This is a genomic window from Megasphaera indica (assembly GCF_046614755.1).
Lineage (GTDB): Bacteria > Bacillota > Negativicutes > Veillonellales > Megasphaeraceae > Megasphaera > Megasphaera intestinihominis.
In genome coordinates this window covers 56,513-114,183 of the sequence record NZ_JBKKJR010000003.1, presented here as the reverse complement: position 1 = coordinate 114,183, position 57,671 = coordinate 56,513, and the positions used below count along the sequence as shown (strand labels likewise).

General features: G+C 55.3%; 47 protein-coding genes (1 of these 47 cut by a window edge). 32 read left to right on the top strand and 15 right to left on the bottom strand.

The features are described 5' to 3' along the window. From gltB to ACFCTO_RS03065, 6 genes are all read right to left on the bottom strand, one after another. Positions 1-477, bottom strand: partial view of a glutamate synthase large subunit gene (gene gltB / locus ACFCTO_RS03090; RefSeq protein ID WP_294026034.1) — the 5' end (the start) only. It extends 4,086 nt beyond the left edge of the window; only the first 477 of its 4,563 coding nucleotides appear in the window; it begins with the start codon at positions 475-477; the stop codon falls past the left edge of the window. 187 nt (positions 478-664) lie between these two features. Then, entirely contained in the window at positions 665-1,345 is a 681-nt protein-coding gene (locus ACFCTO_RS03085) for a uracil-DNA glycosylase (protein WP_499876375.1), read from the bottom strand. Between the two features lie 16 nt (positions 1,346-1,361). Beyond that, the gene (locus tag ACFCTO_RS03080) at positions 1,362-2,972 is read right to left on the bottom strand and encodes an ArnT family glycosyltransferase (protein WP_499876374.1); all 1,611 of its coding nucleotides are present in this window, start codon (positions 2,970-2,972) and stop codon (positions 1,362-1,364) included. 11 nt (positions 2,973-2,983) lie between these two features. Next, on the bottom strand, positions 2,984-4,543 hold the full coding sequence (locus ACFCTO_RS03075) for an ArnT family glycosyltransferase (RefSeq protein ID WP_499876373.1): 1,560 nt from the start codon (positions 4,541-4,543) through the stop codon (positions 2,984-2,986). After that, entirely contained in the window at positions 4,540-5,133 is a 594-nt protein-coding gene (locus tag ACFCTO_RS03070) for a DedA family protein (RefSeq protein WP_299721372.1), read from the bottom strand. The genes ACFCTO_RS03075 and ACFCTO_RS03070 overlap by 4 nt, the downstream gene beginning before the upstream one ends. Before the next feature lie 90 nt (positions 5,134-5,223). Further along, on the bottom strand, positions 5,224-6,174 hold the full coding sequence (locus ACFCTO_RS03065) for a hypothetical protein (protein ID WP_302484983.1): 951 nt from the start codon (positions 6,172-6,174) through the stop codon (positions 5,224-5,226). Between the two features lie 129 nt (positions 6,175-6,303). Between ACFCTO_RS03065 and ACFCTO_RS03060 the strand changes: the two genes are divergently transcribed. The 9 genes from ACFCTO_RS03060 (at position 6,304) to sdaAA (ending at position 20,703) form a co-directional block, all read left to right on the top strand. Next, the gene (locus ACFCTO_RS03060) at positions 6,304-7,026 is read left to right on the top strand and encodes an MgtC/SapB family protein (protein WP_292300022.1); all 723 of its coding nucleotides are present in this window, start codon (positions 6,304-6,306) and stop codon (positions 7,024-7,026) included. Between the two features lie 156 nt (positions 7,027-7,182). Next, positions 7,183-8,451: a pyridoxal phosphate-dependent aminotransferase gene (locus ACFCTO_RS03055; protein WP_492000606.1), complete on the top strand. Its 1,269-nt coding sequence runs from the start codon at positions 7,183-7,185 to the stop codon at positions 8,449-8,451. 249 nt (positions 8,452-8,700) lie between these two features. Further along, positions 8,701-9,765, top strand: coding sequence for an ADP-ribosylglycohydrolase family protein (locus ACFCTO_RS03050; protein WP_499876372.1), 1,065 nt, complete (start codon positions 8,701-8,703; stop codon positions 9,763-9,765). Between the two features lie 111 nt (positions 9,766-9,876). After that, positions 9,877-10,638 (top strand): IclR family transcriptional regulator, encoded by a 762-nt coding sequence (locus tag ACFCTO_RS03045; protein ID WP_292300356.1) that lies wholly within the window; start codon positions 9,877-9,879, stop codon positions 10,636-10,638. Positions 10,639-10,875: 237 nt separating this feature from the next. After that, positions 10,876-11,859 (top strand): 4Fe-4S cluster-binding domain-containing protein, encoded by a 984-nt coding sequence (locus ACFCTO_RS03040; RefSeq protein ID WP_292300358.1) that lies wholly within the window; start codon positions 10,876-10,878, stop codon positions 11,857-11,859. 238 nt (positions 11,860-12,097) lie between these two features. Further along, entirely contained in the window at positions 12,098-15,508 is a 3,411-nt protein-coding gene (locus ACFCTO_RS03035; protein WP_499876371.1) for a PD-(D/E)XK nuclease family protein, read from the top strand. Continuing rightward, positions 15,492-19,127 carry a helicase-exonuclease AddAB subunit AddA gene (gene addA / locus ACFCTO_RS03030; protein WP_292300361.1) on the top strand — a complete coding sequence of 1,212 codons (3,636 nt, stop codon included), beginning with the start codon at positions 15,492-15,494 and terminating at the stop codon, positions 19,125-19,127. The genes ACFCTO_RS03035 and addA overlap by 17 nt, the downstream gene beginning before the upstream one ends. A gap of 21 nt (positions 19,128-19,148) precedes the next feature. Then, entirely contained in the window at positions 19,149-19,808 is a 660-nt protein-coding gene (sdaAB, locus tag ACFCTO_RS03025) for an L-serine ammonia-lyase, iron-sulfur-dependent subunit beta (RefSeq protein WP_020309698.1), read from the top strand. 10 nt (positions 19,809-19,818) lie between these two features. Next, entirely contained in the window at positions 19,819-20,703 is an 885-nt protein-coding gene (gene sdaAA / locus ACFCTO_RS03020; protein ID WP_302484986.1) for an L-serine ammonia-lyase, iron-sulfur-dependent, subunit alpha, read from the top strand. 9 nt (positions 20,704-20,712) lie between these two features. On the opposite strand, the gene ACFCTO_RS03015 is transcribed toward sdaAA, so the two are convergent. Then, positions 20,713-20,889, bottom strand: a complete 177-nt coding sequence (locus ACFCTO_RS03015; RefSeq protein WP_292260482.1) for a hypothetical protein — start codon at positions 20,887-20,889, stop codon at positions 20,713-20,715. Positions 20,890-21,200: 311 nt separating this feature from the next. On the opposite strand from ACFCTO_RS03015, the gene ACFCTO_RS03010 reads away from it, so the two are divergent. The 12 genes from ACFCTO_RS03010 to ACFCTO_RS02955 all read left to right on the top strand — a co-directional run bounded on the left by ACFCTO_RS03010 (position 21,201) and on the right by ACFCTO_RS02955 (position 32,474). Next, positions 21,201-21,941: a suppressor of fused domain protein gene (locus ACFCTO_RS03010; RefSeq protein WP_292260480.1), complete on the top strand. Its 741-nt coding sequence runs from the start codon at positions 21,201-21,203 to the stop codon at positions 21,939-21,941. A gap of 27 nt (positions 21,942-21,968) precedes the next feature. Beyond that, complete coding sequence (locus ACFCTO_RS03005; RefSeq protein ID WP_020309701.1) at positions 21,969-22,781, top strand: FAD binding domain-containing protein; 813 nt, start codon at positions 21,969-21,971, stop codon at positions 22,779-22,781. Positions 22,782-22,802: 21 nt separating this feature from the next. Then, on the top strand, positions 22,803-23,591 hold the full coding sequence (yqeC, locus tag ACFCTO_RS03000; protein ID WP_020309702.1) for a selenium cofactor biosynthesis protein YqeC: 789 nt from the start codon (positions 22,803-22,805) through the stop codon (positions 23,589-23,591). Between the two features lie 30 nt (positions 23,592-23,621). Continuing rightward, on the top strand, positions 23,622-24,500 hold the full coding sequence (locus ACFCTO_RS02995) for a polysaccharide deacetylase family protein (RefSeq protein ID WP_292260474.1): 879 nt from the start codon (positions 23,622-23,624) through the stop codon (positions 24,498-24,500). Positions 24,501-24,933: 433 nt separating this feature from the next. Then, on the top strand, positions 24,934-25,956 hold the full coding sequence (gene aroF / locus ACFCTO_RS02990) for a 3-deoxy-7-phosphoheptulonate synthase (protein WP_270401676.1): 1,023 nt from the start codon (positions 24,934-24,936) through the stop codon (positions 25,954-25,956). A gap of 21 nt (positions 25,957-25,977) precedes the next feature. Continuing rightward, entirely contained in the window at positions 25,978-26,865 is an 888-nt protein-coding gene (locus ACFCTO_RS02985) for a prephenate dehydrogenase (protein WP_499876370.1), read from the top strand. Then, positions 26,846-27,919 (top strand): 3-dehydroquinate synthase, encoded by a 1,074-nt coding sequence (gene aroB, locus ACFCTO_RS02980; RefSeq protein ID WP_226884072.1) that lies wholly within the window; start codon positions 26,846-26,848, stop codon positions 27,917-27,919. Before ACFCTO_RS02985 ends, aroB begins: the two co-directional genes overlap by 20 nt. After that, positions 27,916-29,202 (top strand): 3-phosphoshikimate 1-carboxyvinyltransferase, encoded by a 1,287-nt coding sequence (gene aroA / locus ACFCTO_RS02975; protein ID WP_499876369.1) that lies wholly within the window; start codon positions 27,916-27,918, stop codon positions 29,200-29,202. Before aroB ends, aroA begins: the two co-directional genes overlap by 4 nt. Before the next feature lies 1 nt (position 29,203). Then, positions 29,204-30,295: a chorismate synthase gene (aroC, locus tag ACFCTO_RS02970; RefSeq protein WP_499876368.1), complete on the top strand. Its 1,092-nt coding sequence runs from the start codon at positions 29,204-29,206 to the stop codon at positions 30,293-30,295. Further along, a complete protein-coding gene (pheA, locus tag ACFCTO_RS02965) occupies positions 30,295-31,173 on the top strand; it encodes a prephenate dehydratase (RefSeq protein ID WP_499876367.1) in 879 nt (292 codons plus the stop codon). The genes aroC and pheA overlap by 1 nt, the downstream gene beginning before the upstream one ends. Further along, on the top strand, positions 31,148-31,978 hold the full coding sequence (locus ACFCTO_RS02960; protein WP_292260453.1) for a shikimate dehydrogenase family protein: 831 nt from the start codon (positions 31,148-31,150) through the stop codon (positions 31,976-31,978). The genes pheA and ACFCTO_RS02960 overlap by 26 nt, the downstream gene beginning before the upstream one ends. After that, on the top strand, positions 31,971-32,474 hold the full coding sequence (locus ACFCTO_RS02955) for a shikimate kinase (RefSeq protein WP_020309712.1): 504 nt from the start codon (positions 31,971-31,973) through the stop codon (positions 32,472-32,474). Before ACFCTO_RS02960 ends, ACFCTO_RS02955 begins: the two co-directional genes overlap by 8 nt. Before the next feature lie 5 nt (positions 32,475-32,479). Here the strand turns inward: ACFCTO_RS02955 and aroD are convergent, their stop codons facing one another. The 7 genes from aroD to ACFCTO_RS02920 form a co-directional block, all read right to left on the bottom strand. Then, entirely contained in the window at positions 32,480-33,226 is a 747-nt protein-coding gene (gene aroD, locus ACFCTO_RS02950; protein WP_499876366.1) for a type I 3-dehydroquinate dehydratase, read from the bottom strand. A gap of 262 nt (positions 33,227-33,488) precedes the next feature. Further along, on the bottom strand, positions 33,489-33,854 hold the full coding sequence (locus ACFCTO_RS02945; RefSeq protein ID WP_020309714.1) for a P-II family nitrogen regulator: 366 nt from the start codon (positions 33,852-33,854) through the stop codon (positions 33,489-33,491). Between the two features lie 11 nt (positions 33,855-33,865). Further along, positions 33,866-35,275 carry an ammonium transporter gene (locus tag ACFCTO_RS02940; protein WP_499876365.1) on the bottom strand — a complete coding sequence of 470 codons (1,410 nt, stop codon included), beginning with the start codon at positions 35,273-35,275 and terminating at the stop codon, positions 33,866-33,868. A 282-nt stretch (positions 35,276-35,557) separates the two neighbouring features. Beyond that, on the bottom strand, positions 35,558-36,532 hold the full coding sequence (locus ACFCTO_RS02935; protein ID WP_292300953.1) for an AEC family transporter: 975 nt from the start codon (positions 36,530-36,532) through the stop codon (positions 35,558-35,560). Between the two features lie 74 nt (positions 36,533-36,606). Beyond that, positions 36,607-37,800 carry a M20 metallopeptidase family protein gene (locus ACFCTO_RS02930; RefSeq protein WP_020309717.1) on the bottom strand — a complete coding sequence of 398 codons (1,194 nt, stop codon included), beginning with the start codon at positions 37,798-37,800 and terminating at the stop codon, positions 36,607-36,609. A gap of 98 nt (positions 37,801-37,898) precedes the next feature. Then, positions 37,899-40,979 carry an efflux RND transporter permease subunit gene (locus ACFCTO_RS02925; RefSeq protein WP_481324787.1) on the bottom strand — a complete coding sequence of 1,027 codons (3,081 nt, stop codon included), beginning with the start codon at positions 40,977-40,979 and terminating at the stop codon, positions 37,899-37,901. 5 nt (positions 40,980-40,984) lie between these two features. Further along, complete coding sequence (locus ACFCTO_RS02920; protein WP_292300170.1) at positions 40,985-42,229, bottom strand: efflux RND transporter periplasmic adaptor subunit; 1,245 nt, start codon at positions 42,227-42,229, stop codon at positions 40,985-40,987. A 209-nt stretch (positions 42,230-42,438) separates the two neighbouring features. Between ACFCTO_RS02920 and ACFCTO_RS02915 the strand changes: the two genes are divergently transcribed. The 11 genes from ACFCTO_RS02915 (at position 42,439) to nifJ (ending at position 56,090) form a co-directional block, all read left to right on the top strand. After that, complete coding sequence (locus tag ACFCTO_RS02915; RefSeq protein ID WP_292300168.1) at positions 42,439-44,013, top strand: ClC family H(+)/Cl(-) exchange transporter; 1,575 nt, start codon at positions 42,439-42,441, stop codon at positions 44,011-44,013. Between the two features lie 247 nt (positions 44,014-44,260). Further along, positions 44,261-44,827 carry a peptidoglycan-binding protein gene (locus tag ACFCTO_RS02910; RefSeq protein WP_370843397.1) on the top strand — a complete coding sequence of 189 codons (567 nt, stop codon included), beginning with the start codon at positions 44,261-44,263 and terminating at the stop codon, positions 44,825-44,827. Positions 44,828-44,946: 119 nt separating this feature from the next. Next, positions 44,947-46,320, top strand: coding sequence for a bifunctional UDP-N-acetylglucosamine diphosphorylase/glucosamine-1-phosphate N-acetyltransferase GlmU (gene glmU, locus ACFCTO_RS02905; protein WP_292281969.1), 1,374 nt, complete (start codon positions 44,947-44,949; stop codon positions 46,318-46,320). 33 nt (positions 46,321-46,353) lie between these two features. Continuing rightward, the gene (locus ACFCTO_RS02900) at positions 46,354-47,319 is read left to right on the top strand and encodes a ribose-phosphate diphosphokinase (protein ID WP_292300166.1); all 966 of its coding nucleotides are present in this window, start codon (positions 46,354-46,356) and stop codon (positions 47,317-47,319) included. A 16-nt stretch (positions 47,320-47,335) separates the two neighbouring features. After that, positions 47,336-47,899, top strand: a complete 564-nt coding sequence (pth, locus tag ACFCTO_RS02895) for an aminoacyl-tRNA hydrolase (protein ID WP_481324823.1) — start codon at positions 47,336-47,338, stop codon at positions 47,897-47,899. Between the two features lie 145 nt (positions 47,900-48,044). Continuing rightward, positions 48,045-49,043, top strand: coding sequence for an MBL fold metallo-hydrolase (locus ACFCTO_RS02890; protein ID WP_020309724.1), 999 nt, complete (start codon positions 48,045-48,047; stop codon positions 49,041-49,043). A 19-nt stretch (positions 49,044-49,062) separates the two neighbouring features. Continuing rightward, on the top strand, positions 49,063-50,217 hold the full coding sequence (locus tag ACFCTO_RS02885) for an autotransporter outer membrane beta-barrel domain-containing protein (RefSeq protein ID WP_481324792.1): 1,155 nt from the start codon (positions 49,063-49,065) through the stop codon (positions 50,215-50,217). Positions 50,218-50,366: 149 nt separating this feature from the next. After that, on the top strand, positions 50,367-50,819 hold the full coding sequence (locus ACFCTO_RS02880) for a desulfoferrodoxin family protein (RefSeq protein WP_296916030.1): 453 nt from the start codon (positions 50,367-50,369) through the stop codon (positions 50,817-50,819). 19 nt (positions 50,820-50,838) lie between these two features. Further along, the gene (locus ACFCTO_RS02875) at positions 50,839-51,390 is read left to right on the top strand and encodes a glutathione peroxidase (RefSeq protein ID WP_499876364.1); all 552 of its coding nucleotides are present in this window, start codon (positions 50,839-50,841) and stop codon (positions 51,388-51,390) included. Positions 51,391-51,793: 403 nt separating this feature from the next. Further along, positions 51,794-52,225 (top strand): YbjN domain-containing protein, encoded by a 432-nt coding sequence (locus ACFCTO_RS02870; RefSeq protein ID WP_292300157.1) that lies wholly within the window; start codon positions 51,794-51,796, stop codon positions 52,223-52,225. Between the two features lie 352 nt (positions 52,226-52,577). Continuing rightward, positions 52,578-56,090: a pyruvate:ferredoxin (flavodoxin) oxidoreductase gene (nifJ, locus tag ACFCTO_RS02865; RefSeq protein WP_020311612.1), complete on the top strand. Its 3,513-nt coding sequence runs from the start codon at positions 52,578-52,580 to the stop codon at positions 56,088-56,090. A 310-nt stretch (positions 56,091-56,400) separates the two neighbouring features. Here nifJ and ACFCTO_RS02860 read toward each other — a convergent pair whose 3' ends face one another. After that, positions 56,401-57,327 (bottom strand): LysR family transcriptional regulator, encoded by a 927-nt coding sequence (locus tag ACFCTO_RS02860; RefSeq protein WP_499876363.1) that lies wholly within the window; start codon positions 57,325-57,327, stop codon positions 56,401-56,403. Between the last annotated feature and the right edge of the window lie 344 nt (positions 57,328-57,671).

Genomic DNA, 57,671 nt, shown 5'->3' with positions numbered 1-57,671 from the left:
GTCCTTGCGGATGAAGACCTGCAGGAAATGAGGACACGTCTGTTTGGCAATGTTGCCGATCAGGCTTTCATCGACAGGGACATCACGCCAGCCGAGGATGGACAGGCCTTCGGAGCGGACGATGTCTTCAAAGGCTTCCATCTGTTTATGACGGAATGTTTCATAGCGATGGGCAAAAATCATGCCGACGCCGTATTCGCCTTCGTCGGGAAGGGAAAAGCCCAGGACTTCACATTCGCGCTTGAAGAACTGGTGTGGAATCTGGACCAGGATGCCGGCGCCGTCGCCACTGTTGGCGTCAGCCCCTTCGGCACCGCGGTGACGGAGGTTTTCCAGGATTGTCAGGGCATCGTCGATGATGCCGTATGATTTTTTCCCCTTTATATTGGCAACGATACCGATGCCGCAGGCATCGTGTTCATAAGACGGATCGTACAGGCCTTGCGGGCGCGGCAGATCGCGCATTTCTTTATTCATACGTAATCCCCCTTTGGGTATACAAAAACGAGCCGTCACTGTATGAGAGAGAAGGCTCGTATATACTGTGGTGTACCTATGATTATAAACAATTTGTGAAGTCGATGCAATGATTTTTCTGAATGTTTTTGCTGAAACGCCGACAATTTTAATGTAAAAATCGAATTTTACCGATTTTTTAAAGGAATTATCGAGAAAAACGTGTGAACTGTTCCCGAAAAAGACCGGCTCCGCCGTTGGCCGGGTGGCGCATGGCGATGGCCGGGAAGCCGGCATTCTGCAAGGTTTCTGCTGACTTCCTGCCGATGGCGGCCAGGCGTATATCCGGCCGGCAGTGGCTCAGCAGGGCTTTGGCGTACACGAGGCCGTCGGCCAGCTCACTGTCCGTCGGCGTGCGGTTGGAGAAGGGCGAGGTCTTGTGGGGATGGAAGGGGAAGATATTCCATAATAAGACGTCGCGCGGGTCCAGGCCGTTGTCGACGATGGCTCCCCAGACGTAGGTATCTGTCGGCTCGTTCATGCCTTTTTCCCGCTGAGGACGGCTGGTCATGAAGGCGCTGTCGGGTCGGCTCGTGCGCTGGCCGCGGTGGCCCAGGATGACGTCAGCATGTATCTGTTTGTGTTCGTCCAGGAGCATGCGTTCGCAGGTAATGGGGATGCCTGTGAAGCGGCATCCCTGGTATCCGGCGGCTTCGGCGATGAGGACGATGCGGGCCCGGGTCAGGCGGGGCGCCAAATATTCCCGCAGCTGCTGGCAGCGGATGGCTGGCGCGTCCGGACTGATGTCGCAGGATATGTCATATTCGGACCAGGGATTGAATACGCCGGGATGATGGTAGGCACAGAGTTTGTCGATGAGTTCTTCCATGGAAAATCCTCCTATCCTAAGGGCTGGGCTTGAAGATATAATACGGGCCGATCCGGCCTACTTTCCGGGTCAGGCTGAAAAATTCCGAGGCTTTATAATCTTTATATTTCCCTTCCGGGACGACGAGGGTCAGGTTCTGGTGCTGATTCAGGCTGGATAACACCTGGTCTTCGGAAGCTGTCGGGTAGACGTGTTTCTTAGCCCATACGGCATCGCGCTGGAGCCGGTCATTTTCGTCGTAGTCGGCCGGTGCCGTCCAGTATGCCGTCTGTCCCGTATAATAAGGATAGGACGTGCGGTACTCTTCAAAGAAATAGACCGGGGCCGCATCGTTCAGGACGGTCAGGGATTGGGCGGACCGGTATTGATAAAAGGGGACCAGGACCTGGAAGGTCACGATCAGGTAGGTGATGACTGTCGTCATAATCAGGAAAAAGGGCAGGGCCAGATAGGCTTTCTGCCACCACGCCAGCCAGGTCAGGATAGCCATGATGGCCAGGAATACCGTTAGCAGCAACAGGCCTTGGACGGGGAAAGGCGCTTTATCCGTAAAGGCCACCAATACGGCGAAGAGCAGACTGTAGACGGAGGCCGGGATGAGGGCTGCCAGCCAGGCATAGCGGGCGTCCTCGTCGAGCCAGGCCTGCATCGTACGGGCGCCCAGGTATAAGAGAGGCCAGTTGGCGATATAGGCATAGGTCGGGTATTTCGTTGCCATGAGGCTGTAGAACAGGATTGTCCCGAGGGCCCAGATGGCCATGAAGACATACTCATCGTGATGACTGCGCCGCCGCCACAGGCCGTAGAGGCAGGGGCCGGTCCAGGGCAGGAGACTGACCGGGACGAGGACGAGGTAGTAATACCAGACGTCGTATTCGGGATGTTCCGATACGGTCGCCCGGACGACATTGTTGAAGCCCAGCAGGCCATCGATGAAATCCATGCCATGGCGGCTGTACATGGGGCCGTACCAGCTCAGGCAGAGGAGCAGGAAGAGCACGATGCCTGCCGGCGGGAACAGCCTTTTAAGGTAATCGGGCCGGCGCTGGATGGCGGTAAAGAGAAGCAGGAACAGGCCGGGCAGGACCAGGCCGACCGGGCCCTTGGTTAGGACGGCACCGGCAGCCATGACGTAAGCCCCTGTCATATAGCCTTTCTTCCCTTCTGTCAGGCCGATATAGGCGAAAAACAAGGTAGCGCCACTGAAGAAATACAAGGGCTGGTCAGTGATGACGGAGCGGCTGACGAACCAGAAAATCAGGGATGTCACGGTCATGGCGGCGAAGAGGATGGCTGCCGTGCGGCGGCCTGTCTGGCGCAGGGCGAACCAGGCAGCCAGGGTGCAGGAAGCGGTGCCGAAGAGGACAGCTGGCAGGCGGGCTGCCAGATCCGTCGTCCCCAGGAGGCTGTAAGACAGGCTCAGGAGCCAGTACAGGAAAATGGGCTTATCATACCAGTACGTGCCGTAAATCTGCGGGGACAGCCAGTCGCCGCTGCGGACCATTTCCAGTGCAGTCAGGGCGTAATTCGATTCGACCGGGTCCGTGACGGCCAGCTGAGATATGCCGACGGCCAGGAAAAGGAAAGCTGCCACGAAGATGAGGGTCAGGAATGTGCGCTGTTTCATGGGGACACCTCCTAAGGATGGTTGATGAGGATGACTTGTGTCGGCGTTTCGGCGGCGATGCCGAAGCGGTCAATCAATTGCTGGGATTTGGCCAGTTTATGGAAGGTCGATTTCGACATGACCAGGAAAATCTTATCCTTCTCTGCGAGCAATTCTTCCAGGTCCGGGTCCTTGATGGGGTCCCATTCCGTTCCGTACATGCCGCTGTAATAGGCGATGCCCGGGCGCAGGAATTTTTCGATATAGAGTGGGGAATGGCCGTCATAGACATCCGGCAGGATTTGGGCTGTCTCGTAAGATGTGACGTGGCCTTTGAACTGGGGGATGATGAAGCCGAAAGCTGCCCAGGAGAAACAGACCATCATCACGATGCCTGCCACGAAAGCCGACCGGTAGCGGCGGCGCCACAGACACCAGGCCGGGAGGAATAATGCCGCTGCCAGCAGGCCCGAACCCCAGGCGATGGCCGGTCGGAAAAAGGCGGCGTTTTCGTGGAGCGGGATGGCATTGCTGGCGAGCAGCAGCAGGCCCAGGATATAGAAGGATACCAGCAAGGGCCGCGAAAATTTCCGCTCGATATAGCAGCGGTACCAGTACCAGCCCAACAGATATGCCGTTGGCGGGAACATCGGGGCGATATACGTGACCAGCTGGGTCTTGGAGAGGGAGAAGAAGACGAAGATAAAGGCCGCCCAGACGAAGCAGAACCGGAGTATGTCGCGGAAGGGGTCCCGCTTGTGAAATAGCCGCCGGATTGTCGGGAACAGGGCCACCGTCCAGGGCATCATAGCGGCGAAGAGGATGGGGATGAAGAAGAAGAGACTGTTCTGTCCCGGATGTTCCGGTGCCGCGAAGCGGGTGATGTTGTGATAGCCGATGAAGGTGTCCAGGAAGACTTCGCCGTGGACCCGGTACATGAGGATATACCAGGGGAGGCCGACCAGGAAGGCCAGCAGGATGCCCTGGGGAATCTTCATATGCTTCAAGAGCGGCCACTGCCGCGTCCAGGCCAGATAAATGAGCATGATGAGCGCCGGGAACGCGTAGCCGACAGGGCCTTTGGCCAGGAGCGACAGGCCGCAGAAGATATAGGCTATATAATACTTTTTACGGTAAAAGGAAACCATGGTCACGGTCAGGGTGAACATGAGGGTCATGTCCGTGACGGCAGCCTTGCCGATATACATGAAGCCGGCACTGGTCACCAGGAACAGGGCCGACAGGAAGGCGATGGGTTTATTGAATAATTCCTTCCCCTGGACGTAGACGTACATCGTCGTCGCCATGGCCATGATGACGCTGGGCAGGCGGGATGCGATGTCAGAGACGCCGAAAAAGCTGTACGACAGCATTTCCAGCCAGTAGAAGAGCGGTGGTTTATCGTACCAGTACTGGCCGAAGATGCGCGGTGACAGCCAATCCCCGGCCAGGAGCATTTCCCGCGCCGTTTCGCCGTAGACCGGTTCGTCCGGGTCCATGAGCGGGGCAGCACCTAAAAATGGCAGCAAGATCATTGCTGCCACTAAGGCGACGGTCAGGCCGTAACGATGTGTTAAGAACCATTGTTTCATGCTGCATTTCTCCGGCGGCGTCTATGCCATACGAATACGACGGCGGCGACGACACAGACGGCGATGACGGCCATGAGGAAGATGTGGTTGTACTGTATGAGGTCCCGCCAGTGACTGCCCAGGAGGGAGCCGGCCCATACGAGGAGCAGCGTCCAGGGGATGGTGCCGATGACGGTGAAGATGACGAATTTCCAGAAGGGATAGCGGGCGACGCCGGCCGGGAAGGAAATGAACGTGCGGACGCCGGGCAGGCAGCGGCAGATGATGACGGCAATGCCGCCGTACTTGTTGAACAAGTCTTCGGCCATGCGGAATTTACGTTCGTTGAAGAAGATGTATTTGCCATACTTTAACAAGAGCGGCCGGCCGCCATAAGAGCCGAGCCAGTAACTGATGACCGAGCCGACGAGGCCGGCGACGCAGGCTACGGCAAAGGTCGTCCAGAATGAAAAGATTTGCTGGGAAATGAGGAAGCCTGCAAATCCGAGTACGACTTCACTGGGGATGGGGATATTGGCGTTTTCCAATGCCATTGCCACGAACATCGCGATGTAGCCGTACGATTCCATGAGTTGTAATAATGTATCCAAGTAGGCACACTCCTTATCGATAATGTAAAGAAACAAACTTGCTATCTATCATAGCACAGATGGCCTGCCGGGGCTAGTGTCTGCCAGCCATTATCCCTTGCTTTTAAAGCATGGGATGTGGAGCAGGGCGTAACGGCAGAGCAGATAGCCGTAGATGGCCAGGACCAGGGCCGTAATGACGACCTTGAGCCATACGGCGACGGCCAGGGGCTGTAAGAACCACATCGAATGGAGGATGATCGGTTCGCTGACGAAGAACAGACCGTAGGAAATGCGGTGCAGCGTGTGGGACCAGGCCAAGTGCTTATCGAACTGCTGATGGAACCAGGCCGTCAGGCCCAGGACGGCGGCGACGAGCAGTAAAGCCGGCGTCAGCGCTGTCAGGATAGAGGCTCCTTTGCCGGGCATCCAGGCGGCATAGACGCCGACCATGATGGCGAAGCCGAAGAGGCTGCGGCTTTTAGGCTGATAGCCAGACGGTATGAACCAGCGATGGCGGAAGGCGTAGACCCCCAGGGCAAAGGCAAAGAGGGACAGGACCAGCCAGTCCGGGCGGATCCGGGCGATGTAAGGGATGGCCAGAGACTGAGGCAGGAAGGCCTGACAGAGGAAGAGGGCGGCTGCCAGCAAGACGAGGAAGCCCAGCAGGAAAGGAACTGATGGCTTCGAGGCGATGCGGTGCTGCAAGACCTTATGGTTGACATGCTTGATCAGGGACAAGCCGGCAAAGAGCAGGAAGAGCCAGAGCAGGACCCACGACGTGACCGGCAGGGCTGATGTGACCAGCTGTTCTTCGATGCCGAAGAGGACTAAGACGAGGCCCGGCCAGCCCAGGCGTTTCCATTTATCTTTCAAGAAGAACGATATCGTGCGGATGCGCAGGGCTGAAGCCCCGAAGTAGGCACTGATGAAGAAGACGATGGAAATGGCGACGACGGCACTCTCTTCGTAAAAGGCTGTCCAGGATTGTAGCAATAAAGCGGCCAGCGTCAATACGACGGCGGCACTGCGCAGATTATCAAAGCAAATGAAGCGGTTCATGATCATGACCTTCTTTCTCCGATGCGGGGAGAACATTTTGCTTGTTCTCTGCTGCATCTATATACTATAATACCATTATAACGTTTTCTTAACGGATGTAAAAATTATTTTGAAAGAAGTTGAGCCTCTATGATTTCTACGGAAGACAGCATCATCCGCCTGATTATGGCCCTCATCCTGGGCGGACTCATCGGTTATGAACGACAGGCCCAGAGCAAGTCGGCAGGCCTTCGGACGCACACCCTGGTCTGTGTCGGCTCCTGCCTGTGCATGATCATATCTATCAATATTGCCATGGATTATTACTTCACCTTTGGCTATAATAACTCCGACCCGGAACGGATTGCAGCTCAGGTCGTATCCGGCGTCGGCTTCATCGGGGCCGGCACGATCCTGGCCAACCAGAAAGACCGCAGCGTCCGCGGCCTGACGACGGCTGCCGGCTTATGGGCCGTATCGGCCATCGGCCTCGTCGTCGGTGCCGGCTATCTCGTCATAGCCTGTGTGGCGACGGCGCTGATTTTCCTGGTCCTGACCGTCTTCGTCCGCCTCGATGCCCGCCTGGAAGGGCGCTTCCGCAAGCGCTATGCCATGCACCTGCTCATGAAGAACAACATCGGACAGGCCCGGAAACTTTCGACTTTCATCCATGACCATCACATGCATATCAAGACCTTCCATTCCCATAATGATGACGATGCACCCTTGGCCGACATCGACCTGGAACTGACGGCGGCTCATTACATGGATGAAACGGAAATCGTCAGCCAGCTCCTGGCCATGAAGGGCATCAAACAGGCGACGTTCCACGTCGATGCCGGTGCCAGACACGACAGCGAAGACCACAAATGAATATTGTATACAATATTCTTGCTGTGTATACAGTATTTTAGGCTTTTCGCTATATAAAAACTCTTTTCACAGTGCTATAATGTAGGACGTCAGGACATTTGGAGAGAACAAGTGTCCACTAAACACGAACTATTATGCAGAGAGGGGTTTTTTACGATGACGATTATGGCAGCAGCAAGCAGAGAAGGTAAGACATTACGTGACGTGGTATTCGCCGCTGGAGCGGCAGCCCGGGAAGCGGCAGCGCAGTACGGGGCGGATAAGGTCGTCAATGCGACCGTCGGCTGTTATGCCGGCGACGATGAAAAACTGGCTTGCCTGCCTGTGGTAGAACAATTATACCGCTCTCTGCCTATGAGCGATTTCATTACCTATGCACCGCCGCTGGGCCTGGAAGGCTATCGCCAGGCCGTCATCGACGAAACCTTTGAAGGCTGTCGTCCCGATGGCTATGTCGATGCTGTGGCTACGTCCGGTGGTACCGGTGCCATCCATATCGCCATTGCCAACTATTCAGAAGTCGGCGATGTCGTACTGACGACGGACTGGCGCTGGAACATTTATGACTGCCTGTGCCAGGAAATCGGCCGCGACCTGCACACCTTCTCGATGATGGACGACCAGGGCCATTTCAATACGGCTGCGTTCTCGGCTGCTGTTTCCAACATCCTGCGCCGTCAGGATTCGCTGCTCCTCATCCTCAACACGCCGGCCAACAACCCGACGGGCTTTGCCCTGTCCGATGCCGAATGGGCCGATGTCCTCGAAGTCTGCCGCCTCCATGAAAAGAATGGCAAGCGCATCAGTATCCTCGTAGATATCGCCTATATTGCCTATGCCGGGGAAAAGGACCGCGTCCGCTCGTTCATGAGACAATTCGCCGGCCTTCCGGAACACATCTTTACCATGTTCGCCTTCAGCATGTCCAAAGGCTATACCATGTATGGCCAGCGCGCCGGCGCTCTCGTCGGCTTGTCGTCGAGCAAAGCCGTTATCGAAGAGTTCGCCAATCTGGGCAAATATTCGGCCCGCACGGCCTGGTCGAACATCAACCGCGCGGCCATGACGCTCCTGACCAAGATCCGTAGCGACCGCGACCTCATGGCCCAGCTCGAATTGGAACGCATGAATTTTGCCAAGAACCTGCGCCGCCGTGCCGACATCTTCACCTATGAAGCCGACCGCTGCGGTCTGTCGTATGTGCCCTATAAAGGCGGCTTCTTCATCTCCATTCCGACGCAGCAATCGGCTGCCGTCTGTCAGGCATTGGAAGCCGACCTGGTCTTTGCCGGTCCCCTGGCCCAGGGCGTCCGCCTCGGCGTCTGCTCCATCCCGGAAATCAAGATGCAGGGCCTGGCCGCCATCGTAAAGAAAGCCCTCGACCGCGTAGAAGGCAGAACCGACCTCCTCGCAGCGGGGAAATGAGTTAAAATGTTGGTGGCTCGTGGCTCGTGGCTCGTGGCTCGTGGCTCGTGGCTCGTGGCTAACTGCTGACTGCTGACTGCTGAAAAAAGACGCTGTCTTCATGGGACAGCGTCTTTTTTTATTTGCAAATTCCTATCACAACCTGTATAATGAATGTATAAGCTTTTTATTATATACTACTTGAACGAAATTGTAAAGTTTTTTGAGAAAAAAAGACTCGGACGACAGACGAGGATAGGAGGATGCTACATGGATGGACTAGATCGGTTTATGGGTTGCATGTTTGGCGGCGCCGTAGGCGACGCTTTGGGGTTTGTCATTGAATTCGACGATTTGAAGACGATTCATAAGAAATACGGCCCTTATGGATTGCGCACTGTTTTAAAATCGGCTAAAAATGGCAATAAGAGCCTTATCTCAGACGATACGCGGCTGGCGTTGTTCACGGCTGACGGCATGCTCTGGGCCGACCACGATGGATTGGAACCTTCTGATGGCCTGTACCGGGCGTATATGCGCTGGTATTATACGCAGACCGAACGCATCATCCATCCGGAACAGGAAAAATGGATGAAGCGCCAGCCTCATGAAGTCGATTTCGACTACGACATCATGGGGGAAGAGGCCCTCTTTGCCCGCCGCTCTCCGGGCAAGACCTGCCTGACGTCGCTGGCGTCGGGGAAAAAATTGACCCGTCAGGAACCACTGAACCACAGTTGTGGCAGCAGTACGGTCATGCGGGCTGCGCCTATCGGCCTGTTTTATGCCGGCGACCCGGAAAAAGCCTTTGCCGTCGGCTGCCAGGCTGCCAGCCTGACCCACGGTAGTCCGGAAGCCTATTTATCGACGGCCACGCTGAGTGCCATGATTGCCTCCCTGGCGGCTGGCAAGGAGATCAGCGCTGCCCTGGGAGGGGCCCTGCGCATCCTCCAGGCTGATCCGGAAGGGACGCCGCTCATGAAGACTATCCTGCGGGCTGTCGACGAAGCCGTCACCGACCGCAACCCAGTGCGCTCCATGAAGAAGCTGGGCTTGGGCAAGAAGGCCGATGAAGCCCTGTCCCTGGCCGTATATTGCGTTCTCAAGACGGGCCATCTGAAAGACGCCGTCCTCATGGCCTGCAACCAGGATGGCGACAGCGATACGTGCGGCGCCATCTGCGGCAATATCATGGGTACCCAGGATGGGGTACAGGCTATCCCCAAGAGCTGGCGCGGCAATTTGGAATGTGACGATTTGATCCGCAAGCTGTCGCAGTGCCTGTACGACCATCATCAGACGTCCCAGGAAGACGGCGAAGCGGTCAGCCACTAGCACTCTCCGGCCGGGGCCTGGCGTTTCCCTCTTGACATTGCGTCTGTATTCCATATAATGAAGTATATTAATTTCTTGGCGTCGTGACGATGCCGGATCGGGGGAACGAGGATGATTGAATCGATTGACCGGGCCCTGGCCGTTTTACAGCTTTTTTTAAAGGAAGAAAGGCCCCTCAGTGTGACCCGTATCAGCAAGCTGATGGACCTTCATAAGAGTACTATCAGCCGCACTATGGATACGCTGGAGCGCCGCGGCTTCGTCCAGAAAGACAGTGAAACAGGGAAATACTGGCTGGGGCTCCAGGTCTATGCCCTGGGGATGCTCTTCCGGGAAAAGGATACCTTCCCTAAAGTCGCCTATCCGTATGCCAAGGCCCTGTCCCTGCAGTGCAATGAAGGGGTCCATATTACGACCTTTGCCCATAATGGGGCTTCCTATCCGCAGCACATCATTTTAGAGAAGATCAAGTCGCCCAGGACGATTGATACGGCACCGCCTATCGGTGCCGTCCGTCCGGCGTATTGCTCGGCCTCGGGCAAGTGCCTCTTGGCTTTTTCGCCGGAATACCTGCACACTTATACGGGCTGTACGCTGCAGAAGTTCACGGAATATACCGTGACCGACTGGAGCGACCTGCTCCAGGAACTGGAGAAGATCCGTTGCCGGGGTTACGCCGTGGAACGGGAAGAAGTCGAACTCGGCATGGCCTGCATTGCTGCGCCGATTTTCCATCATGGAATCATTACGGCGGCTATCAGTGTATCCGGGCCGGCAGACCGGCTAACGGCGGAAGAACGGGACCTGGCCATCGAAGCTGTCAAAAAGACGGCGTCCGACATTAGCCGGGCTTTAGATTCAAAGGAAATGTAAGGATTTTTTTAGAAAAATAAAATAATGTTTATGGTGAATTGTTTGGTATAAAAATTATGCAAAATGGGAATACGCAACATGCATTTGCAGAAATGGACTTTTATGGTACAATAAGCGTGGATACTACATTCGGGTCACAAGATTGTCTGCTGTGAGGTGAAAAAATACTTTCCTTTCCATCTTACTGCAGTGTGGGAACAGCTTGGGATCTTATCCACGATTCGAGGCGAAAAAAGAATGAAAACAACAATCAGCATGGCCGCAACGACTGTACCGCGTGTGGTCCACCCGTATAAGACACGGAACGGCGGCGCTACCGTCACGGTTTTCGTGCCCTATAATTGTCACAACCATTGCCCGTTCTGCATCAACAAGGCGGAGTATGAAGATATGACGGGTTTTTCTGAAGAAGCCATCTGCCAGAGCATCCGCCTGATGGACAGCTTGACGCCGTTCTGTGATTTCGTATTCACTGGCGGTGAACCTTTTGCCAATATGGAATCGCTGCAGCGCATGCTGGACTGTATTCCTGTGACACACAAGGTATATATCAATACGACGCTGCCCGTCTTTGAGAATCAGTCAGAAGACGACATCGTCGCTTTTACGGAACGCAACCGTCATAAGATCACCTGCATCAACGTATCGCGCCATATGCAGCATTATGTACAGGAATCGAATGATGGCCTCCTGAGCCGCCTGGCTGTTCCGTTCCGCATCAACTGCGTATTGTACAAGAAATATCCGGCAGACCAGCTCAAACCGTATCTGGAACGGTTCCGCAAGATCGATGGGGCATCGATCCAGTTTCGTTTCGACTATACGGAAACGACGCCGGATAATTTATATGAAGAAGGCCATGACCATATCCTTCATGACCTGAAGAAAATCGCCGGTTATACGGGTCTCGATGGCTGCCGTATGCGCTGCGGTTTCCATTTCGATTACAAAGGCATGGAACTGACCTATCATAAGACCCTGCCGTACAGTACGGTCATCGAACGGGATGAACGGGACGATAAGGAATACGATATCCTCTATGATATCCTCATCAAGCAGACTGGGGCCATCCATTCCGATTGGGACGGGACGCCCTTGGACATCGAAGCCTACCGCAATGTCGTCTTTGAACCGTATGACCTCAAATGGATCCAGCGGTCGCGGACGGGCCTGAGCAAACGCCTTCCTTTCCTCAAGACGGCCTGCGCCATCTTCCATTGATTTTTTGCCGCGTGAAGGCGTTGGCCGGCATGCGTGGTTCTTTTAATTTTAGTTTGTAGTGCGGAGTTTGTAGTTTGTAGAAGATGGCTTTAAATTTAAAACCATTCGCTAAAAACTACAAACTTAAAACTCAAAAAGAGGCTGTCTTCATGCGACAGCCTCTTTTTTTTACTGTTCTTTTCCAGTGGAAATCGGGTATAATAGAGATAATCGATTTTTTATGTAAGGAGGTACGTTCATGGCCGTTACAGTATTATTGGGCAAGGCGGGAAGCGGCAAATCGACGCAGTGTTATCGGGATATACAGGCCTGCGCGGCTGCCGGCGGAAAGGCCCTGCTCCTTGTCCCGGACCAGGCGACATATGGTGCCGAACGGCATCTCGCCGAAAGTTCCGATGGACAGGGCTTTTTAGGGACGCAGGTCCTCGGCTTTTCCCGGCTGGCTTATAAAGTCTTCCAGGAACGGGGCCTGGAACACGCGTCGCTGTCGGAGTTAGCCCGCAAAATCATTTTGCAGCGCCTGCTGCACAAAGGGGAGAAAGAATTTTCCGTCTTGCAGACGGCGGCCAGGCAGCCGAACTTTGCCGATACGGCAGGCCGCTTCTTATGGGAATGCCGGTCTTTCTGCGTTACGCCGGAAGCCCTGCGCCAGGCGGCTGAAGCCGTCCCCAGCCCGACCCTGTCGCACAAGCTGGAAGATATTTCCCGGCTCTATGAAGCGTATCAGGCCTTTCTGGCAGACCACTTCGGCTCGGCAGATGATACGATGACTCTGCTGGCCCGGGAAATCGGGCATTATTCCTTCCTCCAGGGCGCCCATGTCTGGGTCGATGGCTTCCAGTGGTTCACACCGCAGCAGATGGAAATCCTGCGGCAGATAGAGCGCGCAGCCTCGAAGGTGACGATTACCCTGACCATCGATGAAGCGCATCTGGCACAGCAGCGGCGGGAAACGGCCTTGTTCCACCGGGCTTACGAAGTCTATCGCGATATAAAGACACTCTTTCCCCATATGGAAACGGCTGTCGTCGAAAAGCGGCCGGTCGGCCCGCTGACGGCCTTTCGCGATGCTTTTTTCCAGACTGTCCCGGCCAGCATGGACCGGCCCGTATCGGCCCTGGAAATCTGGGAATGTCCCGACAGGGATGGAGAAATCGACAGCGTTGCCCGGAAAATCGCAGCGCTCTGCCGTCAGGGCTATCGTTATCGCGACTTCCTGGTCCTGGCCCGGACGAGTGACTTGTACCACGACCGGGTCGAACGCATTTTCCGGCGCTATGGGATTCCCTGCTTCAGCGACTATCGTCGGCCTATGACCAGCCATCCCGCCGCCGAGGCCATTTCCGCCCTGTTCGGCGTCTTCCGCAGCCGCTGGTCTCATGAGTCGCTCTTCCGCCTGCTCAAGACGGACCTCTTTCCCGTCAGCCGCCATGACGTCGACGATTTGGAAAACTATTGCCTCGCTTACGGCATCCAGGGGCGTCACTGGCTGAGGGATGCTGAGTGGACTTACGGCCGTCGGCAGGAACAGCCCCAGGTCATCGACGAACGGGAAGAAGCGCACCTCCAGCGCATGAATGCCATACGCCAGCGCGTGCGGGACATTTTGTTCCCCTGCTGGGAAGAAGCCCAGGAAGAACATAGCCTGCGCGACTGGTGTACCTTGTTGTATCACTGGCTGTGCCGGCTGGACATCCCGTCAGTGCTGCGCCAGTGGCAGGAAGAAGATGAGCAGTCGGGCCTTGCCGAAGAAGGCAAGGAGCACGAGCAGGTCTGGAAGCGTATCGGGACGTTCCTCAATGAAATCGTCAGTCTTTGCGGTGACGATGAAACGGACCTCGATGAATTTTCCCAGATTGTCGAAGATGGCCTGGCCAATTTGAAGTTCAGCCTTATCCCACCGACGCTGGATCACGTCACTTTGACGGCTGTCGAACGAGGCTATACGATGCAGGCCAAGGTCGTCTTTCTCTGCGGTGTCAATGACGGCGTCTTCCCTCAGCATAGCCAGGAAGAAGGGCTGTTCAGCGATAAAGAACGGCACCGCCTGGCTGATCTGGGCATCGTCCTCGGACCGGGGAGCCGCTTCCGCTCTTTCCAGGAACGCTTCTTGTTCTATTTAGGGGCGACCCGGGCTGCGGAACGGTTCATCATATCCTACGTCGTCGCTGACGATGACGGCAGTGCCATGGAAAAAGCGTCGTGGATCCATCAGCTCCGGGATAAAGGCTATGTAGCCGACATCATCCGCCAAGAGGCCAAGGTACAGCCCGGCCGGGAAGGGGATTACCTGCTGGCCTTGCCGGCGGCTCTCGATTACCTTCCCGGTCACTTGCGGCCGGCTGCCAATGGCGAAACTGTCGGGGATATATGGTGGGCCCTCTATGACTGGGCCTGGCAGCATGGCTGGCGCCATCAGGCCGTGCGTGCCGTCCAGGGCCTGTTCCATACGAACCTGCCTGTCACCCTGCCGGAATCGTTGGTGCGCCGCCTCTTTGCGCCGGACGGGACGTTGCGCGGGTCGGTCACTAAGTTCGAGCAGTACCGCAGCTGTCCCTTTGCTTATTTTTCCCGCTATGGCCTTGGCCTGGAAGAACGGCCGCGCTATCAGTTCGCTGCACCGGACCTGGGCATGCTAGTCCACGGCACCCTGCGCATCATCGGGGAACGGCTGCTGCGGGAACAGAAACAGTGGCATGACATTCCCGACGCAGACGTCCCGGCCATCTGCCGCCAGGCGACGGATGAACTGGCGCCGCAGGTCCAGCACGATATCCTCATGTCCAACGCCTATTTCGCCCAGATAAAGGAACGGCTCATCCAGACCCTGACCCGGACGGTACGACGCCTCAGCGCTTTCAGTGCCGTTTCCGATTTCCATATGGAAGGGCTGGAAAAATCCTTCGGCCGTCCGGGCAGTCCCTGGGAAGCCCTGCGCTTTACCTTGAAGAATGGCCTGCAAGTCGTCGTCACCGGCCAGATCGACCGCATTGATACTTTGCGTCAGGGGGACCATAAATACGTCGTCATCATCGACTATAAGTCCGGCCGGAAACAGCTCGACATCAGCCAGATTTTCACGGGCCTGGAACTGCAGCTTTTGACGTATATGTTCGTGGCTTTGCTGAATATTGGCGGCGATGCCATTCCGGCTGCCGTCCTATACTGTTACGTCCGCAATGATAAGGTATCCCTGGAATACCGCGTCAGTGAGGAAGACAAGAAGAAACTCTACGATGCCAAAGGGAAGCTGACCGGTTTCTACCTCGACGACGGCCAGGTCATGCAGCAGCTGGATACGTCGATGCAGGGCTTTTCCGATTTCCTCAACTTGCGGCTGAAAAAAGACGGGACCTTGAGCGATTCGTCCCACACGCTCTATAATGAAGCGGGCTGGAGCCACCTGCTCGACTGGGCGGCCCGGCAGATACGCGATATTGCCGGCCATATCGGCGACGGCGATATTTCCATCCATCCCATCCTCATGGGTCAGCAGGCGCCGTGCAGCTATTGCCCTTACCGGCCGGTCTGCCGGTTCGATGTCGCCGTTGCCGGCAATACGTATGACGCGGCGGGACGGGAAGATACAGACGAGATGATTCAAAAGATGTTTGATGAAGGAGATGACGAACATGGCCTGGACGAATGAGCAGCAGGCAGCCATCGACAGCCGGGGGCAGACGCTGCTCCTGTCGGCGGCGGCCGGTTCCGGGAAGACGGCTGTCCTGGTGGAACGCATCATCCGCCGCCTCCTGGACAAGGAATATCCCATTGATATTACAGAATTACTGGTCGTCACCTTTACCAAGGCCGCCGCGGCCGAAATGCGCGACCGCATCGGGACGGCCCTGATGAAGGCCTTGTCGGAAACGAAGGATTCCCGCGTCGAACGCCAGCTGGCCTTATTGCCATCGGCCCAGATTTCGACGCTCCATGCTTTTTGTCAGCATGTCATTCGTAAGTATTTCTATACCATCGACCTGGATCCGGCTTTTTCCATTGCCGGTGAAGAAGAATTGAACCTCTTGCGCCGCCAGGTCCTGGAAGACGTCTTCTTGTCTTACTATGAAGACGATGAGAAAGCGTCCATCCTCTATCCGCTGGCCGATATGTTTGGCAGCGACCGCGGCGATGACATCCTCATGGATACAGTGAGCCGCATGTATACCTATGCCCGCAGCCTGGCCTGGCCGGAACATTGGCTGAAAGAGGCGGCCCGGGCTTATGACGTGGCGCCGGACGCCGTCATCGACGATATGGTCTGGGCCGGCCCCATCAAGGATGCCGTCCGCCGTATCCTTGAAGAAGATGCCCGCCTCTATGATGGCGTGCTCTATCACCTGCGCCAGCGCGAAGCCTTTGCGCCGGCCTGCGATACCTTCGTGGCCGAACAGGCAGCTCTCCGGCAGGCCGCCCAGGCCCGGTCCTGGAATGATTTGAGCCGCTTTGTCCGGGCCATCGACTTCCCACGTCTGAAGTCACTGCGGAAATTATCGGATGACGATAAAGCCGTCTGGGAACGGTGCAAGAAAGTGCGCGACGATGTCAAGAAAGACGTGATCAAGACCTTGCAGGCCGTCTATTTCTCGGCGACGCCGGAAGAATGGCTCGACGGCATGCGGGCCATGAAACCCATCATGGATGGCCTGGTGACGCTGACCCTGGATTTTGCCAAAGCCTATGGGGCGGCGAAGAAGGAAAAGGGCTGGATCGATTTCAGCGACTTGGAACATTTTTGCCTGCAGATCCTCCTCGCCCCCGATGCCTCGCCGGAACATCCCGTGCCGTCGGCGGCAGCCGAAGAGCTGCGCAGCCAGTATGAAGAGGTCTTCATCGACGAATACCAGGATACGAACGGCGTCCAGGAACTCATTACCCGCCTCGTTTCCGGTGAGGACAACCGCTTCATGGTCGGCGATATCAAGCAGAGCATCTATCGCTTCCGCCTGGCCGACCCGACGCTGTTCCTGGAGAAATACCAGTCTTTCAGCCGCGATGAAAAATCCGTGCAGCGCTGCATCGACCTGGGGCGGAATTTCCGCAGCGTTCCGGTCGTCCTCGACGCCGTGAACGCTGTCTTCTCGCGGGCCATGACGGCAGAAGCGGCCGGCATGGATTATGGGGAACGGGAAAAACTCTACGCCGGCCGTCAGGCTCCGGACGATGAACGCTGGATCGGCGGGCCTGTCGAAGTTGACATCGTGCCGACGCCGAGTGACGAGGAAGACGACGACGGCAGCACGGCCTTTGAAAAGGAATGCCGCTTCATTGCCGGCCGCATCGGCGAGCTCCTGGCCAGCGGCCGCATGGCAGCCCGCAAAGACGGCACGCTGGAGCCCTTGTCTTATCGCCATATCGTCGTCCTCCTGCGCTCCATGGCCGGCAAGGCCGACGTCCTCATCCAGGCCCTGCAGGAAGGAGGCATCCCGTCATATGCCGAACAGAGTGGCGGTTATTTTGCCGCCGTCGAAGTCCAGGTCATGCTGGCCCTCCTGCGCTGTATCGATAATCCCGAACAGGACCTGGCCATGGCGGCTGTCCTGCGGTCGCCTTTGGTCGGCCTGGATGAGACGGCCCTGGCCGGTGTCCGCCTGGCCGGTGACGGGACGCTGTGGCAGAACCTGCCGGCCTTTGTTGCTTCGCTGCCCGACGGCGTAGATGAAAAAGAGGACCTGCAGCAGTTCATGGCCGCCTTTGATTCGTGGCGCACGTACAGCCGCCGCCACGGCGTGGCAGAACTCTTGCAGCGCCTGTATGATGATACGGCTTATGTCGACTTCGTCGGGGCCATGCCTGGCGGCGACGTGCGCCAGGCCAATCTGAAAGCCCTGTACGACCGGGCCCGGCAGTACGAAGAAGCCGGCTTCCGCGGCCTCTTCCGCTACCTGCAGCTCATGGATAAGATGAAAGAAGACGGCCTGGACCTGGCGCCGGCTAAAGTCGTCAGTGAAAAGGAAGACGTCGTGCGCATCATGAGTATCCATAAGAGCAAAGGCCTGGAATTCCCCGTCGTCTTCGTCGCCGATATGGGCAAGGCCTTCAACCGCCGCGACACGCAGGACCAGATACTCTTTCACAATCGCCTGGGCATCGGTCTCAAGCAGTACGACCCGGAATGGCGCATGTCCTATCCGACGCTCATCTGGAGTGGTATCGCCGCCCAGCTGCGCTGGGAAGGGACGGCCGAAGAAGAGCGCATCCTCTATGTCGCCATGACCCGCGCCAGGGACCAGCTCATCCTGACGGGCCACAGCAGCCACATCGACCGTGACTGGCAGCGCTGGACGAGCCGCCTCAATCCGGCTCAGGCCAAATCGTATTTCGACTGGGTCATGCCGGCCGCCCTGGCCCCCTTCGGGGCCAAGGCCGATGCTGATTATGCCCGTCCCGGTGCGGCCTGGCAGGATGCGGTCTGGCAGGTGCGCATCGCCAGGGCCGTCCCGGCAGGGACTGTTGAAGAAGGCGCCTATGATGGGGAACCGCGGCTGGAAGCCCTGCGGCGCGGCGACTTGACCGGCACGCCTGTCCCGTCCTGGCTGGACGAACAGTTATCCTGGCAGTATGCCTATCCCCAGGCTGTCCGGACAGCGGCCAAGTTTTCCGTATCCGAAGTCAAGCGGCGATATCAGGAACTGCACAGCGATGAACTACAAGATGAAGCCGACCTGTCTGTCCCGGCTGCGGCCGTCATCCCGACGGCGCCCGGTGAGGACGATGCCTTTGCCGCCCTGCCGCCCTGGCTGGCCGGAGAAGAAGCGGCTGTCAGCGGAGCTCAGCGCGGGACGGCCCTGCACAAGGCCTTGCAGTATATCACGCCGGCTGCCGATCAGACGACGGCGACTTTGCGTCGTGAAATCGACGCCTTTGTCCGCCAGGGCCTGTTGAGCCGGGAAGAGGCCAAGCTGGTCTATGTGCCGGTCCTGGCAGCTTTCTGTCAGTCCGATATAGGCCGGCGCATGGCCGAATCGCCGGAGCTGCATCGCGAATATCCCTTCACTGTCCTGTTAGCTGGCGGCGATCCTCTGCCTGAGACAGAAACGGGCGAACAGATTTTGATCCAAGGGGTCATCGACTGCCTTTTCCGCGAAGATGATGCCTGGATCCTCGTCGATTATAAGTCGGACCGGCTGGAGACGGCAGACGCCTTCCGCAGCCGCTATGCCGTCCAGCTGGCGTTATATAAGCGGGCTGTCGAACAGATTACGCACCGGCCCGTCGAAGAAACGTACATTTATAGCTTACATCTGCAACAAGAAATCAGACTATAAAAACTGTAAGGAGGTTTTCTCATGGGAGTTTTTGATGTGGTCGGCCCTGTCATGATCGGGCCGTCCAGTTCCCACACGGCAGGTGCCGCCCGGATTGGCCTCATGGCCCGGGAAATCCTGAAAGATGAACCGAAAAAGGCGGTCATCACTGTCTATGGTTCTTTTGCCAAGACCTATAAGGGTCACGGTACGGACCGGGCCCTCGTCGCCGGCCTGCTCGGCTTTTCTGCCGACGATGTCCGCCTGCGCACGTCCTTTGCCATTGCCGCAGACCAGGGCCTGGCTATTGAATTCCACCGGTCCGATGAAGAAGTGGACCATCCCAACACGGTACGCATCGCCATGACCGGCGCATCTGGCCGGAAGATGGAAGTCCTCGGCGTCTCCCTGGGTGGCGGTAAAATCGAAATCCGCGAAATCAACGGAGCAGAAGTGGCCCTGAATGGGGAAGAACATACACTGATTACGGTCCACAGGGACCAGCCGGGCATCATCGCCCAGGCGACGACGGTCCTGGCCATCGGTCATATCAATGTATCGAATATGCGCGTCTTCCGCAGTGCCAAGAACGAAACAGCCGTCATGATCGTCTGCACGGACAGCCCTGTTCCCAATGAAATCGTCCACATGATACAGAATATTACAGCCATTGAAAGCGTCGTCACGCTGCTGCCGCTCTAGGAGGAATAAGATGTATAAATATGAATATAAGACCCTTCATGACTTATTGGCCCTGGCAGAAAAAGAAAAGACGACTCTGTCAGACGTCGTCGTGCGTCATGAAGTAGAGTCGTCAGAAGAACTGGAAGAAAAAGTACGGGCCATCATGGCCAGCCGTCTCGATGTGTTCCAGGAATCCATCGATGCCGGCATGAAGGACCCGGGGAAATCGGTCAGCGGCCTCGTCGGCGGCGATGCCCATAAACTGGCTGAAAAGGCGCCGAATTTACTGGGCCCCTTGGCGCATAAGGCGGCTGTCTATGCCCTGGCCGTCAGTGAAGCCAATGCCAAGATGTTCAAAATCGTCGCCTGCCCGACAGCCGGTTCCTGCGGCATCGTGCCGGCCGTCATGATGGCCGCTGCCGAAGAAATGCAGACGCCCCGTCCCGTACTGGTCGATGCTTTGTTCACAGCAGCGGGTATCGGCGCCGTCGTTTCCCGCAATGCCTCTGTCGCCGGTGCCGTCGGCGGCTGCCAGGCCGAATGTGGGACGGCTGCGGCTATGGCGGCAGCGGCCGTGGCCGAAATGGCCGGCGGCGATAACGATACGATCCTCCAGGCCTTTGCCCTGTGCATGAAAAACACGCTGGGCCTGGCCTGCGATCCCGTAGCGGGCCTGGTCGAAGTGCCCTGTGTCAAGCGCAATGCCGTCTTTGCCGTTGAAGCCCTGGCGGCTGCCGAAATGGCCCTGGCCGGCATCAAGAGCGTCATCCCACCAGATGAAGTCATTGCGGCCATGGCGGAAATCGGCCGCCTCATGCCAGTCGCCCTGAAAGAAACCTCCGATGGCGGCCTGGCCCGGACCGAAACGGGGAAGGCCATCGCCGCGCGATTAGAAAAAGCGATGGAAGAGTGAGGCTGCCTTTTACGCCTCCCCGTCCTGGAGTCCCGGCTGGTTCTGTGCCAGTGCTGGCTGGCCTTCGAGACGGCGGTATATCATACGGCACAGGCTGGCAGAAACGGGAGCATCCTTGGGCTGGCAGGCGAATTCGAGGATCAGTTCAGCTTCAAAACGGTTTAATTCTACCCAGCGTACCTTCAATGTAGTCATCCCTTTGCGGTTAATATAGTGCGTTCCATTCTCCTTTATTCTACTATACCGTCCTGCCTTTTACAAGGCGCGCCGAAGGCGCTGTGATTTGACAATTTCCCTATTTATTGATATGATATATCCCGTCAATTGAACAGGCGATGAGATTCAGTGAATCCCTCCGGCACGAACCCTGAGGGCTAAAAAGTCTATCGTCATGATAGTGGAGAGGGGCTTCGCGTTCGCGGCGCCCCTTTTTGGTTGCCCAGAGCTGGCTCATTTATGTTATAATGAAGCTGAATATAACGAAAAGGGGGGATTCGATGAGTACCTTACCGATTACGTCCTATCGATGGCCTCGCTTTTTTTCCTTGATGGACACCTTGAAGATACAGCGGCCTCACGAGGAATATGGCCGCGCCGTCCAGGCTTATTTCCACAGCCTCTTTCCTCATCGGCAGTGGAGTGTCTTCCAGGACCCGGACGGGACGCCGCTGGCAGTGGACGTAGAGCTCTTATATCCTACGGTAGAAGAACCCTTCTATCTCCTTCATACCATCGGCATGAGTGCCGCTCCCATGCATTACCCGGCTGGCGAATTTGTGACCGGGAAAGAAGGCTACGGCGAACTCTGCCTCATCCTGCCGGCTGATTGGCCCTTCCGCAAGGACCGGGATATTTCCCTAAACGACGAAGAAGCCTGGCCCATCTGGCTGCTCATGGAGCTGGGGCGGTTCCCGCACGTCCATGATGTGTGGATGTCCTATGGCTTTCTCCTGCCCAACTCGGAAAGCCATGAGCCTTTTGCCAGGGATACGGCCCTGTCCGGCCTGGTCATCGTCCAGTTTGAAGGTCAGCTGGGCGGCGTTTCCATGGCCGATGGTACGACGGTGGAACTTCTCATGCCCATCCTTTTATATAAAGAAGAAATGGATTTGTGCAGCGACATCGGCGTCGACGCCCTTGTCGATGCTGTCGTCGATGAATGTGGCGGGTCTTTCCTGCTCAACAAGGACCGGCCGAACGTGGCCCTGGAAGACTGGTTCTTCGACGACATCCCTTAACTAGGCAGAAAGGAGATTTTCAGTATCGTGATTACCAGTACGACGACCCTGGTCCCGGATAATCCGGCCGCAGCCTACGCTGCTTATCGGCAGGCTGCGTCGGCTGTTTTCCTGGCGGGAACGCAGGGCTTGAAATATAAAAAAGACCATTATGACCTGGCTGTCGATTTGTCGAAAGCCGGGATGCAGTATATCGAAGAACGGGAAGACGACATCGTCATCGGCGCCATGACACCGCTTTGGCAGATCAAGATTTCCCCGGTCATCCAGGAGTTTGCCGGCGGAGCCATCAGCAAGGCTATCAGTGACGTAGCCGATAAAAACGTCCAGCGCTACGGCACGCTGGGCGGCGTCATTTCGGGGAAAGCGCCTTTTTCCGTCCTCCTGCCGATCCTCCTGTCCCTCCACGTCGATGTACAGCTGCAGGATAAAGGCTGCATGAGCCTGGATGACTATTTGCACTGCCCGCCCATGGGCGAACTGGTAACGGGCATTTCCATTGCCAAAGAAGCTGTCTATACGGCCTATAAAGCCTATCGCAAGCTGCCGGCAGATGAACCGTATCTGGTCGGTGCCGTCGCCATGCGGGAAGATTCGTGGTGCATCGTCGTCGGCGGCCGTCCCGGCCTGGCTGCCATTGCCCGCTCGGCCAGTGAAGAACTGACGGAAAAGGGCATGGCCGTCAAAGAAAATGTGGCCCATCTGGCCAGTGAAGAACTCGATTTCGGCAATTTCGGCACCTGCTCCGAAGAAGAACGGCGGGCCCTGACCATCGATATGGTCCGCGGCCTCATCAAATCGGCCTGGAAAGGCTATAATCGTTATGTTGTGAAGAAGTGAATTCCAGAAGGGGGTACTTTCATGTTTGAAGATAATCGTTGGCGACGTATGTTGAAACCCGGCATTACGGCTATTGTCGGTGCCGGTGGCAAGACGACCGTATTGGAACGGCTGGGGACTTACGGCCACGGCGGTCATCTGCCGATCATGGTCAGCAGCATCGTTCCCATGGATAGCACGCGTGTCGATAATGTCGAACCCTTTGACGTCATCTGCACGGAAGATATGGAAAAGGGCGAAGCCTTCTGCGCTGAACGCATTGCCGCCGGCCACGTCCCGGCGTGGTTCGCCGGCCTCGACGACCAGGACCGCTATATCGGCCTCGACCCCAAGGTCATCGATGACATCAAGATGCGTCACCCGGCCTGGTACATCCTCATCGAAGGCGATGCAGCCGGCAATAAGTGGCTCAAAGCCCCGCTGGCAGACGATGTGCCCCTGCCGGCTTCCTGCGATACCGTCATCGGTGTCCTCAATTTACAGATGCTGGGCAACGTCATCAGCGCCGAAAAAATCGAAGGCGTCGAAACGGCAGCGGCCATCATGGGCCGTCCTTGCGGCGCTGTCATCACGCCGGCCATGCTGGCCAAGCTCATCAAGCATCCGCGGGGACTGTTCCGCGGCGTGCGCTGCCCACGGATCCTCTTCTGCACGGGCTATAATGCCGTCCAGCACCGCATGACCGAAGCCCTCCTCGACGATTTGGAAGACTTCGACCTGACGGCCAGCGTCCTGGCCGATGGCTATCGGGAAACGTGTACGATACGCCAGTATATTCACTATGGTAATGTCAAAAAGAAACGGATGTAAGCAAAAATGAAACAAAAAGGCAGACTGTTTTTGGGATGTATCTTACTTTTCTTCCTGGCTTCGCTGGGGCTTTTCCTGAATTTCGACCGCGACCGCGTCATGGCAGCGGCCGAAGCCCGGCATATCCCGGTGCCGCAAGTCCTGTCCAACAAACCCGATGTGGCCTTGATAGGCGATGATTTCTCCCTGCCTCCTGTCGATAATGATAAACCGGTGTACGATAAATATACGACCCGGCAGCGTCAGGAAAAGGGCCTGCCCACGACATACGGCAAGACGCGGGATTATTATTATGGTGACAACGTCGTCTATCTGACCTTTGACGACGGCCCGAACGATAAGAATACGTCGCGCATTCTGGATATCCTGAAAAAGGAAAACATCCATGCTACCTTCTTCCTGACCGGCCAGAATGTCGTCCGCTACCCTGATGTGGTCAAGAAAATCTACCAGTCCGGCAATGCCATCGGCGTCCATTCGTATACGCATGATTATAAGAAAATATACGTTTCGCCCAAGGCCTACACGGACGAGCTCTTGCAGACAGAAGAAGAAATTTATAAGATTCTCGGCGTCCGGCCCATCATTTCCCGTGCCCCTGGCGGTACGGAAGGGCACTTCACCAAGGACTTCTGGACGGCTATCAACAACATCGGCTATATCGAAGTCGGCTGGAATGCCTTGACCGGCGATGCTGACGGGACGGGCAAGACAGCCGATAAAGAAGTGGAAAACATTAAGCAGCAGCTGCAATTGCGGCCCTATCTCCATCGCCATCTGGTCATCCTCATGCACGATGCCTATGGCCACGGTGCGACCGTCGACGCCCTGCCGGACATCATCCATCTCCTGAAAGGGCAGGGCTATACGTTCCGCGTCGTCACGACAGCCATTCCGCCTTCTTGGTAAAAGGCATAGATGATATGCGAAAATAGTATACAATATATCCGCCAGTAAAACGATTGTCCGCGGGGATTCTCATATCTATACAGAGAATCCCTGTTTTTTTACCTTGACAATTATTTCCCCGGGGTATACAATGACGACAACGAATTTTTAAATGTTGCACAAGGAGATTTCTATGAACACGTCATTCTTACATCAGGTAATTGAATACGTCTTTACTTATTTTAGCTGGGGCTACCTGTATTTTAGCGCTGGTTATTTTTGCTACGACGAATTCAATAAGACCGATGTAAGCATGAGAAGACTTCCACCTTTTCCGTGCCAGCCGGCTATGGCTGCCTAAGCAAGACGCGAGGAAAAGGCGATAAACGAGAATCTTAGAAGCAGGCTCATGTGAGCCTGCTTTTTTTGTTGCTGGAATGGAGGAAAAAAAGTTATGATCATTGTATTGAAAGCAAACACACCGAAAGAAGAAGCTAAGCAGTTAATTGACCACATTAAATCCAAGGGGCTCCAGGTCGATATCAGTAAAGGCGCCCGTCAGACCGTCATGGGCCTCGTCGGCAATACGGACGTCATCGATGTCGAACAGATCCAGGGTTACGAATGTGTCGACAAGGTCATGCGCGTCGAAGTGCCGTACAAACGGGCTAGCCGGGCTTTCCATCCCCAGGATTCGGTCATTCCCATCGGCAATGGAGACGTCACCATCGGCGGCAAGAAGCTGGCTGTCATCGCCGGTCCTTGCTCCATCGAAACGCCGGATCAGATCGAAGGCGTTGCCTGTGACGTCGCCAAAGCCGGCGCTAACATCCTTCGCGGCGGCGCCTTCAAGCCGCGTACTTCGCCGTACTCCTTCCAGGGCTTAGGCAATAAAGGCCTGGATATGCTCCGCGATGCCGGCCGCAAAGCTAAACTCCCGGTCATTACGGAAATCATGTCGGCCGATAAATTGCCGGTCTTCCTCGAAGATGGCGTCGACATCATCCAGATCGGGGCCCGGAACATGCAGAACTTCGACCTCCTCAAAGCCGTCGGTAAGACGCGCAAGCCGGTCCTACTCAAGCGGGGCCTGAGCGCGACCATCGAAGAATGGCTCATGTCGGCTGAATACATCATGGCCGAAGGCAACCACAACGTCATCCTCTGCGAACGGGGAATCCGGACGTTTGAAACGTACACCCGCAACACCCTCGACTTGAGTGCCGTCCTGGCTGTCAAACGCCAGAGCCACCTGCCCATCGTCGTCGACCCGAGCCATGCGACGGGCAAGCGCTGGATGGTAGCTGACCTGGCCAAAGCCGCCGTTGCTGCCGGGGCTGATGGCTTGATGATCGAAGTCCACAACAACCCGGACAAGGCTTGGTGCGACGGGGCTCAGTCGATTACGCCGGCCATGTTCGCCGACCTCATGGATTCGCTCCGCAAACTGGCACCCGTCGTCGGCCGGGAAATATAAGGGATACAGGGGGAGACAATCATGGATAAGGAAGCTAGTGGTTTTGATACGAAACAGACTGTGGCCATCGTCGGCCTGGGCCTCATCGGCGGTTCCTATGCCCGCGGCCTGCGGCGCATCGGCGTCGGACATATCATCGCCATCGATCCCGATGAAAAAGCCCTCCAGCAGGCTAAGCAGGAAGGCATGGTCGATGAAATCTATACGGCTGGCAGTAAGGCATTGAAGCAGGCGGATCTGGTCATCTTTTGTACGGCCGCCGATGTGATGATACGGTTCCTGGCAGAGAATAAAGCCTTCTTTGCACCGGGGGCGGTCTTGACGGACGTAGCCGGTATCAAAGGAGATACGGCGACGGCCATTGCCGCTCTTCTCCCGGAAGGCGTCGATTTCGTGCCCGGTCACCCCATGGCAGGCCGTGAAGGCCGGGGGTATGCCATGGCCAGTGCCGATATCTTCAACGGTGCCAATTATATACTCGTCCCCATGGCGGGCAACGACGAAGACCATATCCGGGCTGTGAAGGATATGGCCATGGCCCTGGGCTGTTCCCACGTCGTCCGCGTGACGCCGGAAGACCACGACCGCTTCATCGCTTATACCAGCAGCCTGCCCCATGTCCTGGCGACGGCCCTGGTCAACAGCGAATCCATGAATACGCTGACCAAGTATTTTGTAGCCGGCAGTTTCCGCGATGGGACGCGGGTTGCCGACATCAATGCGCCGCTGTGGACCAAGCTGTTCTTATCCAATAAAGACAACCTCTTGTATGAAATCAACCGCTTCAGCGCAGCCCTGCAATCTTTCTCGACCATGCTGGCCGAAGAAGATGCCCAAGGGATGACCCGTTTTTTACAGCAAGCCGCTATGCGGAGAAGGGAATTAGTTCATGAAACACATTCACGTTGATTTAGGAAAAGACTCTTATGATATCCATATTGAAAATGGCCTTCTCGACCGGGCTGGCGATTATATCCGCAACCTGACGAAATCGCGGACCCTGGCCGTCATTACCGACTCGAACGTCGATGCCCTCTACGGACAGCGGCTGGAAACGGCCTTGACCGGTGCCGGCTTCCGCGTCCACCGCCTGGTCTTCCCGGCTGGAGAGGAACATAAATGCGCGGCGACGCTCCTCGACCTCTATCAGCAGCTCTCTGATTCCGGCATTACCCGCAGCGACTACGTCATCACCTTCGGCGGCGGCGTCACTGGCGACCTCGGCGGCTTCGCGGCAGCGACCTTCCTGCGCGGCATTCCCTTTATCCAGATTCCGACGACGATCATTTCCCAAGTCGACAGCAGTGTCGGCGGCAAAGTCGGCATCGACCTTCCCAGCGGCAAGAATCAGGCCGGCAATTTCTACCAGCCCAAAGGCGTCCTCATCGACCCGACCCTTTTACAGACCTTGCCCAAGCGCTTCATCCATGACGGCATGGGCGAAGTCATCAAATACGGCTGCATCCGCGACCTGGCCCTCTTTGAACTCTTAGAGAAACTCGATGATCAGTCTATCTTCGAGCATTGGGAAGAAATCATCGAACGCTGCTGTAAGAGCAAGGCCGACCTCGTCGAACGGGATGTCCTCGATATGGGCGAGCGCATGATCCTCAACTTCGGCCATACCATCGGCCACGCCATCGAAGGCTGTTACGGCTTCGGCCACTACACCCACGGCGAAGGCGTCGCTGCCGGCATGTCCATGCTGACCGGCGTCACCGAAGCCATGGGGCTGACGAAAGCCGGGACGACGGCGCGGCTGCGCAAGGTTCTCGAACAGTACGGACTGCCCACTGATGTCGATGCGTCGGCCGAAGACCTCATCCCTTACATCAGCAACGATAAGAAGATGCGCGGCAATCACATGACTCTCATCATCCTCAAAGAAATCGGCAAGGGCCGCCTGCTGCCGCTGGCTGCGGAAGACCTGCCGAAATACATCCGAAAGAAGGACGCCCAATGAATGTCATCATTACACCACATACCTTACAAGGGACGGTAGAAGCGCCCTCTTCCAAAAGCATCGGCCACCGCGACCTCATCTGCGCGGCTCTGGCCGAAGGGGAAAGCCTGGTCGACAACATTTCCTTATCCCAGGACATCGAAGCGACGTGTGATATCCTGCGGGCCTTAGGTGCCGCCATTACACCTGTCGTATCGCCTCATCCCGGACGGGCTGCCTATCGCGTCCAAGGCGGCTTGAAGCCTCAGGGGCAGCCGCTGGCCGTCGATGCCAATGAATCGGGATCGACCTTGCGCTTCCTCATTCCCGTCGCCATCCTCAGCGGCAATAAGGTTACTTTTTCCGGCAAAGGCCGCCTGGCCAAACGGCCGTTGACGCCGTATTATGAACTCTTTGATGAAAAGGGCATCACTTATGAAACGACGGAAGGCGCCCTGCCCCTGACCGTATCGGGGACCTTGCAGCCCGGGACGTATTCCCTGGCCGGCGATGTCAGTTCCCAGTTCTTCACGGGCCTGCTCATGACCTTGCCCCTTCTCGACGGCGACTCGGTCCTGCGCAGTACGACACCGCTGGAATCGGCCAGCTACGTCGACATGACCATCGACTGCCTGCGCCAGCACGGCATCGTCATTGATAAAGAATGGGACGGCTCCTACCGGATTCCCGGCAACCAGCACTATCGGCCAGGGACCTACGTCGTCGAAGGCGATTATTCCCAGGCCGCTTTCTGGCTCTCTGCCGGCAGCCTGGGCCGGGCTATCTGCTGCACGGGTCTGCGGTCGAAATCGTCCCAGGGCGACGAAGTCATCGTCTCCCTTATCCGCGACATGGGCGGCCAGGTCGAAGGCAAGACGGAATTGACGGCCTGCCCGTCGGACCTGGTTGGCCGGGTCATCGACGTCGAAGACTGCCCGGACCTGGTCCCGGTTCTGACCGTCCTGGCTTCCTGTGCCAAAGGCATTACCCGCATCATCCATGCCGGCCGGGTGCGGCTGAAAGAATGTGACCGCCTGCACGCCATGGCTACGGAACTCAACAAAATCGGCGGCGACGTCGAAGAAGAGGCAGAAGGCCTCATCATCCACGGCGTTGGCCGCTTTACCGGTGGTACGGTCAGCGGTTGGAACGACCATCGCATCGCCATGGCCCTGGCCGTCGCGTCTCAGCGCTGCAGCCAGCCGCTGCGCATCGAAGGGGCCGAATGTGTCCGCAAATCGTATCCGGAATTCTGGCAGGATTTCCAGGCATTAGGCGGCATCATCCAAAAGGAGGGGGAGTAAAATGAATACCTTTGGAAAAACGATCGGCCTTACGATTTTCGGTGAATCTCACGGCCTTTCTATCGGCGCCGTCCTCGACGGCCTGCCGTCGGGCGAGGCCATCGACTGGGACGCCGTTCGGACCGAAATGGCCCGCCGCGCGCCGGGGAAGAATAAAATGTCCACGGCCCGCTCGGAAAAAGATGCCTTTGAAGTGCAAAGCGGCTTTTTCAACGGCCATACGACGGGGACGCCGCTGTGCGCTATCATCCGCAACAGTGACCAGCACTCGCGGGATTACGACCAGCTGCGCCACATCATGCGGCCTGGCCATGCCGATTATTCCGGCAAGATACGCTATGGCGGTTTCAACGATTACCGCGGCGGCGGCCACTTCTCAGGCCGTCTGACGGCGCCCCTGGTCTTTGCCGGTGCCGTCGCTTCGCAGATACTGGCCCGCCACGGCATCACTGTAGGCTCCCATATCCTGCGCCTGGCCGGCATCGCCGACAAGCCCTTTGATGCTGCCGGGGAAACAGCAGAAACCCTGCAGGCGCTGAAAAAAGAAACACTGCCCGTCCTCGATAAGGCCCAGGCCGGCCCGATGGAAGAAAAAATCCTGGAGGCCAAGAACGACCTCGATTCGGTCGGCGGCGTCATCGAATGTATGGTGACAGGTCTTCCTGCCGGCATCGGTGACCCGTTCTTCGACTCCGTCGAAAGCCAACTCAGTCACATGATGTTCTCCGTACCGGCCGTCAAGGGCATCGAATTCGGCGACGGCTTCGCCCTGGCAGACCTCCGCGGCTCCCAGGCCAACGACGCCTTTTATTACGATGGCGATGCCGTCAAGACCCGGACCAACCACAACGGAGGCATCAACGGCGGCATCACCAACGGCATGCCCGTCGTCTTCCGCCTGGCCGTCAAGCCGACGGCGTCGATCAGCCAGAAACAGGAAACCATCGACACGGACACGAAGGAAAACTGCGACCCCGTCATCAAGGGCCGCCACGATCCCTGCATCGTCCAGCGCGCCATTCCCGTCGTCGAAGCGGCCGCTGCCTGGGCCATCCTCGACGTCTGCCTGTCGGAGAAAGGGCGGTGCTGGTAATGGATGCGTCTGAAGATATGCCATTGAACATCGCCTGTTTCGGCCAGCCCGGCTCGTATACGTATGAAGCCATGAAGTCCTATTTTGCCGGCAAGAATATTTTGCCTGCTTATGGCTCTCACTTTGAAGACGTCGTTCAGGCCGTTGCTACCCGGCAGGCCCGCTACGGCGTCCTGCCCATCGAGAATTCGTCGACTGGCGGCATCACCGACGTATATGACCTCATCCATCGTTACGACTGCTGCGTCGTCGGAGAAAAATATGTCAAAGTAGAGCATTGCCTCTTGACCCTGCCAGGGACGAAACTCGAAGACATCCGCGAAGTCTATTCTCATCCGCAGGGACTCAACCAGTGCCGGAGTTACCTCAAACACCACGGCGAATGGCAGCTCCACCCCTATTTCAGTACCTCTCAGAGTGCCGAACAGGTTCAAAAAATGGGGGACCCCCATATCGCTGCCATTGCCAACAAGACGGCAGCTGATATGTACGGCCTCGATGTCCTGGTGGAACATATTAATGACAATACCATGAATTATACGCGGTTCTTCATCATCGCCGCCGATATGGAACAGTCGCCAGAGGCCGACAAGATCACCCTGGTCCTGACGACACAGCACCGGCCAGGCGCCTTGTATCACGTCCTGGGCTACTTCTTCTATAACGGCATGAACATGACTCATCTGGAATCGCGGCCCCTCAAGGGCCGGCCCTTTGAATACTTTTTCCACATCGACGTCATGGGCAACCTGCGCAATCCGGCGACATCCCGGGTCCTGCGCAATTTGGCAGAACACTGCAATTATTTTAAAATCTTAGGGAATTACGTATCCGACCAAGGAGGAAATGTAGATGAAATTAGGCGTCATCGGGGCTAAGTTAGGTCATACGGCTTCCCCAGCTATCCACGAAAAATTATTCAGGATTTTACAGGTCGAAGGGCAGCATCAGTACGGCGTCTTAGAAATGGACCGCAGCGATATCCCAAATGAACTTCAGCGCCTGCGCGACGAAGGGTATACGGGGGCCAATGTCACCATTCCCTACAAACTCGACGTCATGCCGTACTTGACGGATATTTCCCGCGAAGCCCGCATCATCGGAGCTGTCAACACGCTCCATTTTACAGATAACGGGATTTTTGGCTATAATACAGACTACAGCGGCTTCGGTCGCTCCCTGGAACATGCCGGTATCGGCATCCAAAAGAAGGACTGCGTCGTCCTCGGTTCTGGTGGCGCTGCCCGGGCCATCATCCAGTATTTGTCCGACAGCGGAGCCAAGTCGATTACCGTCGTATCCCGCCATCCTCACTCGAAGACGGAATTCGATGCGTTCACCAAAAAAATCGGTGCCGATACCATCGATTATGAGGACTTTGAATATTCTCAGGGCGGCGACGTCCTGGTCAACTGCACGCCAGTCGGCATGTTCCCTGACGTCAACGGCTGCCCTGCATCGGAACGTATCATCGCCGCCTTTCCGGCTGTCGTCGATATCGTCTATAATCCGAAAGACACGCAGATTTTGCAGGCCGCCCGTCGCCACGGCGCCAAGACCCTGAACGGCATGTACATGCTCGTCGCGCAGGCCATCGGTTCGGAAGAAATCTGGATGGGCCGGACTATCGATTCGTCTGTGATTGAACAAATTGCCAAGGAGATGGAATCTTATTATGAATGATAAGGTCAATATTGTCCTCATCGGCATGCCTGGATGCGGTAAGAGTACTTTAGGGAAAGCTTTGGCGAAACGCTTAGGACGTGATTTCTACGACGCCGACGACGTCATCGTAGAACAGGAAGGTAAAACCATCCCGGAACTCTTTGCCGTCAGTGAAGACTGCTTCCGCGATGCCGAAGTCCGAGCCAGTCGTACGCTGGCTGCCAAGCAGGGCGTTATCATTGCCTGTGGCGGCGGCGTCATCAAACGTCCGGAAAATATGGCTATTTTAAAAAAGACGGGCAAAGTATTTTTCATCGACCGTTCACCAGATGATATCGTCTCCGATGTAGATGTAGCTGTCCGCCCCTTATTAAAAGAGGGCCGGCAGAAAGTCTACCGGCTCTACGAAGAACGCATCACACTTTACCGTGAAGCGGCTGATTATTGCATTGTCAATGATAAAAGCATGGAAGAAGTACTCTATGCCCTTGAAGCACTAATCAGAAATATATGAAGGCCTCAGTGAAGGGCCCGCAGGATTTGTTGCAATGTCGTGACTTCCAGCTGGCCCGGTGCAGAGGCTTTTTTAGCCGAACCGAAGGTCAGGGCAGAGCCGAAGATTTCCCCGCTGATGCGGCTGATGGCGCCGAGTTTGCCCATGGACATGGTGATGATCGGTTCATCGGGGTACTGGGATTTGACGGCTTCTGTTGCCGACAAGAGGGTCAGGACGTCTTTAGCCGAGTTCGGCATGCAGGCCAGTTTGGCCACATCGGCGCCGAGTTTCTTCATGCCCATGAGGCGGCCGGTGATTTCATCGAAAGACGGTGTCTTGTCGAAGTCATGGTTGCTCATGATGACCGTTACGCCGTGTTCTTTCGCAACGGCCAGGATTTTTTCGATGCTGGCGCGGTCGCGGAAGTATTCGACGTCGACGGCATCGACTTTACCGCTTTTAATAGCGTAGCCGATGAGGTCGAAATAGTAGCTTTCAGGAACTTCCGTTTCGCCACCTTCTTCTTTAGTACGGAACGTGAACAGGATAGCGCCGTTTGGCAATTCCTGGCGGACAGCGGCCAAAGCTTCGCCGACAGCGTCGAGGGACGTGACGTCTTTCAAGAAGTCGATGCGCAGTTCGACGACGTCGTAGATTTTATCCTGGAGATAGCGGCATTCCTGGACGAGTTCGTTCGTAGAATGACCGACAAGGGGGACACAGATTTTAGGCATGCCATTGTCGAGGGCAACATTGCCGATTTTGACCATACGTTGAATTCCTCCTCTTGTGAGTAGTTGCAGTGGATTTTTCTTTCATGACGCTATTATAGCGCAAAAATGATAAGTTGTTAGCCCCTAATAACAAAAAGCGGGGCCGTCATACGAAGATTTATATCATCATGCGAAACACCTTGTGCTTTATAGTTTGTAGAAAAGACCTTTAAATTTAAACCCATCCGCTAACAACTAACAACTAGCCACTAACAACTTGAAAGGGGCTGTCGTCTATGCGACAGCCCCTTTTGTACACTCACTTTTCGTCCATGATGGCGATAGGTCCTCGTTCGCCTGTCCGGATGCGGACGGCATCGTTCAGGCGGTAGATGAAGATCTTGCCGTCGCCCGGTTTGCCTGTCTTGCAGACTTTCTGGGCGACTTCGACGACTTTGTCGACCGGCACTTCACAGACGACCGTTTCGACTTTGATGCCTGGCAGGAGGTTGATGTTGTACCGCTGGCCGCGGTAGACTTCGACGTAGCCTTTCTGGAGGCCGCAGCCGAAGACCTGGCTGACAGTCATGCCCATGACACCGATGTTGTTCAGGGCTTCTTTGAGCTCTTCCAATTTACTCGGACGAGTGATGATTTCTACTTTTGTAATCGGATGTTCTTCCATTCGTATCACCTCTATAAGTTACGACCGTTAATGCCTGCGGTGTTGACGGCGGCATTGTCCAAGGATGCATTGCCGAGCGGCGTCGCCGGCGTTTCGCCGAAGGGGCTGCCGGACATGATAGCATAATTATAACCCCGTTCGCCGTGTTCGCCAATGTCCAGGCCTGTGATTTCTTCATTCTTATCGGTGCGGACCGTCATGAAGAGGCTGATGATCTTGAAGATGATGAACGTGCCGACAATGGCCAGGGCGTAAGCGACGACAGTGGAAATAATCTGAGCGACGAGCAGATCCGAGCTGCCGTAGAAGAGGCCGTCAGCCCCGGCCGGGTTGACTTCCGTCGTAGCCCAGATGCCGGTGGCGATGGAGCCCCATGTACCGCCGATACCGTGGATACCGAAGGCGTCGAGGGAATCGTCGTAACCGAGTTTAGCTTTGACGACGGCGACGGCGAAGTAGCAGATGATACCGCCGACAGCGCCGATAATCAAGGCCGGCAGGGGAGCGACGAAGCCGGCTGCCGGTGTGATGGCAACCAAGCCGGCGATGCAGCCCGAAGCGGCGCCGAGGATGGTCGGTTTACCCTGGACAATCCATTCGACAGCGACCCAGGTGACCGTAGCTGCAGCGGCAGCGGCCTGAGAAGCGATGAACGCGCTGGCAGCCAGTGCGTTGGCGCCGAGAGCACTGCCGGCGTTGAAACCGAACCAGCCGAACCAGAGGAGGGCTGCGCCGAGGACGGTCATAGGCAGGTTATGCGGAACCATGGGGATTTTCCCATAGCCATAGCGTTTGCCCAGGAGGACGCAGAGGGTCAGGCCCGAAACACCGGAGAGGATGTGGATGACCAGGCCGCCGGCGAAGTCGAGGGCACCGAGTTTAGCCAGGAAGCCGCCGCCCCAGACCCAGTGTGCCATGGGGTTGTAGATGAAGATAGCCCAGAGCAGGATGAAGACGACGAAAGCGTGGAACTTCATGCGTTCGGCGAAAGCGCCGGTGATCAGGGCCGGTGTGATGACGGCGAACATGCACTGGAAGGCGACGAAAGCCATTTCCGGAATCGTCCCGTTTTCCAGGACAGCCATGCCGACGCCGGTAAGACCGACTTTATCAAGAGAACCGATGAAACCATTAATATCCGTACCGAAGGTCATGGCATAGCCGATGAGGATCCATTCTACGGAAATCATGGCGACGATGAAGAAGCTCTGCATAATCGTCGTCAAGACGTTCTTGTTGCGGACCATGCCGCCGTAGAAGAAGCCAAGGCCCGGTGTCATGATGAATACCAGGGCTGCGCTGATGAGGACCCAGGCCGTATCGCCTGTATCGATCGTCCCCGGATCGGAAGCGAAGGCTGCCGGCGCTGCCATGAGCAGACACGGGAGCAGCACTCCTAAACGTGACCATAATTTTTTCATAATTCCCAACCTCCTGACAAATAAAAAAGATGCCTTTCCTGATGGAACCATCAGGGAAAAGACATCATTGTCTACTGTCATATTTTATTATCGCCAGAATATACGAAAAGCCTGGGAAGATAGTTTATGCTCTCTCTTTCCAGGCTCCTTTGCCGCTTCTATTCTGTTGATGAAATTATTATATAAGTAAAAACGCGTCATGTCAATAACTTTTTTTGAAATTCTTTCAATAAAAGTTAGGATATATTGATTTTAGTAACGAACAGATAAAAAGTATATCATTCAGACGAAAAGAATGTGCCCCAGGAAAATATAGAAAGTCAGGGATACGGCGCTCAGGGCCGTCGTGTTCATGACGACCTGCGTGGCGTAATCGGGGTTGTTATCGAACTCGATGGCAAACAGGGCCGTATTGACGGCCGTCGGGATGGCACAGTAGATGAGGAAGACCGTGGCACTGACGGCTGTGAACGTGCTGGGCCGGAAGGCATTGGCCAGGTAGATCATGGCCAGGCCGATGAGGGGCAGGGCCGTCATCTTGAGGATGCTGACAATCCAGACGTCCTTGTCGAGCCATTGGATCTTCGTCTGCGACAACTGGGCACCGATGCTGACCATGGCCAGGGGCAGGAGGGCCTTGCTGGCCATATCCATGATAGGCCACAGGAAGAAGTCCTTGGCGTCCCAGCCGACGTAGCGGGCGATGAGGGCCGCAGCCAGGACATAGAGTAGGGGCATGTGGAACATAACAGATAGCGTATCCCTGGCCGTCAGGCGGCCCCGGCCGGCCTGATAGAGGCCGAGCGTGTTGAGGGAAATGCTCTGGATCATGAAGATGATGATCTGTACGACCATAGCTTCGGCCAGATACGGCGTCTGGCCGTTGACGACGAAGGGGTCGTGGGAAAAGACGAGGATGATCAGGGCGACACCGAGATTTCCCGTGTTGTTGAACATGAAGGCATTGCGGCACGATTCCAGCATGGCTGCATCGTAGTGGCGGATATGGCCGACGATGTTGGCGATGACGAAGCAGATGACCATGAAGATGGCGATGGCCGCGATGATGTTGATGCTCGTCGCCGGGAATTGCGTCGTATAGATATTGGTAAAGATGAAACTGGGGATGACCAGGAAAAACATGAGCTTCGATAAGGTCTTTACGTCGAGGTGAAATTTCTTATCGAGGAAATAACCGAGGACGACGAGAAAGAAAATGGGAAGCATCGTGTGTTCGATGATGAACCAGAATACCATGAGGGGTATCACTCCTTTTTCAAGATGGATACCCCTCATTATACGCTCAATATGGAATTAGACAACTGGGAAGCTCAGGCATAACTTTCAAAGTAATAGACGATGGTGAGCATCGTTTCGCACATGTACTTCAAGGCGTTGCTGTCCCAATGGAATTCCGGCGAATGGCCGATGACCGGCGCGTCGCTGTAGACGCCGACGTAGTAGAACGAGCTGGGCACGGCGGCGCTGAAATAAGCGAAGTCTTCCGAGCCGGAGCCGCGCTTCAAGGGGACCAGGTCGACGCGGTGGGAACAGTGGTCCTGGAGGATGTGGACGACCCGGTCGGTGACGCCGTCGTCATTGACGCAGACTGGCGAGAAGGGGACGACGTCCAGGTCGAAGGTGCCGCCGTAAGTGGTAGTGACATTTTTCAGGATGGCCTGAATGGCGTCGAGGATGCGTTTCCGCTTTTCTTCGTTATATGTCCGCAGGGTCCCTTTCAGTTCGGCCGTTTCCGGGATGACGTTCGGGTTGTGGCCGGCCTGGAACTGGCCGAAGGTGAGGACGACGCCGTCGCCGTCGGCATGGCAGTTGTAGACGAAGTTCTGGATGGACTGGATGATGTCGATGCCCATCTGGATGGGGCTGATGCACAGGGACGGCTGGGAGCCGTGGCCGCCGCGGCCGTGGAGGGTGATGGTGAAGTCGTCACAGGACGCCGAAATCTCACCGCGGCCGATGCCGACGTACCCCTTGGGCAGGCTGCCGGCGACGTGCAGGCCCAGGGCATAGTCGACGCGGGGGTTGTTGAGGATGCCGGCGTCGATCATGCGGGCGGCGCCGCCGTTGCCTTCTTCTGCCGGCTGGAAGGCCAGGCGGATCGTGCCGCGCAGGCAGTCTTTGTGCTTGTTGAGGATTTTGGCGACGCCCAGGAGATTGGCTGCATGGCCGTCATGGCCGCAGGCGTGCATGACGCCGTCGACGAGGGACGAATAAGGGCAGTCGAATTTTTCCGTCAGCGGCAGGGCGTCGATATCGGCCCGCAAGAGGATGACCGGACCGGGCAGGGCGCCGTGGATCAGGCCGGTGACGCCTGTGCCGGCGATGATTTTAACGTCTTCGATGCCCATGAGGGACAGTTCCTGGAAAATCGTCTTGCACGTATCGAATTCTTTTTCACTCAATTCCGGATGGGCATGGAAATATTCGCGCATTTCCATCATATAAGGTAAAGTCTTGCGCACGGCTTCGTGAATATTAAATGTCGGTGTGTATCTATCGTTCATAGGTCAGTCCTCCTTCATTGAGCCCGATGCATTTTCTATATATGTATATATTATTCTATAATAAAACAAAAAATCCTGCCACCAGGGCAGGACTTTTTTTAGGCACTCTTTCGTCGGAACAGGCTGTGCTTTTCCATGAAGACGAAAAGAATCGGGATAATGACCAGTGTGAAGACTGTCGATGTCAGCAGGCCGCCGATGACGACGACGGCCATACTGGCCCGCGTTTCCGCCCCGGCCGTCATGGACAGGGCCGTAGGCAGCATGCCGACGACCATGGTCAGGGTGGTCATGAAGATAGGACGCAGCCGGACGCGGCCGGCCTGGATGACGGCGCTGCGCGGGTCCAGGCCCTGTTCGTGCATGAGGGTCAGCGTATAGTCCAGGAGGAGCGTCCCATTCTTGGCGACCAGGCCATCCATGACCAGGATGCCGATGAGGGAATAGAGGTTCAGCGTATTATTGGTCAAGAAGAGCAGGAACAGGGAGCCGATGAGGCCCAGCGGCAGCGAGAACATGCGGATGAATGGCGTCTTGACCGATTCATAGAGGATGGCCAGGATCATGAATATCAGGATGAGCGACAGGAGCAGGGCTTCGCCCAAGTCCGTGAAGGTCGTCGTCATCTGGTCGGCCTGGCCGGTGAAGCGGAAAGTCACGCCGTGCAGGTCCATGGCGTTCAGGTGATTCGTCACATCCTGGATGACCTCGTTCAGCGGCCGTCCCTGAGGCGAGCCGCCGAGGGTGATGCTCCGTTCCTTGTCAGTCCGGCGGATCGTCACCGGTCCTGTCCCGGCCTGGACCTTGGCTACGTCGGCGATGTAAATGATGTGGCCGTTGACGTTGAGGGGAATCGTTTCCAAGTCGGACAGGCGGAAGGCGTCGGCCCCTTTGAGGCGGACGTAGATATCCGTGTCGTTGTTGTCGTTTTTGGCGTCATTGGCCAGGACGCCGGCTTTCTGGCCGCTGATGGCATTGGAAAAGGTGTCGTTCAGATCGCTCAGGGACGTGCCGTATTGTTTCAGCTTATTGCGGTCGACGACGAGCTGGTATTCGGGCATGCCGTCCTGGTAGGAGCTGCTGATGTCGCGCAGGCCGGCGATGTCGGTCTTCATCATCTGTTCGATAGCCCGTGACTGGGCCAGCAGGGCCTCGCTGTCCTTGCCGCGCAGTTCCAGGCGAAGGTTGCCTGAACCGCCGCCGAAGCCGCCTGTCGTCCCGGATACGGAAGCCTGGGCTTCTTTGACCCGGACGTCGCCGTCATAGATGTGGTCCGCAGCAAAGCGGCGTACGTCGTTGGTAACTTGCCATATCGTCCGCGACCGGTCGCGCCGGTCTTTCAGCGTTACCTGGATATTGGCCTGGTTCAGGCTCTTGCCGCCAATCATCGACGTATAGTACGTGACTTCCGGGACCGTCTTCAAGTAATCTTCGAGCTGGCGCGCTACTTTATCCGTCCGCGTCAGATTGGCATTGGTCGGCAGTTCGACGGTGATGCGGAAACTGCTTTCGTCAGTCTGGGGCATGAATTCCGAACCGACCAGGCCCGTCGGGATCAGGGCCGCTGCGGCGATGAACAGGACCATGACGGGGATGACCAGCTTTTTGGCGTGATCCAGGCTCCAGGTCAGGATAGACGTATAGTGGTTGCGGGCGCTTTCTTCGATGGCGTCCATTTTATGCCAAATCGGTTTGTCCGGGATTTTCAGGCCCAGGCGGAACAGGCGCGATGCCAGCATCGGCGTCAGCGTAAAGGAAACGAAGAGGGAAAAGAGTGTGGCAAAGACGATGGTCAGGCCGAACTGTTTGAAATACTGGCCGACCATGCCCGTCATGAAGGCAATAGGCAGGAAAACGATGACATCGCAGAGGGTGATGGCGATAGCAGCCATGCCAATTTCCGACCGGCCGTGAAGGGCTGCTGATTTTGGTGCTTCGCCCTGCATGAGGTGGCGGTGGATGTTTTCCAATACGACAATCGAGTCGTCGACGAGGATGCCGATGCACAGGGCCATGCCCATGAGGGACATCATGTTAAAGGTGAAGCCGGCCAGGTACATGGCAAAAAAAGTAGAAATCAGGGATGTCGGAATGGCAATCATGACGGCCAGCGTCGACCGCCAGCCCCGGAGGAAGAAGAACAGGACCAGCCCTGTCGTGCACAGGCCTTCGATGAGGGTCTGCAAGGTATTGTGCAGGGAATTGCGGATATACGAAGCCGATTCATTGGTAATGGTAAAGGTATAGTCCGGATTGTCCTGGCGCAGTTCGTCCAGCTTTTTGGTTACATTGTCGACCGTGTTGACGACGTTGGCATCGCTGTTCTTGTAAATGGCCATGACGACAGCATCGTCGCCGTTGACGCGGGCATAACGCGTGACCCGCTGGTCCTGGCGCTTGATGGAGGCGACCGCCGTAATGGGAATCTTGGCACCCTTGGCATTGGTGACCTGAATCTGGGACAGTTCGCTTTCATCGGCGTACTGGGCTTTGACGCGGACGTCCGTCGTCGTGCCTGACGAATAAATCGTCCCCGACGGCATGAGGACGTTTTCCGCTTTCAAGGCTTTGACGACTTCTGCCAGGGTCATATCGTAGTGGATGAGCTTGTCCTTGTCGATTTCGACGGCGATTTCCTTATCACGGCCGCCGTTGAGCTCGATTTCCGAGACGCCATCGGCCTGCTGGAGGACATCTTGGAAATCATTTTCTGTCTTGCTGTAGATATCGTCCAGGGAGTGGGAAGATTGGACGGCGACGTACATGATCGGCGTCGCGTTGACGTCGCGCTTGATGACGACTGGCTCGTCGATATCGTCAGGCAGGCTGCCGCGGATGGCATTGATTTTTTTCGTAGCGTCGATGGCTGCCGCATCGGCATTGGCCGAAAAATCAAGCTCCAGCGTAATCCGGGCCTGGCCGTACGATGCCGTCGACGTCATATGTTTTAAATTAGACACAGAAGACAGAGCGTCTTCGGCAGGCTTGACGACCTGCTGTTCGACGGAATCGGCATTGGCACCGGGGTAGGAAATGGACACGGTGACGTACGGTGTGTTCAAGGCCGGCAGCAGTTCAACGCCGATGCGGTAGAAACTGAACAGGCCGAGGACGACGAAGAAGGCGATGACCATAGTGATGCCGATAGGGCGGTCGATAGAAAACTTAGTCAAATTCATGACGGTCACTGCCTTTCTTCGATGGATACGGTCGTACCGTCTTTGAGGCGGGCCAAATTGGTCGTGGCGATGACGTCACCGTCATCGAGGCCGTCCGTGATTTCGATATAATCGTCGTTGCGCAGGCCCGTCGTGACCGTGCGGAGTTCGATCGTATCGTCAGGCCTGATGACGCAGACCTGAGCCTTCCCATCCTGTTCCGTCAAGGCGTCTTTGGGGATGAACAGGGTATCCGGTTTCTGCAGGACGTCGATGGACGACTGGGCGAACATGCCGCCGCGCAGCTTCGCGTCCGGCTGGGCCAGGGTGATGCGGACGACGTAGGTCTTGGTCGTATCGTCCATGGCCGGGCTGACGTAGGTAATATAGCCGTCGTAGTCCTGGGCCAGGGACTCGATGGACACGCTGACGGGCATCCCCTGCTGGATGGCGGCGACGTCGGCTTCGGACAGGGAACAGTCGATGTACATGCCGCTCGTATCGGTAATGGTCAGGACTTTCGTGTTGGCCGCGGCCATGGCGCCGACTTCGGCGTTGCGGTAGGTGACGACGCCGGCCCGCGGGGCCCGCAGGGTCATGTCGTCGAGCTGTTGGGTCAGGCTGTCGACGGTATAGCCGGCTTTGGCCTGGGCGGCATATTTACTGGCCACGCTGGCCGGGACGTCGCCGACGTTCTGTGATTCCAGGTTGTCCAGGGCCGATTTGGCGACGATCAGGGCCTGATAGGCTGTATCCAGTTCCTGCTGGGAAATGGCGCCTTCGTTTTTCAGGACGGCATAGCGGTTGTAATTCATCTTGGCCGTGTCGTATTCGACTTCTGCTTTTTGCAGGTCTGACCCGAATTGCGATTCCGCAGCCTTGGAATCGGCGACGGCCTGTTTCAGGGCGGCTTTATCCTGATTGAGGGTCAGGTTCGTGTCGGCCGTATCCTGGATGAGCAGGACCTGGCCCGGCGCGACGACATCGCCGAGATTGACGGCAACATCGGCGATTTTACCGGCGTATTTCGTGGAAATGTCGACCTGGGCGACGGGAACGGTCTGGCCGGATAGGGAAATCTTGCGCTTCATATCCTGGCGGGTCACGGTATACGCCGTGACCGATACGTTCTGGGCCGTGCCTTTTACTTTTGGGACGGCACTGGAATGGCTATAGAAATAAATGGCTATACAAGTCAGGAGAAAGATGAGGCCAAAGGCGATGGCCTTGGCCCGCGGGCTTTTTGGGAAATGGAAAGATGGCTGATTCATGGACAGGACTCCTATCGATGTGTTGTTTCTATCATAATGAGTCATTCTTTAAATAGCAACGATTTTTAGAAAATGCTTGCGAAAAATTTACGAAAACTTATATTTCGCCTTCTCTATAATACTATAATAGGGGATACCATCAGGAACCTGCGAAAGTTACGGGACTATGATATAATTTGGACATATGAATAGAAAGGATTGTGAAAGATATGCATGTCGATACACAGTTAGAAGCGGCTCTGCGGGCCCTCGACCATTGGCCTCGGTTCCGCCTGCGCCTTTTTTTTGAAGGCATCGTTGTCGGGATATTATCAGGAACGGTTATCAGCTTTTTTCGCTGGGGCCTGGAAATGGGGACGGTCTGGCGCCAATGGATCTATGCCAACGTCCTGGCCAGTGGCGGCATACTCCTGAACTTGGCCTGGTTCGGCGTCTTATTGGCGGCGGCCCTGCTCTTATGGCGCCTGGGGATTTATGAACCCAATGCCGGCGGCAGCGGCATCCCCCAGGTAAAAGGCGTTATCTTGGGGGCCATCCGCATGCGCTGGCTGCGCATCCTCTGGGTCAAGCTCGTCGGTGGCATCGTCGGCATCGGCCTGGGCTTGTCCCTGGGCCGCGAAGGGCCGTCCATCCAGATCGGCGCCGTGACGGCCCAGGGCCTGAGCCGGGCCTTGGGGCGGACGCGCATGGAAGAACGCTACCTCATCACGGCCGGTGCCAGTGCCGGTCTGGCGGCGGCCTTTAATGCGCCCTTGGCCGGCGTCATGTTCGCCCTGGAAGAACTGCACCGCAATTTTTCCGGCGTCGTCCTGGCGCCGTCCATGGCAGCGGCCCTGCTGGCGACCATGGTCAGCCGCTACGTCTTCGGCCGGGCGCCGGTCTTCCATTTCGGCATGCTGCCGCCGTTTCCCCTGCGCTACATGTGGCTCGTGGTCATTCTGGGAATCATTATTGGCTTGGCCGGCGTCGTCTTCAACAAGGGCTTGCTGAATATTCATTATTTCTATGATTTACCTGTCTTTCGCAATAATTATATGCGCATTGCCTTTGCCTTATGCATGGCCGGCGTCTTGGGCTATGTCTTCCCGGAAGTCCTGGGCGGCGGCAACGACCTGGTCAACAGCCTCTATACCCTGCCCTTATCGCTGAAACTCTTTGCCGGCCTGCTCATCGGGAAGTTCCTCTTCACCCTGGTCAGCTATGGCTGCGGCGTCCCTGGCGGCTTTTTCCTGCCCATGCTGGTCCTGGGCGCGCTGACAGGCGGCATTACGGGCATCATCTTTGTCCACTTGGGCCTCATTTCCTCGTATTACTTGTCCAACATCGTCGTCATCTCCATGGCTGCCTTTTTTGCGGCCTCTGTTCAGTCACCGGTGACAGGAACCATTCTCATCATGGAAATGACCAGTTCTTATGAACACCTGCTTGTCCTCTGTACGGCGTCATTGGTCGCACTGGTCGTAGCTCAGCTCTGCCAGGGCGAACCGATTTATGAAGCTTTATTGCAGCGGAACCTGGCCAAGAATAAGCCCGTCTTATCGTCGGAAGAACGGCGTAATCTCCTGGAACTGACCGTATCCAGCGGCAGTCAGGCCGATGGGAAATATGTCGGCCGCATTGCCTGGCCGGCCCATACGGTCATCGTCGACATCAAGCGCGGCAGTGGAGATATCATCCCTGATGACGATACCTGTCTGCGGGCAGGAGACTTCATTTACGTCCTCACCGATTCCATAGAAGGGGCTGAATCCATAAGAAATATTGTGGAGAAGACGAAGAGCTAAAATAGGTAAAAATGCATAATAATTATAAAAAACTAGTACCAGGTACTAAAAAATACATCTCAAAGTTGAGCATTAACGGACATACGCTGTTTAAACGGTGTGCAGAATGAAGAATAAATACGTCAAAAACGAATTATAATTATCTATTTTTTTGACTTATAGTGGGAAGTTTGTTATAATTCAGGACGTACTTGATATTGTGTTCGTTCAAAGAGGTGGTTTTTTGAGAAATCGTATACTGATATTAATGACAACAATCTGCATGTTCGCGTTTACATCCCTGGCTTGTGCCAGCGTTCAATTGGGTATGAGTGGCTCTGTCGTACAGAGCGTTCAATATATGCTTCAGGATACGGGCTATCTGTCCGGTAGTGCTGATGGTGATTTTGGTCCCTCGACAGAAGCTGCTGTCGAACAGTTCCAGGCTGACCACGGCCTCACGGCAGACGGCGTCGTCGGCTCCCAGACCATGGAAGCCCTGTCGGAAGCCAGTGGCCGTCCGATCCCTGAAGAATCGTCTTCGACGGAAGGCTATCAGCGTCGTCTTGTCATGGAAGCTACGGCTTACACCGCTGAAGATGGCGGCGGTGATGGCTACACGGCAACGGGACAGTATCTCCAGCGCGGCATGGTTGCCGTCGACCCCGATGTCATTCCCCTCGGCTCGCAGCTCTACATTGAAGGCTATGGCTATGCCGTAGCTGCCGATACGGGCGGAGCTATCGTCGGTGACCGCATCGACCTGGCCATGGATTCGACCAGCGAAGCCCTCGACTTCGGCCGTCGTGATGTCGTTGTCTATGTATTAGGTTAATACGAGCTTGTTTGATAAAAGAGGCGTCTTTATGTGACAGCCTCTTTTTTTTCGCCCCGTTTTGTGTTATCCTTAAATGGACATTATATAGTTATGGAATTCAGGGAGGCTATAACTGGATGAAAAATACTATTGCACTTATCCTCGCTGCCGGCAAGGGGACGCGTATGAAGTCGAAGTTCCCCAAGGTTTTGCACAAAGTCGGCGGCGTCCCGATGGTCGAACAGGTACTGCGGGCTGTCAAAGCAGCTGGGACGCAGCGCCAGGTCGTCGTCGTCGGGTTTGGCGGTGAAACGGTCCGGGATTACCTCGGTGATCAGGCCGAAACTGTCATGCAGAAAGAACAGCTCGGCACAGGCCATGCTGTCCTGCAGGCAGAACCGCTGCTCCAGGGGGAAGCTGGCACCCTCCTCGTAACCTGTGGCGATACGCCGCTGGTCACGAAGGAAACGTTTACAGCCCTTATCGACTGCCATGAACAGAGCGGCGCTGCAGCGACGGTCCTGACGGCACATATGCCGGATCCGACCGGTTACGGCCGCGTCATCCGCGATGAAAAAGGGCAGGTCGTCAAAATCGTCGAACAGAAAGACGGCACGCCGGAAGAACTGGCAGTCGACGAAGTAAACGCCGGCATTTACTGCTTTGATATGTCTCTCTTGTGGGATATGCTTCACAACGTCACCAATGACAACGCGCAAGGCGAATACTATCTGACCGATATCATCGGCATGCTCGTATCGGCAGGCAAAGTCGTCAGTGCCTTTGCTGCGCCGTCCTATGCGGAAACACTCGGTGTAAACTCGCGTCAGCAGATGGCTGAAGCCGAACGGGTCCTGCGCCAGCGTAAACTGGATGAACTCATGACCGATGGCGTTTCCATCATCGATCCGAATAACACCTATGTAGATACGACGGTCACCGTCGGCCGCGACACCGTCCTTTATCCGGGGACGATCCTCGAAGGCGATACGGTCATCGGCGAAGGCTGCCAGGTCGGCCCGTACGTCCGCATGACTAACGTCAAGATGGGCGATGACGACCATGTCCAGTTCATGTATGCTCATGACTGCGAAATCAAGAACGGCTGTGAAATCGGCCCGTTCGTCCATTTCCGGCCCAATACGGTCATCGGCAATCAGGTCAAAGTCGGCAACTATATGGAAGTCAAGAACTCCACCGTCGGCGATGGCACGAAACTGCCGCACCTCAGCTACATCGGCGACAGCGATGTCGGCAGTGGTGTCAATATCGGCTGCGGGACGATCACTGTCAATTACGACGGCAAGATCAAACACCGCACGACCATTGGCGACCATGCCTTCGTAGGCTGCAACAGCAACCTCGTCGCACCGGTCAAAGTCGGCGACTATGCCTATGTCGGCGCCGGTTCGACGATTACCAAAGATATTCCGGCCAAAGCCTTATCCGTTGCCCGGGCACGGCAGCGCAACATTGAAGGCTGGGTCAAGGAAGATACATATAAAAAATAACAATTAATCACTACTTACACAGGGAGGCTCACTATGAGTTACGAAGACGGGAAAAAGCTGAAGATTTTTACGGGGAATGCCAATCCGGAATTGGCCAGGGAAATTGCCGATTACCTCGGTTTGGAACTGGGCAAAGCCTTTGTTGGCAAATTCAACAATGGTGAAATCCAGGTCATGATCGACGAAAGTGTCCGCGGTAAGGACGTATTCGTCATCCAGCCGACTTGCCAGCCGGCCAATGACACCCTGATGGAACTGCTCATCATGGCAGATGCCCTCAAACGCGCTTCGGCTAAACACATTACCGCCGTTGTTCCGTATTATGGTTATGCACGTCAGGACCGCAAGACCCGCGGCCGTGAACCGATTACATCCAAACTGGTTGCTGATTTGATGACGACTTCCGGTATTACCCGCGTCGTTACTATGGACTTGCATGCCGGCCAGATCCAGGGCTTCTTCGACATCCCTGTCGATCACCTCGGCTCGGCTTCCATCATTGCCAAATACATCAATCAGAAAAAAGAAGAAACGGATATGGGCGACATCGTCGTCGTATCTCCTGACCTCGGTGGCGTAACGCGTGCCCGCGATCTGGCTGACCGCGTCAATGCACCTATCGCCATCATCGAAAAACGCCGTCCCCGTCCGGGCGTTGCTGAAGTCATGAACATCATCGGCGACATCAAAGGCAAGACCTGTATCCTCGTCGACGATATCGTCGATACGGCTGGTTCCTTGTGCGGTGGCGCGAAAGCCCTGAAAGAAATGGGTGCTTCCCGTGTCTTCGCTGCCTGCGCTCACGCTGTCCTCACCGACCCGGCTGTCGAACGCATCCAGAAATCAGTCATTTCCGAACTGATCATCACCAATACCATTCCTTTGCCGCAGGAAAAACAGATCGACAAGATCAAAGTCCTTTCGGTCGCACCGCTCCTCGGCGAAGCTATCATGCGCATCTTCCACGACGTTTCCGTAAGCCGTCTCTTCGACAAATAAGGGACCTGTCGTGCATATGATCGTAGGCCTGGGCAATCCGGGCCGCCAATATGAAGAATCGAAACACAACACGGGTTTCCGTGTCGTCGATGAATTAGCCAAGCGCTGGAACGTGACCTTGTGGCAGGATAAGATGGACGCCCTCGTGGCCCAGACCACGGTGAACGGCGAAAAGATCATCCTGGTCAAGCCGCAGACGTACATGAATGAAAGCGGCCGCGCCGTCGGCCCGCTCATGCGCTGGTATAAAATCGATCAGCCCGATGTCTACGTCGCCTATGACGATATGGACTTGGCCGTCGGCCGTCTGCGCATCCGCAAGAGCGGCAGCGATGGCGGACATAACGGCATCAAGAGCCTGTTTGCCAACGGCTGTACCGATTTCACCCGTTTCCGCGTTGGCATCGGCCGGCCCTTGCCGCACCATGACGTCGTCGACCACGTCCTGACTTCTTTCCCGGAAGAACTCCGTGAAGCCTACCAGCAGGGCATTGAAGATGCAGCGACAGCTATCGAAGGCTGCCTGAGCCTGGGCGTCGACAAAGGCATGAACCGCTATAATCCTAAAAAGAAGAAATGAGAAAAGAGGCTGTCATCTGACAGCCTCTTTTTGAGTAGTAAGTTTGCAGTCTGTAGTTTTTAGTGAATGGTTTTAAATTTAAAGGCCTTTATTCGTAGGGCCGTCCCAGAGGGCGGCCCGCCTGATTCCTTTAAAAGGAGGTCCCATGATCCAACAAGTTCATTCTCATCCCGATATATACCGTATCCGCGTCGATTTGCCCGACAATCCCCTGCAGTATCTCAACGCCTATGTCATCAAAGGAGTGTCTGGCAATCTAGTCATCGACACGGGCTTTAACCGTCCTGAATGTAAACGCGCCTTGTGCCAGGGTTTACAAGAACTGGACATCCGTTTACAATCTGATACGTCCCTGTTCATCACTCATCTCCACGCTGACCACAGCGGTCTCGTCGGCCTCTTTGCCCAGGCCGGCTGTCCTATTTATATGCATCCCGTCGATTACCAGTACCTCGTCGATTCGGAAGACGGTTCGACGTGGAAAGCGGCTGAAGATAACTTCATGCGCGAAGGCATGCCGCCGGCCGAAATCAAGACGCAGTTCTCCAATCAGGCCCGGACCTTTTCGCCAGACCCGCATTTCCCGGTGAACCCTGTCCATGACGGCGACTGCCTCCACCTGGCCGGCTGCGATTTACAGGTCATTCACACGCCGGGCCATACGCCGGGCCTGTGCTGCCTGTACCTGCCGAAAGAAGAAGTCTTCTTTACCAGTGACCACATCCTCTTCGACATTACGCCGAACATCCAGGTCTGGTATCATATGAAACAGGCCCTGCAACGCTATCTCGAAAGTTTACAGAAAGTGCGGGAACTCCCCGTCCGACTGGCCCTGCCGGGGCACCGTGAAGGCGATACGTCCATTGCCGGCCGCATCGACGAAATCGTGGCCCATCACGACCGACGCCTGGCGGAAATCTGCCATCTGGCAGGACTCTATCCGCACAGCACGGCCTACGACATCGCCCCACATATGACCTGGTCCATGCGCGGCAAGCAGTGGAAGGACTTTCCGCCGACGCAGAAATGGTTCGCCCTGGGGGAAACGCTGGCCCATATTGAATATCTCGTCGACCACGGTGTCCTGTGCTGCCGTGAAGAACAGGGCTGCCGCCATTATGATTTAGTAAGGACGGAAACATAAGTCCTCGAAGGAGGTTTTTATGAAATTCAGTCTGCCTGGTTTGCGTAATTGGATAATCGCTTTTTCGCTCCTGGTCTGTCCGGCCGGAGCAGCTGCTGCAGGAACGGCGGACTGGTCGTCTGCCGGCCGGTCTTTGGCAGCGACACAGGCTGGGACGGCTTCTTTTTATGAAATGGCGTCGGACCTTTTCTGGCGGCGCAGCGATGATAATCGTTTCGCTTCTTATAAAGACTTGGCCGAACCGTCAGAAGATATGGGCTGGTGGGTCAAGACCGATTATCGCAGCTATACCTTTCCCGATTACGGCAGCCTGTCTTTCAGCCAGGACTACAGTGCGACCCTCATCGGTTATGATTCGCCGCATGCCATGGCCCGTTGGGGCGGGACCCTGCGTCAGGGCGCTTTTTATACGATGAGCACGTCGAATGTATATACTAATGGTCAGGCAGAAAGCCAGCCCTATGGTGGCGGATCCGATTCCATTAAGGAATACGGCGGCGGGTTTGCCATGGAATGGGGCGATAAGCACGATCGCCATGGCGATGCCGTCATCCGCCTGTCCCAGCTGCAGCATACTGTTTCCTATAGCGACGCCGACGGGAATGGTGATCTGGTCAATTACCGGACCTGGCTGCTTGGCGCCGGTATCCGTTACTATGAAACACGGCTCCTGCCCAAGCAATTCTTCTGGGAACCCCAAGCCGGCCTGTCCCTGGGTTATGTCTTCCCTTACACGGTCAGCGGTGATGACGTGGCCTATAAATCGGGGAATAAACCCTATGTCACCGGACGCCTGGGCATTATGGCCGGCAAATCGTATAGCGTCAACGGCCATGCCGGCCTGCTCTATGGCCGCTTTGGCGTTCAGCGGGAAATGAATGGGACTACGACGGGCAGTCTCCATGGCGATGGCCAGGCACCCCAGACGGCCGATGTCGGTTCCAGCCATTACATCTGGTATGACATGACTTTTGGGACGTCCCTGTCTTTGGGGAAGGGGAATTCCGTCTGGAGTGAATTGACGCGGCGGTCCGGATCCAATATGACGCCGACGTGGAGTGTCAATGGCGGACTGGTCCTCAAATGGGGTGGTGCCAGCCGGACGACGCGGGAACGGATGAAGGCCCTGAAGAAAGACCCGCACAGCATCGAATTGGATATCAATAAAAAATAATAAAAAAATAACCATTCTCCGTTATTGACAAGTGTACTGATTTAGTCTATAATGAGCACATAAAGAAAAAACAATTATTAATTAGTAAATAACTTCTTATATATAAACCGTACATTCGTCAGGGGCCAAGCCCCGAAGGAGGAACCCATATGAAACACGTAGAATTTTACCGTAACGATAAAGATGGCAGCGTTTTAGTATCTGTAGGCACGCAAGTACCGGAAAAACTCATCTATGCTGGCCAGGAATTGACTCATCTCGTCGCCGACACTGTCGATGCAGCTAAAGAAAAACACGTACCGGCTATCCAGAAAATCGATGGTCATCTGGAAGTCCACGTCGGCTCAGTGACACACCCGATGGAAGAAAAGCACTACATCGAATGGATTGCCCTTGTCGATGACAACGGCGTCGACATCCGTTACCTCAAACCAGGTGAAGAACCGAAGGCTGAATTTGAAACAGGCGATGCCGGCGAAGTCTATGCATACTGCAACCTCCACGGCCTGTGGAAAGAATCATTCGCTGTCAAAGAAGCACCGCCCCTCGATGGGGCTACTTGCTCGCCGGAATTTGGCGGCTGCGTCATCCACGAATTATAAACCATAAGGAGGTTACACCATGAACGTATATGATTTCACTGTCAAAGATATCCAGGGACACGATGTATCTCTGAGCCAATATAAAGATAAACTCCTGCTCATCGTCAATACGGCCAGCAAATGCGGCTTTACGCCACAGTACGACGGCCTGGAAGCCTTATATCAGAAATATAAGGATAAAGGCCTGGTCATCCTCGGTTTCCCGTGCAACCAGTTCCTGGAACAGGACCCGGAAGATAACCAGCACATCGAACAGTTCTGCCGCCTCAACCATGGCGTCACCTTCCCGCTCTTTGCGAAAATCGACGTTCGCGGTGATCAGGCAGCTCCGCTTTATCAATACCTCACGGAAGCCGCGCCTTTCAAAGGCTACGAAACCGATAAAGAAAGCGGCCAGCTCATCCAGAAGGTCGTTTCCGAATACTATCCGGACAATGCCCAGGGCAACGGCATCAAATGGAATTTCACCAAATTCCTCATCAACCGGGACGGCAGCCAGGTCCAGCGCTTTGAACCCAGCACGACACCGGAAGAATTAGACCCAATCCTCGAAAAAATACTCCTCTCCTAATAAGAAAAGGGACTGTCGCACATGCGGCAGTCCCTTTTCTGTAGGAGTGCCACGTGGGGCGCCCGCTTCGGGATATGTATGATTTACCGCCCCGTTTGCTGGAAGAATTATCCCAATCCCTAACGGGCCGCTCACGTGGCGCCTCTACAAGATCCGTATTACAAACTATAAAACCATCTGCTAATCACGAACCACTAGCTGCTAACCACTTAAAAAAAAGGACTGTCCAACCTTATGGGTACAGTATAAGCTTTAAATTTAAAAAAATTAACTACAAACTGCAAACATAATACTCAAAAAGGCGCTGTCTTCACGCGACAGCGCTTTTTTATATGACAAGCCCTGATGAAATGGGGTATAATAAAACCGAAGTGTTATTTGTAGAAAAAGGAGAGTGTTTCCCATGAATAAAAAAGCGGAAAATTTCAAGAAATATCTGGACGAAAAGGATATCAAGGCTTTTACGGTCGATGCAATCAAGGATGACCAGTTCCAGACGGTCGTCTTCCGGTCGGCTGCTGACATCAATGGCAACCGCCTGCCCCTCATCGTCATCCTCGACACCAGCATTTACGGCATGATCCGCGTCCTGGTAGCGCCGAAGGTCCTGCACGATGACAATGAAGCCGCCGTCCTCAAGCTGCTCAATACGTACAACAAGCAGTACAAGTCCTTCAAATACTATGTCGATGACGAAGGCAACCTCATCCTCGATACGTGCGTCCTCCTTAAAGACGATGAAGTCGACGGCGATTTGATTTACGCCATGTTCGACGTCATCATCCGCCATCTCGGCGAATCGTACAAAGAGCTCATGAAATCCATCTGGGCGTAATATAGGTTATTGTGAGGTTTTTAAATTTTTAGCTGTCCATTCACTAAAAACTGAAAACTACAAACTAAGGACTAAAAAACAGGCTGTCTTTGTGTGACAGCCTGTTTTTTATGACTCTTTTTCATGAATATATACGCGTTTAGACAAAATCGGCATAAGATGAACGTTTTACTAGAAAGGCCTTGCATAAATTTTTTCGAAATAGTACAATAAAGATAACAAATAGTCATCTAAAAAATACCTTAGTCACATAGTGAAAAAAGATGATTTTATCTGCGCAATGTTAAAGATGACTCCTAAGTGTACACGGATTCTTTCAGTTACCAGGTTTTACAGAAAGGGGAAAAGTACTATGGCAAAGAAAATCTTCAAGACAATGGATGGCAACGAAGCTGCGGCTTATATTGCCTACGCCTTTACGGAACTGGCTTCCATCTTCCCGATAACGCCGTCGTCGCCGATGGCTGAACACGTCGATGAATGGGCTGCTCATGGCCGTAAGAACTTGTTTGGCACGACCGTCCAGGTTCAGGAAATGCAGTCTGAAAAAGGGGCTGCCGGTGCTATGCACGGCGCTTTGAATACCGGCGCATTGACGACGACCTTTACATCTTCCCAGGGCATGATGATCATGCTCAGCAACATGTTCAAGATTTCCAGCGAACTCCTGCCCGGTGTCTTCCACGTCGCATCCCGTACAGTTGCCACCAACGGCTATACGATTTTTGCCGGCCATGACGATGCTATGGCTATGCGCGGCACGGGCATCAGCATGATGTGCGAATCGAGTGTCCAGGAAATCATGGACCTGGCAGCTGTCGTCCATGCCACGGCTATTTCCTGCCGCATCCCTATCATCAACTTCTTCGATGGCTTCCGCACGTCCCACGAAATCCAGAAAATCGAAGTCCTGCCGTATGAAAAACTCCGGCCTCTCCTCGATATGGATGCCGTCCGGGCCTTCCGCAAACGCGGCATGAATCCGGATAATCCGGAAGCCATTTCTTTCTGCGAACCGGCTGAAACGTTTATGCAGCACCGCGAAGCCCTCAATAAATTCTACGACCGCGTTCCCGATGTCGCTGAAGGTTACATGCAGAAAATCAGTGAAATCACGGGCCGTGAATACCACCTGTTCAACTATACCGGCGCTCCTGATGCTGAATTCGTCCTCGTCGCCATGGGTTCCGGCGCCCAGACCATTGAAGAAACGGTCAAGATGCTCGTCGATAAAGGCGAAAAGGTCGGCTGTATCAACGTCCACATGTTCCGGCCCTGGTCGGAAAAACATTTCCTGGCCGCTCTGCCGAATACGGTCAAGAAGATTGCCGTCCTGGACCGCACCAAGGAAACCGGCGCCAACGGCGAACCGCTCTATCACAGCGTCGCTGCTACCTTTGCCGTAGCTGACAATGCGCCGAAAGTCTATCACGGCCGCTATGGTATCGCATCGAAAGAATTCTTGCCGGGTGACGTCGTCGCTGCCTTTGAAAACCTCAAAGCCTTCGAACCGAAGAACGATTTCACTTTGAGCATCGTCGACGATGTTACCTATAAATCTCTGCCGCGCGTCAAAGGCATCACGACAGGCGGCAAAGGCCTGAAAGCCTGCAAGTTCTGGGGCTTCGGTTCCGACGGTACAGTCGGCGCCAATAAGAGTGCCATCAAGATCATCGGCGATAACACCGATATGTATGCTCAGGCTTATTTTGCTTATGACTCCAAGAAATCCGGCGGCGTCACCGTATCGCATCTGCGCTTTGGCGATACGCCGATCAAGATGCCGTATCTCATCAATAATGCCGACTTCATCGCCTGCCACCGCCAGTCCTATGTCCATGGCTTCGACCTCCTGCGGGGCATCAAGAAAGGCGGTACGTTCCTGCTCAATACGGTTTGGAAACCGGAAGAACTGGATGAAAAACTGCCGGCTAAATTAAAACGCGCTATTGCCCGCAACGACGTCAAATTCTACATCATCGACGCTGTCGGCATTGCTCAGAAAATCGGTCTCGGCGGCCGCATCAACATGATCATGCAGTCGGCTTTCTTCAAACTGGCCGATGTCATTCCTCTGGACCTGGCTATTGCGAAACTGAAAGAATCCGTCGTCGCATCGTATGGCAAGAAAGGCCAGAATATCGTCGACATGAACAATGAAGCTATCGACCAGGGCCTGTCTGCTATCGTCAAGGTCGATGTACCGGCCGCCTGGGCTGATGCTGTCGATGAACCGGTCGACATGTCGAAACATACGAAATTCTTCCGCGAATTCTCCATTCCTGTCAATGCCCTTGAAGGCGACGACCTGCCGGTCAGCGCTTATGATGGCATCGAAGACGGCCGTTGGCCGACGGGGACCTGCGCCGAAGAAAAACGCGGCGTCGCCATGTTCGTACCGAGCTGGGATGCTGAAAAATGTATCGGCTGTAACCAGTGTTCCTTCGTCTGCCCCCATGCTGCTATCCGTCCGTTCCTGATGACGCCTGATGAAGCTGCTAAGGCTCCGAAAGGCTACCAGGACAAGGAAATCAAAGTGGCTCCGGGCTACAAGTACAATATCGTCGTATCCGTCATGGACTGCCTGGGCTGCGGCAGCTGTACCCATGTCTGCCCGAAACAGGCATTGACCATGAAACCTTTCGACGGCGAAGAATATAAAGCGGCTCTTTGGGATTACGTCATCGGCCTGCCGGTCAAAGCCAACCCGATGGATAAGAATACCGTCATCGGCAGCCAGTTCGAACAGCCGCTCCTCGAATTCACCGGCGCCTGCGCAGGCTGTGCTGAAACGCCGTATTGTAAAGTCGTCACCCAGCTCTTCGGCGACCGCATGATGATCGCCAACGCTCACGGCTGCTCCAGCGTCTGGGGCGGCAGTGCACCGGACTGTGGCTATACCAAGAACGCTCAGGGTCACGGCCCGGCTTGGTCGACATCCCTCTTTGAAGACAACGCAGAATACGGTTTCGGTATGATGCTGGCTGAAAAGACGGAACGGAAACTGCTGGAACAGTACATCGATGCCGCTATGGACGTCGCCAGCCCGGAACTGCAGGCAGCCTTTACGGAATGGAAAGAACACAAGGCTGAAAGCGAAGGCACCCGCGAACGTTCGGATAAGGTCATTGCCCTCCTGGAAGCCGAAAAAGACGGCAAACCGGCACTGGAACAGGTCTATGATATGAAACAGTTCCTGGTCAAACGCAGCCAGTGGATCTTCGGCGGCGACGGCTGGGCTTACGATATCGGTTATGGTGGCTTGGACCACGTCCTGGCTCAGGGCGAAGACGTCAACGTCCTGGTCTTCGATACGGAAGTTTACTCCAATACAGGCGGCCAGGCTTCCAAAGCTACGCCGACGGCAGCTGTTGCCCAGTTCGCAGCTTCCGGTAAGAAGACGCGCAAGAAGGACTTGGGCATGATGGAAGCACAGTACGGCTACATCTACGTCGCTCAGGTCGCTATGGGCGCCGATAAGAACCAGTTCATGAAGGCTCTTAAAGAAGCCGAAGCCTACAACGGCCCGTCCCTGATCATCGGTTATGCACCGTGCATCAACCACGGCCTGAAAGTCGGCCAGGGTCAGAGCCAGCTCGAAGAAAAACGGGCAGTCGAAGCCGGTTACTGGCATCTGTGGCGCTATAATCCGGAATTGAAGAAACAGGGCAAGAACCCCTTCATCCTCGATTCCAAACCGCCAACAGCCAACTTCCGCGACTTCCTCATGGGCGAAACACGTTTCTCGTCCTTGCAGCGCACCTTCCCGGATACGGCAGAAGCACTCTTTGAAAAGACCGAAGAAGATGCTAAGGACCGCTACGAAGGCTATGTCCGCATGACAAAAGCCTATGATGACAAATAAATAGTTCGTTGTAAGTGAAAAAAGGAGCCGCCCCATTAAGCAAGAACACGCTTAATGGGGCGGTTTTTTTGCACTGTAGGGGTCGCCGCGTGGGCGACCCGTTAGGAATCTGGAAGCTTCTCCTAGCAGACCGGCTAGAAAATTACATGTATCCTGGGACGGGCTCGCCCTCTACAGCGGTCCGTTTCAGCAGCCGTCTTGCCATTTCCTTGCAGTTCATGACCTGACGGGCTGAAAAGGCACGTGCGAGCCCCTACGGATTATGAGCCCCTTCGTGAGACAGCCACTACAAGCCACGAACTACGAGCCACTAGCCATGCTCCCGTCCTTCTAAGAGGCCGGCCAGGATGGTGATGTAGTGGCGGGCTTCTTCGGGCAGGGGTTCTCCGGCTATCTTGATCCAGCCTACGGTCATCGTATCCAGGGGATTTTCGATGGGGATGGCCTGGATATGGCGGCCGATGATCGACGGGGCTACATGGCCCGTGCCGATGGTGTAGGCATCGGTAGACCGTATGACGCTGAACAGGGTGGAACGGTCGGTGACGTAGATGCACTGGCGGCTGGCCGGATTGGGTAGGAGCAGTTCTTCTGAGAACTGGGACTTGTCATGGCCCTGTTCAAAGCGGACACAGGGATATTCCGCAAATTGACTGGGAACGACGTGCTGACACGCTGCCAGGGGATGGCCGCTGCGGACGTAAAGACAGGGCGTAAAGGCGCAAAGAGACGTGAATTCCAGCTTGTTTTTGTGGAATAAGTCCTGCAGGAAGCGCTCGTTCATATGGGACAAGAAGAGGATGCCCAGATGGCTCTCGCGGGTGACGACGTCGTGGATGACCTGCGACGTCCGCCCTTCGCGCAGGGTGAATACGCAGGACTTGCCCGGCTGGACGTGTTGCAGGGCATGGATGAAGGCTTCATCGGCAAAGGGATAGTGCTGGGAAGAGATGGACAGGATCTGGGGCAGGTCCTGTCTTTTTTCTGCCTGGAAATGGTCGTGCATGGCCGCTGCATGGGAGAGGATGTGACCGGCATAGTGCAGGAATTCCAGCCCTGCCGGTGTGAACGTGATGCCATGGCGGTTGCGCTCGACCAGGGTCAGGGAGAACTCTTTTTCCGGGTCCCGTATGGCCGTGCTCAGGCTGGGCTGGGAGATGTTCAGAGCCTGTGCGGCAGCCGAAATTGAATTGTGCTTAGATAACTCTAAGATATAACGAAGTTGCTGTAAAGTCATAATAAAACACCTCGAATATCAACCGTACCTATAGAATCGCATATCGTACTTTTATTGTATCAAAATAAAAAAATAGAGGAAAGTTATGAGTTTTTGATACAATAAAAGAATATTTAAAATGAAAATAAAGAATAAATAGGAGCAAAAAGTTAAAAAGAGATGTCTAGCCATGACTTACAAATTATAAAGAAAATATATCGAAATTTGACTTTTTGGAAAGGACATTTCTTCATAGAAATGCTGGAATCGTGAGAACAAGTCATTCTCAATATATGAAAAACCTAGCAAATGATGAAGAAAATTTAAAGAGAATAAGTCGTTGATATAGGAATTTCCTATAAAAG

Coding starts and splice junctions, on each gene's coding strand:
- ACFCTO_RS03085 (WP_499876375.1), bottom strand. CDS start 1,345: ATGGAAGAACTCATCGACAAACTCTGTGCCTACCATCATCCCGGCGTA.
- ACFCTO_RS03080 (WP_499876374.1), bottom strand. CDS start 2,972: ATGAAACAGCGCACATTCCTGACCCTCATCTTCGTGGCAGCTTTCCTT.
- ACFCTO_RS03075 (WP_499876373.1), bottom strand. CDS start 4,543: ATGAAACAATGGTTCTTAACACATCGTTACGGCCTGACCGTCGCCTTA.
- ACFCTO_RS03065 (WP_302484983.1), bottom strand. CDS start 6,174: ATGAACCGCTTCATTTGCTTTGATAATCTGCGCAGTGCCGCCGTCGTA.
- ACFCTO_RS03060 (WP_292300022.1), top strand. CDS start 6,304: ATGATTTCTACGGAAGACAGCATCATCCGCCTGATTATGGCCCTCATC.
- ACFCTO_RS03055 (WP_492000606.1), top strand. CDS start 7,183: ATGACGATTATGGCAGCAGCAAGCAGAGAAGGTAAGACATTACGTGAC.
- ACFCTO_RS03050 (WP_499876372.1), top strand. CDS start 8,701: ATGGATGGACTAGATCGGTTTATGGGTTGCATGTTTGGCGGCGCCGTA.
- ACFCTO_RS03045 (WP_292300356.1), top strand. CDS start 9,877: ATGATTGAATCGATTGACCGGGCCCTGGCCGTTTTACAGCTTTTTTTA.
- ACFCTO_RS03040 (WP_292300358.1), top strand. CDS start 10,876: ATGAAAACAACAATCAGCATGGCCGCAACGACTGTACCGCGTGTGGTC.
- ACFCTO_RS03035 (WP_499876371.1), top strand. CDS start 12,098: ATGGCCGTTACAGTATTATTGGGCAAGGCGGGAAGCGGCAAATCGACG.
- addA (WP_292300361.1), top strand. CDS start 15,492: ATGGCCTGGACGAATGAGCAGCAGGCAGCCATCGACAGCCGGGGGCAG.
- sdaAB (WP_020309698.1), top strand. CDS start 19,149: ATGGGAGTTTTTGATGTGGTCGGCCCTGTCATGATCGGGCCGTCCAGT.
- sdaAA (WP_302484986.1), top strand. CDS start 19,819: ATGTATAAATATGAATATAAGACCCTTCATGACTTATTGGCCCTGGCA.
- ACFCTO_RS03010 (WP_292260480.1), top strand. CDS start 21,201: ATGAGTACCTTACCGATTACGTCCTATCGATGGCCTCGCTTTTTTTCC.
- yqeC (WP_020309702.1), top strand. CDS start 22,803: ATGTTTGAAGATAATCGTTGGCGACGTATGTTGAAACCCGGCATTACG.
- aroF (WP_270401676.1), top strand. CDS start 24,934: ATGATCATTGTATTGAAAGCAAACACACCGAAAGAAGAAGCTAAGCAG.
- ACFCTO_RS02985 (WP_499876370.1), top strand. CDS start 25,978: ATGGATAAGGAAGCTAGTGGTTTTGATACGAAACAGACTGTGGCCATC.
- aroB (WP_226884072.1), top strand. CDS start 26,846: ATGAAACACATTCACGTTGATTTAGGAAAAGACTCTTATGATATCCAT.
- aroA (WP_499876369.1), top strand. CDS start 27,916: ATGAATGTCATCATTACACCACATACCTTACAAGGGACGGTAGAAGCG.
- aroC (WP_499876368.1), top strand. CDS start 29,204: ATGAATACCTTTGGAAAAACGATCGGCCTTACGATTTTCGGTGAATCT.
- pheA (WP_499876367.1), top strand. CDS start 30,295: ATGGATGCGTCTGAAGATATGCCATTGAACATCGCCTGTTTCGGCCAG.
- ACFCTO_RS02960 (WP_292260453.1), top strand. CDS start 31,148: ATGAAATTAGGCGTCATCGGGGCTAAGTTAGGTCATACGGCTTCCCCA.
- ACFCTO_RS02955 (WP_020309712.1), top strand. CDS start 31,971: ATGAATGATAAGGTCAATATTGTCCTCATCGGCATGCCTGGATGCGGT.
- aroD (WP_499876366.1), bottom strand. CDS start 33,226: ATGGTCAAAATCGGCAATGTTGCCCTCGACAATGGCATGCCTAAAATC.
- ACFCTO_RS02945 (WP_020309714.1), bottom strand. CDS start 33,854: ATGGAAGAACATCCGATTACAAAAGTAGAAATCATCACTCGTCCGAGT.
- ACFCTO_RS02940 (WP_499876365.1), bottom strand. CDS start 35,275: ATGAAAAAATTATGGTCACGTTTAGGAGTGCTGCTCCCGTGTCTGCTC.
- ACFCTO_RS02935 (WP_292300953.1), bottom strand. CDS start 36,532: ATGGTATTCTGGTTCATCATCGAACACACGATGCTTCCCATTTTCTTT.
- ACFCTO_RS02930 (WP_020309717.1), bottom strand. CDS start 37,800: ATGAACGATAGATACACACCGACATTTAATATTCACGAAGCCGTGCGC.
- ACFCTO_RS02925 (WP_481324787.1), bottom strand. CDS start 40,979: ATGAATTTGACTAAGTTTTCTATCGACCGCCCTATCGGCATCACTATG.
- ACFCTO_RS02920 (WP_292300170.1), bottom strand. CDS start 42,229: ATGAATCAGCCATCTTTCCATTTCCCAAAAAGCCCGCGGGCCAAGGCC.
- ACFCTO_RS02915 (WP_292300168.1), top strand. CDS start 42,439: ATGCATGTCGATACACAGTTAGAAGCGGCTCTGCGGGCCCTCGACCAT.
- ACFCTO_RS02910 (WP_370843397.1), top strand. CDS start 44,261: ATGACAACAATCTGCATGTTCGCGTTTACATCCCTGGCTTGTGCCAGC.
- glmU (WP_292281969.1), top strand. CDS start 44,947: ATGAAAAATACTATTGCACTTATCCTCGCTGCCGGCAAGGGGACGCGT.
- ACFCTO_RS02900 (WP_292300166.1), top strand. CDS start 46,354: ATGAGTTACGAAGACGGGAAAAAGCTGAAGATTTTTACGGGGAATGCC.
- pth (WP_481324823.1), top strand. CDS start 47,336: ATGATCGTAGGCCTGGGCAATCCGGGCCGCCAATATGAAGAATCGAAA.
- ACFCTO_RS02890 (WP_020309724.1), top strand. CDS start 48,045: ATGATCCAACAAGTTCATTCTCATCCCGATATATACCGTATCCGCGTC.
- ACFCTO_RS02885 (WP_481324792.1), top strand. CDS start 49,063: ATGAAATTCAGTCTGCCTGGTTTGCGTAATTGGATAATCGCTTTTTCG.
- ACFCTO_RS02880 (WP_296916030.1), top strand. CDS start 50,367: ATGAAACACGTAGAATTTTACCGTAACGATAAAGATGGCAGCGTTTTA.
- ACFCTO_RS02875 (WP_499876364.1), top strand. CDS start 50,839: ATGAACGTATATGATTTCACTGTCAAAGATATCCAGGGACACGATGTA.
- ACFCTO_RS02870 (WP_292300157.1), top strand. CDS start 51,794: ATGAATAAAAAAGCGGAAAATTTCAAGAAATATCTGGACGAAAAGGAT.
- nifJ (WP_020311612.1), top strand. CDS start 52,578: ATGGCAAAGAAAATCTTCAAGACAATGGATGGCAACGAAGCTGCGGCT.
- ACFCTO_RS02860 (WP_499876363.1), bottom strand. CDS start 57,327: ATGACTTTACAGCAACTTCGTTATATCTTAGAGTTATCTAAGCACAAT.